The following is a 54,813-nucleotide window of genomic DNA, read 5'->3' as shown; positions in this document are numbered from 1 at the left end:
GCCTCGCTCGACGCCGGCCATGTGGTGCGGTTGCCGGCGGTGACGACTCGGGTGGCGACGATGTCGTGCGCGGAGACGGACCCGGCGGTCTACGATCTCGTGCGGCGCCATGTCGACGAGATCGTTCTGGTCGAGGACGAGGCGATGGTGGAGGCGAGCCGCTGGCTGTGGTTCGAGCTCGGCATCGCGGCGGACCTTTCGGGGGCGGCGTCGGTGGCGGCGCTCCGCTCGGGCGCCGTCGCCTTCGGCCCCGGCCGCACCATCGCCGGCCTCGTCTGCGGCGCGGGACCCGACGGCATCGGCTGAGCGCGCGCGGGAGCCGGAGCGGGACGCTCCGGCTCTTGTTTAGTCCAGCCTCAATCCGCTATTTCATATATATGAAAATTCAGCGGCTCCCTGAGGCGGGCTCCCTGACGAGACGCCATGTCTTTATTCATGTCGGTAAATGCGGCGGCACGTCGATCCTGCGGGCGGCCTCGCAGAGCCGACGCTTCGCGATCGACGAGGTGGTGCACATCCGCAAGCCGCCGATCGATCCGACGGCGCGGTACTACATCGCGGTCCGGGCGCCGATCGAGCGGGCCGTGTCCGCTTTCAACTGGCGCTTCAGGAAGGTGATCACGGAAGGTGGCCAGGCGGCCCGCTTTCCCGGCGAGGCGGCGATCCTTGCGCATTACGGCACGCTCGATCGCCTCGCGACGGCGCTCTATCGCGAGGACGGCACCGACGATCCGCTCGCCCAGGGGAATTTCCGCTCGATCCATCATCTCGGCGAGAGCATCGCCTTCTATCTCCAGGACCTGCTCGCGTCGATCGCGCCGCAGCAGATCGGCGCCGTTCTGGTGCAGGAACGGCTCGACGAGGATATCGCCCGAGTCTTCGGCGTTCGTGCCGGTCCGCGTCTGAACGAGCACCGCAGCGCCACGCCGCCGGCGCAGCGCGTCCTGTCGCAGCGCGCGCGCCATCATCTCCGGCGCTTCCTCGATTCCGACTTCGCCTGCCTCGAGACGCTGCACCGCTGGGGCGCCCTGCCGGACGAGACCTATGCGCGGATGATCCGGTCGGACGCCGGAGAGGAGGCGTAACGGAGAGGCTGGCCACGTTTCGTTGCCCCTTCCAAACGGGCCGAAGCGTTCGTCTCAGGCGCGCGCGCTCCGCTCCGGGCCGGCGAAGCCGAGCCGCAGCACCACCGCCGCGGCGAGCGCATAGAGAACGATGACGACGAGCCATATGGCGCCCGGCCAGGCCGGCCGGACCAGGAAATAGAGCGCGGAGAAGGCGAGCGGCGCGACGATTGAGGCGAGGCTGACCACCGAAGCGACGACGCCCTGGAACTGGCCCTGCCGCTCCGCATCGACCTTGCGGCTGGCGAGCGCCTGCAGCGCCGGCACGCCGATTCCGCCGAGCGCGAAGATCGGCAGGATCGCGAAGATCATCCAGCCCTGCCGCGCAAAGGCCATGACGAGAAGCGCAAGGCCGGCGCCGGCGAGACCAGTCAGAATCGCGCCGCGCTCGCCCAGCCGGGCGGCCGCCGGCCCCGGCAGGAGCGCCTGCGCGAGCGTCTGGCAGATGCCGAAGGCGCCGAGCGACAGGCCGACCCGCAGCCCGTCCCAATGGAACGCGTCAGAGCCCCAGAGCGCCCAGCACGTGCCATAGACCTCGCCGGTCGCGGCGAGCACGAAGATGGTGAGGAGGATCGGCCGCAGCCCCTCGATCGAGGCGATGAAGCGGAGCGGCGGCAGGCGGGCGGGAACGCCGCGGCCCGGGGCGGCGCGCCCGCGGGGAGGGCGTCCGGCCGGCCGTGTTTCAGGCAGCATCAGGACAGCGAGGAGGAGATTGCCGCCACTGAGAAGAGCGGCCGCGAGGAAGGGCAGGCGAAGTCCGTGCTCGCCCAGCAGGCCGCCCAGCACCGGGCCGACGATGAAGCCGGCGCCGAACACTGCGTTGAACTGGCCGAAACGGCGGGTGCGCTCGTCCTCGGGCGTGACGTCGGCGATGATGGCGGTGGCGACCGCCATGTTGGCGCTCGTCAGGCCGGCAATCGCGCGGCCGGCAAAGAGCAGCCAGAGTTGCGGCGCGAGCGCCATCACGAGATAGTTGAGCGAGGCGCCGGCGAGGGAGACGAGGAGCACGGGCCGGCGGCCGATCCGGTCGCTCGCCGCGCCGAGCAGGGGCGCGAAGACGAACTGCATTGCCGCATAGAGCGCGGTGAGGAGGCCGAGCAGAAGCGCGGCATCCACCCCGGAGCCGAGCACCGCGACGAGCCGTGGCAGGAGCGGGAAGACGAGCCCGATGCCGACCGCATCCAGTCCGACGGCGGCAAGAGCGATGAGAAGGGAGCGGGGCATGGCGAGGGATCCGCGAAGGCCGGCGGCGGCGCCAATCGGCGCGGCATCGGAGTTTTATAGATCGAGTATTAAAATATACCAAGTCCATCTTCTGTGCTAGACGAGCCGCCATGTCAACCGATCCGCTACCTTCCACCGATCTCGACCGTCGCGGCCGCAAGCGCCGCGCAACGCGACGGGCGATCTCCGACGTCGCCACCCGGCTGTTTCTCGAGCGCGGCTTCGACGCGGTGACGATCGATGAGATCGCCGCCGCGGCCGATGTCGGTCGGATGACGGTGTTCAACCATTTTCCGCGCAAGGAGGACCTGCTCTTCGACCGCGACGAAGAGGGCCGCGCGCTGATCCGCGACGCGCTGCGCGGGCGCGCGCCGGGCGTCGCGCCCGTCGAAGCGCTCCGCCGCTTCGCCCATCGGCTGGTCGCCGAGAACCACCCGGCGGTCGCGTTCTCCGCCCGCAGCGCCGCCTTCATTGCCACGGTGGCGGCGAGCGAGACGCTGAAGGCGCGCGCCCGGGCGATCCGCGACGAACTGGCCGGCCTCGTCGCGGTGGAGCTCGCCGGAGCCGCCGGGCACCCGCCCGCCGGACCCGATGGCTCGAGCGGCGCGGATGAGGATCGGATGCGTGTCGAGGAAGGTTCCGCGGATCGGGCCGACGCGGCCGGGCCGAGGCCGGCCGGTGCCGAAGCGCGCCTCGCGGCGGACCTGCTCGTCGCGGCCTGGAGCGCCGCCTTCCTCGAAGCGCACCGCCGCTTCGCACAGACCGCCGACCGGAGCGCGGCCGAGACCGCCTTTCTCGCCCTGATCGACCGCGGCAGCCGCGCCGCCGCGGCGGCACTCGCAGACCCCTCCGCGCCCTGATACCGGTGGATGCTCCGGCCAAGAGCGGGCACAGGGCGCCTTTACGTCCGGCCGGCCTGGCAGGGCCGATGAAGCGCTGGCGGGTGTCGTCGAAGGCGACGACCACGATCGGCTCTGAGGAGGCGTCCTCGACATCACCGCCGAGAACGGCCGGTTCTATCGCTATGTCGACGTCCTAGAGTCGATCTATGCGGCGCCGCGAGAGGCAGAGCCGGCGGCACGCAGAGGAGGCGCGGGACCGGCAACAGTGAAAGATTAGCTCGAGCTGATAGTATCCAACGAAGCTATTACCGTTTCAACATCGTTCGGCTGAAGTGCCCATCGATATGCCGGATGTATCTCCCAATTAAAGCCAAAATCAGCAACCTCGCTGGCGAGAAATCTGCTCTGATCGAAATACCGCCTCTTAATCACGCCCCCTTCTTCTATTCGCGCGGTAATAAAATCGATTTTATATAGAAACTGAATAATGACTCTTGTTGTTACATGTCGCCCATTCGTAAAACGAACGTTTACGTTATTTCTCGCCTTATTTATTTTGGAGGACAGCTGATCCATTGTAAAAAGATAACTCATAGATGTTCGTTTTTCAATTTTTGTCGGCTTCATTGCAAGCAAGAGCTTCTCCACATCCGGAACTTCGGTCTTGAACTCAAGAACGATATCCTGAAGTCGCTCTACCGAATAAGATTCAAATGAGCTTTCAAAATCCATGGAACTAATAATCTCTCGATGCTCTTTGTATGCTCTGCGACCGGCGCCATGGAGCAATTTTATGAGGTCACGCGGACGGGCACGGGTAAGAGAAAGCAACACATTATGTATCGGGCGATCACTCCAGTGTCCCCGCCCGTGAAATACGGGATCCATTATCTTTGATAGAATATTTCTTGAGATCGATGATTGATCTAGTTTAGATATTTCTCGTTGATCTCTTTCTTCTCCGAAGAACGTCAGTATCCTCTTTGCGACGATACAAAGTATTTCATGGTTACTCCATGTAAGCCACACAACATTTTGTTCTATTTTGTCTGTAGATTCATCGGAAGTGCGAACCAGAAAGTATACGTCGCTTCGGAGGCCGATCCTGAATTTTAGTCGGGGATCTTCGCTGCTTAAATCCCTCATAGCATTAAGCAGAGCAGATATTGCTACTATATCGGGTTTTGATGCCGTCCAACCCCGGTCGATATCGTCAATATATATGTATATCTTCTTTTCTTTTTCAAATACATCAACAATAGCTGCGTCCACCTTCGATAGACTCGGCACCAACTTCTTTACGTAATCATGAACAAAACTAATAACGTGTTTGATGGCCCTATCTTCAGGAAGATAATCGTTGAGCTTGATGGTATCTTTTTGAAAGCGACTAATGATTTTTAGCGCAATAATTCTTGTTAGCCCGACTTTCCATCTCTCTATAATACTATTAAAGCTCTGATCAATACTATTATCTCTAAGCTCCTGTATATCATTAGGCCGTATCCAAACGCTCAGCTGATTCTTCTCACTGTTTCCAATTTGAGACCGCCTCAGTAGGGCGCTCTTTCCTACACCCTTATGCCCAACCAAAATTCTTATAGGCAGGTCGGAATTTATACTATCGTAAGTGCTATTATAGTAAAAATATTCTTTAAACCGATCGAGACTGTCATCTTCGGCTGCTGCTGTGCCGAACAGGGTGTTGAGCGTGTCGTCATTGAAAACTGGCATCTAGTCCCCCCCCTTTAGGAAAATTTTAGCCAATATTGGACCAAATTCAACACAGAATAATTATAGGAAGGTATTAGGAAGATATCTGGTACGCCGTGGCCGGCGACAAGCGCGCCAGCACCATAATGTCTCACCCCCACCGCTGCTCGACATACGCCTCCACCATCCGGCGGAAGTCTTCGGCGATGCCGGGGCCGCGAAGTGTCGCGGCCTTCTTGCCGTCGATGAAGACGGGGGCGGCGGGGGTTTCGCCCGTGCCCGGCAGCGAGATGCCGATGTCGGCGTGCTTCGATTCGCCGGGGCCGTTCACGATGCAGCCCATCACCGCCACCTTGAGGCCTTCGACGCCGGGATAGCGCTCGCGCCAGACGGGCATCGAGCGGCGCAGGTCCTCCTCGATCGTCTGGGCGAGTTCCTGGAACACGGTCGAAGTGGTGCGGCCGCAGCCCGGGCAGGCGGCGACGACCGGCAGGAAGGTGCGGAACCCCATGGTCTGCAGGAGCTCCTGCGCCACCTGCACCTCGCGCGTGCGATCGCCGCCCGGCTCGGGGGTGAGCGAGACGCGGATCGTGTCGCCGATGCCTTCCTGCAGCAGGATGCCCATGGCGGCCGAGGAGGCGACGATGCCCTTCGTGCCCATGCCCGCCTCGGTGAGGCCGAGATGGAGGGCGTGGTCGGTGCGGGCGGCGAGATCGCGATAGACGGCGATCAGATCCTGCACGTTCGAGACCTTCGCCGACAGGATGATCTTGTCGCGCTTCAGGCCGATCTCCTCGGCGCGCGCGGCGGAAAGCAGCGCCGACTGGACGATCGCCTCGCGCATCACGGCGCCGGCGGTGCGCGGCGCCGCGGCGGCGGCGTTCTCGTCCATCAGCCGGGTGAGCAGATCCTGATCGAGCGAGCCCCAGTTGACGCCGATCCGCACCGGCTTGTCGTGGCGCAGCGCCAGCTCGATCAGCGTCGAAAACTGCCGGTCGCGCCTCTCGCCGAAGCCGACGTTGCCGGGATTGATGCGGAACTTGTCGAGCGCCTCGGCGCAGGCGGGATGATCGGTGAGGAGCTTGTGGCCGATATAGTGAAAGTCGCCGACGAGCGGCACGCGGATCGAGCGCTTGAGCAGCCGCTCCTTGATGCGCGGCACGGCGGCGGCGGCCTCGTCGCGGTCGACCGTGATGCGGACGATCTCCGAACCGGCGATGGCGAGCGCGGCGACCTGCGCGACGGTCGCCTCGACATCGGCGGTGTCGGTGTTGGTCATCGACTGCACGACGACCGGCGCCGCGCCGCCGACCGCCACGCCGCCGACCTTGACGGGCACCGTGCGGCGCCGCGGCAGCGGACCGGCATGGATTTCGGGCAGGCCGATCGGGGCATTCATGGCAGGACCCTTACCCTCGCCCTCTCGGCCCGGCGGGCGAGGGGGCGGCATGGTTTCTCGAAGCGGCGGGCGGCGTTCGCGGCCGGCGACCACTCCCTCTCCCGCCCGCGGGAGAGGGCCGGGGTGAGGGCGCTTGCGCGGTGGCCGAAAAGAGAGAGACCCTCACCCTTCGCGTCTAGGCTCGCTTCGCTCGCCAAGAAGCGAAGCCCTCTCCCGCTCGCGGGAGAGGGGGGCGCGGCGATGGTGTGAACTTCCGCAGTCGGCCGCCGCTCCCTCTCCCGCCTGCGGGAGAGGGCCGGGGTGAGGGCGCTTCGCGCGCCGACGCTCGCCATCAGGCCGCCTCGCGGCAGCGGGTGCAGAGGCCGCGGATCTCGATCACCGGGGCGTGCGGGGTGAAGTGGGCGTCGGCGGCGAGGCGGGCGAGGGCGCTGTCGAGCGCCGGCGAGGCGGCCTCGGCGGCGGCGCCGCAGCGCTCGCAGAGCAGGAACACCGTCGCCCCGCTGGCCTCGCCGGCGGTGTCCGGCGCATGGCTGCCGGCGCGTGTGCAGGCGACGAAGGCGTTTTTCGATTCGATGCGGTGGGCGAGGCCGTGCCCGGTCAGGAAATCGAGCGCCCGGTAGACCGAGATCGGCGCCGGCCGGCGGCCGGCCTCGGCGAGCCGGTCGATCACCTCATAGGCGGAGGAGGGGACGTGGCTCTCGGCGAGCGCCGCCAGCACGCGGCGACGCTGTTCGGTGAAGCGGAGGCCCCCGGCGGCGCACACCGCCTCGGCATGGGCGAGGGCCGCGCGCGTGCAGTCGGCGTGGTCGTGCTCGGAATGTTCGAGGGTCGCGTGGTCGGCCATGGGTCCGTCCGCCATCCTTCGTCCTGTGGGCGGCTCGCCCTTCTAGCACTGCCCGCGCAGCGACTGAAGGCGCCCCGCGCGGCGCGGCGTCGCGCCCGTCGTGACGCGGCGCAGCATCCCGATATATAGGAAGGAGCGGCATGTCTCACGACCCGAACGGAGGGCGAGATGACGGACGGAATGATTCTGGCCGGCAAGACGGCACTGGTGACCGGCTCGACATCCGGCATCGGCCTCGCGATCGCGACGGCCTTCGCGAAGGCCGGCGCGAACGTCGTGCTCAACGGCTTCGGCGAGCCGGCGGCGATCGAGGCGACGCGGGCCGAGCTCGCCGCTTCGACGGGCGTGACGGTGACGCATTCCGGCGCCGACATGACGAAGCCCGACGAAATCGCGGCGATGGTGGCGGAGGCCGAGGCGGCGTTCGGTGCCGTCGACGTGCTCGTCAACAATGCCGGCATCCAGCACGTCGCGCCGATCGACGAGTTCCCGATCGACAAATGGAACGCCATTCTCGCGATCAACCTGTCCTCCGCCTTCCACACCATGCGGGCGGCGCTGCCGGGGATGAAGCGGAAGGGCTGGGGCCGGGTGATCAACACCGCTTCGGCGCACGCGCTCGTCGCCTCGCCCTACAAGGCCGCCTATGTCGCGGCGAAGCACGGCATCGCCGGGCTGACCAAGACCGCCGCGCTCGAGGTCGCGACCGCCGGCATCACCGTCAACGCGATCTGCCCGGGCTATGTCTGGACCCCGCTCGTCGGGAAGCAGATCCCCGATACGATGAAGGCGCGCGGCATGACCGAGCAGGAGGTGAAGGAGAAGGTGCTCCTTGCCGCCCAGCCGACCCGCGAATTCGTCAAGGTCGACGAGGTGGCGGCGCTCGCGCTCTTCCTCTGCCGGGCCGAGGCGGCGAACATCACCGGCGCGCTGCTGCCGATCGACGGCGGCTGGACCGCGCAGTGAAGCTCGCCAAGCTCGTCGGGGCCGGCGCCAAGCCGGCCCATCCGCACGGCGCCGGCCGCAAGCGGGTCAATCTCGCGCTGCAGGGCGGCGGCGCGCACGGCGCCTTCACCTGGGGCGTGCTCGACGCGCTGCTCGCCGACGGCCGGCTCGAATTCGACGGCATATCGGGGACGAGCGCGGGGGCGATGAACGCCGTCGTGCTCGCCGACGGTTTTGTCCGCGGCGGGGCCGAGGGCGCCCGGGCGCGGCTCGCGGAGTTCTGGCAGCGGGTCAGCCGCTCCTCGGGGGCCGGGGCCTCGGCACACGACCTGATCGGCGCCTGGATGGGCTTCTGGCGGACCCCGATGCTCGGGCCTTTCCAGTTTTTCGAGGCGCTCACCAACCTCTCCTCGCCCTATGGCTTCAACCCGCTCAACATCAATCCCTTGCGCGAGCTCGTCGTCGACATGGTCGATTTCGAGAAGGTGCGGGCCTGCAAGGCGCTGAAGCTCTTCATCTCGGCGACGAGCGTCAAGACCGGCAAGATCCGGCTGTTCGCCGATGGCGAGATCACCGCCGACGCGGTGATGGCGTCGGCCTGCCTGCCCTATCTGTTCCAGACCGTGATGATCGACGGCGAGGGCTACTGGGACGGCGGCTTCATGGGCAATCCGGCGCTGTTCCCCTTCTTCACCGAGACGACGGCCGAGGACATCCTGCTCGTCCAGATCAACCCGATCGAGCGGCCGGAGATTCCGAACACGTCGCGCGAGATCATTGAGCGGGCCTCGGAGATCACCTTCAACGCCTCGCTGCTGCGCGAATTCCGTGCGATCGACTTCGTCAACCGGATGCTCGACGAGAAGCGGCTCGACCCGAAACGCTACCGCCGCAACCGGCTGCACCGGATCGAGGCCTCGGCAGCGCTCGCCCAATATGGCGCGGCGACCAAGCTCGACACCTCCTTCGCGTTCTTCGAGGAGTTGTTCGCGGTCGGGCGGAAGGCCGCGCAGGACTGGCTGGCGGCCCATTTCGACGATATCGGCGTGCGTGAAACCGTCGACCTCAGGGCGGCGTTCTCTTGAGCGGGGCCGGAAGGGCCGTTCGCGCGGAGGACCGCATGATGCCGACCGCTGGAGCACGCTTTGCGAGACGCCGCCGCGCGCTCGCGCTCGCCGCCGCACTCTGCCTCGCTTTGCCGCCCGCCTCTCTGGTGCGGGCCGCACCCGAGCCGAGCGTCGGAACGGTGCTGCGCGCCATGATCCCGCCCGCGAGCGCCTTCGAGAGGACGGCACCGCCCCGGCGGACGGCGAAGCGGCCGCTCGCCGTCGCTCCCTCCGCAACGCCGCCGCTGCCGCGCCCGCGGCCGGACGAGGCCGCGGAGGCCGAAGCGCCAGTGCCCGAGGACCTGGCGGAAATCGAGGCGGAGAAGGCGGCGCACGGCCCGGCGTCGGCCGCGAAGGAGCCTGCGGCACCGGACGAGGAGCCCGCCTTGGAAACACGGGTCGGTAGCGTCGCCGCGGGGCCGGCTGTGCCGAAGCCGCGGCCGCGGCCGGAAATCGTCCAGGCCGCGGTTCTCGCCGCGCGCGAACTCGATGCGCCGGTGCCTGCACCCGCCCCGCTGCCCGCGCCGAAGGAGGCGCCGGCGCTGCGCACCGTACGCGCCGGCGTGCTGGGCGTGCCGCCTGCCGTCCTCGAGGCGCCGCAGCGGCTCGCGACCGAGGTGCCGGCCGAGCCGCTCGGCTTCGCCTCGCCGGCGCCCCGGGTGAGGGACCCGCTGCTCGGCCTGATTCCGCCGCCGCGGCCGGAGCCGCCGGCAAAGGTGGTGCCCGCGGCCTTCCCGCCGGCTGTCGCGCCGGCGCCGCCGCCCGACCTCGCCGCCTGCCGGGTCGAGATGGGGCGGATGGCGATCAAGGCGGTCGCCGAGCCGCCGGTGCACGAAGGCACATGCGGTAATGCTGCGCCCTTCGAGGTTTCCGCGCTGGAGGACGGCGCGGTGGCGCTGACGCCGGGCGCGACGCTCAATTGCGCGATGACGACGCGGCTCGCCGAGTTCCTCGCCGAGGAGATCCAGCCCGCGGCGCTCGCCGCCTTCGGCGAGCGCGTCAGCGCGCTCCGGATCGCCGATTCCTATTCCTGCCGCGGCCGCAACCGCGTCGTGGGCGCGATGCTCTCCGAGCACGCCTTCATGAACGCGGTCGACATCGGCGCCTTCAAGGTCGGCGACCGCTGGGTGGAGGTCGCGAAGGGCGGCGACCAGACGGCGACCGAAGCGGAGTTCGTGCAGACGGTGCGCAGGGCGGGCTGCAAGCACTTCACCACCGTGCTCGGCCACGGCTCGGACGGCTACCACGAGAACCATCTGCACTTCGACCTGCGCCAGCGCGGCAAGCGGACACGGGTCTACTGCCACTGAAGGCCGCCGGTGAAGCCGTCGCCGCGGGCGCGGCGCCGGCCGAGCCAAAGGCTATTTGAGGCCGGAGAAGGCGGTCGCGACGAAGAGTTCCGATTGCAGCCCCGTCAGCTTCGCGGAGCCGCCCGGCGGCGGGAAGACGCCTTCCTTGCTCGCCTGCGCGCGGGCCGCGGCGCGCGCCTCGATCGAGGCATAGGGCCAGATGTGCACCATCTTCAGCGGGCCTTCCTCGACGGAGGCCATGATGGTGGGGAGCGGCGACATGGCGTGGCGGCGGTCGATCACCTTCGCCCAGGCCGCTTCGGTTTCGGGCAGGCCGCCGGGGGCGAGCGAATAGGTGCGGAATTCGTAGAAGGGACCGTGGCTGCCCGGCTCGATCGGCCGGGCAAAGGAGAGCGGCTTGAAGGCGGTGGACGTCACGCCGCCGAGATACTGCCCGATGCCATAGGGATCCTCGGTTTCCATCAGTCGGGCGCGCTCGGTGGCGAGCGCCGCCGCATCGTCATAGCGCGTCAGGAAGGCGAAGCGGTTGAGCACGCCGAACTCGCAGGAGAAGCAGCCGAGCACCGTGCCGCTCTGCGTGAAGGTGGCATAGGTCTGCGGCAGGACGGGCAGGACGGCGCCGAGCGTGTTCGGCAGGAGGGAGAGGATCGTCAGGTCGTAGAGCATTGCGGCGGATCTCGTTCCGGGTCTTTGCAAACGGACGTCCCGTTGGTACACCATGTGGATGCCAGTTGCATCCAAAACCTCGCCGGAGTGGAGCATGTATGATCGGGTCGTCGCGGGCCGCGTGGTCCTGCCGGAGGGGATCCTCGAGGGAGGCTGGGTGGCGATCGCCGACGGAGTGGTCGCCGCGGTCGGCTCGGGGCCGCGGCCGGCCGCGGCGGCGACCGATGATCACGGCGCGGCCTATGTCCTGCCGGGCGTGATCGACGGCCAGACCCATGCCGGCAGCCAGACCGGCTTCCCGGGCCTCGCGCCGACGACGAGGGCTGCGGTGCGCGGCGGCGTCACGACGATCGTCGACATGCCCTATGACGAGCCGGACCCGACCACGACGGCCGCCGTGCTGGCGCGGAAGGCCGAGGCGGTCGCGACCTATGCCGTCTGCGATGTGGCGCTCTATGGCACCGTGCCGCCCGAGCCCGACCGGGCCGACATCGCCGCCCTGATCGAGGGGGGTGTCTGCGCCTTCAAGATCTCCGCCTTCGAGGCGCATCCGGCGCGCTTTCCGCGCATCGGCAATGCCGCCGCGCTCGCGCTCCTCGAGGCGGTGGCGCCGTCCGGCCTGCCGGTGGGCTTGCACAATGAGGATCAGGAGATCGTCCGTGCCGCGACCGCCCGCCATCGCGCCGAGGGGAAGACGGGGCCGGAATTCCACAGCCCGAGCCGTCCGGAGGTCGCCGAACTGGTGGCGACGGCGAACTTTCTCGAACTCGGCGCGGCGACGGGCGCGCATGTCCACATCGTCCACATCTCGACACCGGCGGGCTTCGATCTGGTGCGCGCCTATCGCGCCCGCGGCGTGGCGGCGACGGCCGAGATGTGCGTGCACTATCTCCATTTCGACGCCGACGCGGCGATGCCGAGGCTCGGCGGCCGGCTGAAGGTCAATCCGCCGATCCGCGGCGGGGTGCGCGAGGCGCTCTGGCGGGTCGTCGAGACCGGCGGCGCGACCTTCGTCTCCTCCGACCACAGCGCCTGGCCGCTGTCGCGCAAGGCCGGTCCGACGATCTTCGATGACGCCGCCGGCATGCCCGGGCTCGACACGCTGCTCCCCGCCTTCTTCAGTGATGCGGCCGCCCGGCACGGCGCAGACCGGGCGGCGGCGATGACGGCCGATCTGCTGGCCGACCGGCCGGCGCGCTTCTTCGGCCTCGTCCGCAAAGGCCGGCTCGCCCCCGGCCTCGACGCCGACATCGCCGTGCTCGCGCCGGGCGAGACGGTGCACGACGCGGCGGCGGATCCGCACGGCGTCGGCTGGAGCGCCTATGACGGCGAGGCGTTCGCCGCCCGTCCGGTCGCGACCTATGTCCGCGGCGCGCTCGCCTTCGACGGACGCGCCGTCACCGCCGCGGAGGGTTCGGGCCGGTTCGTGGCGCGCGGGAACTGAGGCGCGCGGCGGGGTTCGTCCGTCCGGCCATGTTCGGGCCGCAGCATCGCACAACCGGCGCCGCCTTCCCCTCTCCCGCCGCGCGGGAGAGGGCTTCCGGCCTTGGCGTCGCAGGCCGCCGCAGGCGGCCGAGACGGTTAGGCCGGAAGGGTGAGGGTGCTCTTCTCGGCCGGCGAAGGGCAGACCCTCACCCCGGCCCTCTCCCGCGAGCGGGAGAGGGGGAGCCGGGCGGTGTGCTCGCCCGCCCCCCGGAGAGGGCCCCGCTACCGGATGGCGCCGGCGAGGCGCTCGATCACGGCGACCTTGACGTTCTCGATGTGGCGGATCATTGCCTCGCGCGCCCGCTCGCGGTCGCCGCTCGCCACCGCATCGAGCAGGAAGGTGTTCTCCTCGATGCCGAAGGTCGGCCGGATCGCCCGGCGATAGGCGTTGAACACATGGGTGCGGCGGCGCAGGTCGCGGATCATGCCGGCCATCAGCGTGTTGCCGGCGGCGTCGGCGATCTCACCGTGCAGCAGGTCGTCGACCTCCCAGATCTCGGCGAGCGTCGGCTCCGGATTGGCGGCGAGCCGCTGCAGTTCACTGTGGATGCGGGCGACCCGGTCGGCCGGAATGCGGCCGGCGGCGAGCCGCGCCGCCTCGCCCTCGAGCAGGATGCGCACGTTGAGCGCCTCGACGAAGGCCTCGGTCGAGAACGGGCTGACGGTGACGCCGCGGCTCGGTTGCTTGTAGACGAGGCCCTCCGATTCGAGCCGGCCGAGCGCCTCGCGGATCGGGGTCCGCGACGCCTTCAGCCGCTCCGCCATGCGCCGCTCCGTGATCACATCGCCCGGCCGCAGCTCACCACGGATCAGGAGGTCGACCAGCTGCTCATAAACCTGACCGGCGAGATTGGGCCGATCGCCGGATTCCGCGTCGTCCTCGCGCAGTGCTGCTTCGACCTCGCCCAAGGCGCTCTCCCGGTTGTTCCCGCCGCATCCCACGCCGCATACAGCCGGAAGACGCGCGGAACAAGAGCGGCATCCCGCCTGCCGACCGGTCGACGGTCCTACGCCCGAAATCGAGGCAGAACGGGCGATGCCCGCCTTTTCGGCAGAGGCCTCTTGCATTCCGTGGGCGATCGGGCGACTATTGGTATACCACTGGCGTGCAGTTAGAACGCGCGGAAGACGGAGCCGACAATGCCGATCGCCCCATGGCGTGCCACCAGCATTCAGATGCGCAGCGAACGCGCGACCCAGGCGTCGAGCGAGGCCGAAGCGAAGGCCGTGCTCGCCCGCAATACCGAGCGGCTGATCGGATTGATCCGCAAGGCCTGCGCGGGTCCGGACCGGCCCGATCTCGTCGTCTTCCCGGAATTCGCCCTGACCGGGCCACCGCTCGCCATGAAGGTGCCCGAGTGGATCGCGCGGGCCTGCTCGAGCATTCCGGGGCCGCTCACCGCGCCGCTGCAGGCGCTCGCCCGGGAACTCGGCATCTATATCAGCGGCAATCTCTTCGAGGCGCCGCCCGAATGGCCCGGCCGCTATTTCAACTCCTCCTTCATCATCGACCGCAAGGGCGAGGTGATTCTCAACTACCGGCGCATCAACACCGCCGCCTTTCCCTCGCCGCACGATTTCATGAGCGACTATCTCGCCGCGACGCCGAGGGACAAGGTGTTCCCGGTGGTCGACACCGAGCTCGGCCGGCTCGCCACCATCCCCTGCGGCGAGATCGTCGTGCCGGAGGTGGCGCGCGTCTTCATGATGCAGGGTGCGGAGGTGATCCTGCATCCGACCAACTCGAAATATTCGGCCGGCCAGGAGGCGGCGAAGGTCGCCCGCGCCTGCGAGAACATGTGCTACCTCGTCAGCGCCAATGTCGCCGGGCCGATCGGCTTCTCGCCCGACAACTCGATCATGGGCGGCCGCTCGCACATCCTCGACCATCACGGCGAGACGATCGCCTATCAGGAGGATGCCGGCGAGGGCGTCGCCGTCAGCGGCATCATCGACATCGAGACGCTGCGTGCCGACCGCCGCGCCGATACCGGCGTGCACAATCCGCTGCTGCGCGCCCGCTTCGAGATGTACCGGCCCTATTACGAGGCCGCGCGCTTCTATCCGGCCGATCATTTCCGCCGGGCGCCGATGACCGATCCGGTCGAGACCGGCGCTGCGGTCGCGATCGCCCGCAGCAATCTCGAGCGCGCCGGCGTGCTCGAGCCCCTTCCCCAACTCGTGGATGCCTGAGACACCATGATCACCGCAGAAGAGAACCTCGAGCTCTGCCGCGTCGGGCGGGGCACGCTGATGGGCGAGTTCTTCCGCCAGTTCTGGATTCCGGTCTGCCTCTCCTCCGAGCTGAAGGCGGACGGCGATCCGGTCCGGCTGATGATCCTCGGCGAGAAGCTGGTCGCCTTCCGCGACACGGAAGGCCGGGTCGGCGTGTTCGATCACCGCTGCCCGCACCGCTGCGCCTCGCTGTTCTTCGGCCGCAACGAGCAGGGTGGCATACGCTGCGCCTATCACGGCTGGAAGTTCGACGTGACGGGCAAGTGCCTCGACCAGCCGAACCTCGAGGACAAGAGCAAATATCCCGCCGGCACACCCGCCTATGCCTATCGCGTCAGCGAATCCGGCGGCCTCGTCTTCGCCTATATGGGCGAGCGCCAGGACGCGCCGCCGCCGCTGCCGGAGATCGAGGCGATCATGGGCGAGGGCGACGACCGCAACATCGCGCTCACCCACCGCGACTGCAACTACATGCAGGCGCTCGAGGGCGACATCGACACCTCGCATCTCGGCTTCCTGCATGTCGGCGGCATCGACGGCGACAAGCTCGACATGAGCGATCCGGAAGTCTTCACGGTCACCGAGAAGGCGCCGAAGATCAATGTCTCGGTGATGCCCTTCGGCACCATGTATTCGGCGCAGCGCAACGCCTATGAGGGCACCGAGCATCACCGCTTCGCGAGCTACATCTTCCCCTTCTGGGTGACCTATCCGGCCGGCCAGATCGAGGGCAACGTGACGGTCAATGCCTGGGTGCCGATCGACGACACCGCGACGATGATCTTCAACATCGATCTCGGTCGCAAGGCCGGGCGGCAGAAGAACCTGCGCTACAAGGACGGCACGCCCGTGCAGGGTCTCGCCCGGCCGCTCGAATACCTGCCGCAGACGACCGACTGGAAGGGTCGCTGGCGGCCGGTCAAGGACGCCTCGAACGATTACGGCATCGACCGGGAATGGCAGCGCTCGGGCGGCAGCTATACCGGCATCGTCGGCATCCCGCTGCAGGACCAGGCGATCCAGGAATCGATGGGGCCGGTCGTCGACCGCACCATGGAGCATCTCGCGGCGAGCGACCGGATGGTCATCCTCACCCGGCGCGTCATGCTCGATGCGGCGAAGGAATGGGCCGAGCAGAAGAAGCTGCCCGCCGTCGTCGACCAGCCCGAGCTCTGCCGCGACGCGCGTGGCGGCGATATCGTCGTGCCCTACGGCACCGACTGGCTGGAAGGCTATGAGAAGAAGATGGCCGCCATCAAGGGCTACCGGCCGAAGCTGCAGGCCGCCGAGTAATGAGCCTCGGCCTCGCGCTCGAACCGCCGCGCGACCGCGCGGCGGATGCCGTGGCGGGGTCGGCGGCGCCTGCCCCGCTGATGCTGCGGGTGCAGTCGATCGCCTATCTCGCCGAAACGATCCGGGCGATCGAACTGCGCGCCCCCGACGGCGCGGCGCTGCCCGCCTTCACGGCCGGCGCCCATCTCGACCTCGCGCTGCCGGGCGACCTGTCGCGCAGCTATTCGCTGATCAACGCCCCGGAGCCGGCCGACCGCTACGTGATCGCCGTCAACCGCGATGCGGCGAGCCGCGGCGGCTCGCGCTATCTCTGCGAGACGCTCAAGGTGGGCGACACGCTCGCCGTCACCCCGCCGCGCAACACCTTTCCACTCGTCGAGACGGCGCCGGTCAGCGTCTTCCTCGCCGGCGGCATCGGCATCACGCCGATTCTCGCCATGATCGAGCGTCTCGAAGCGCTCGGCCGGCCCTGGCGGCTGCATTATGCGGTGCGCGAACGCGGCCTCGCCGCCTTCCTCGACCGCTTCGCCGCGCTCGAACGGGCCGCGCCCGGCCGCGTCCATCTCCACGTCGATGCGGAGGCGGGCCATCTGCTCGACATCGCCGCCGTGCTCGCCGCCGCCCCGGCCGCGGCCGAGCTCTATTGCTGCGGCCCGGCGCCGATGATCGCCGCCTTCGAGGCGGCGGGCGCCGCGCGCGATCCCGACCGGCTGCATGTCGAACGTTTCGCCGGCACGGCGGAAAAGCCCGATGCCGGCTTCCGCGTCGTGCTCGCCCGGACCAAGCGCGAGTTCGACATTCCGGCGGGCCGCACGATCATGGAGGTGCTTCTCGAGGCCGGTGTGCGGGTCGCCCATTCCTGCCGCGAGGGCGTCTGCGGCACCTGCGAGACGCGGGTGATCGAGGGCGTGCCCGACCACAAGGACAATGTCCTCTCGGCGCGCGAACGCGCCTCGAACAAGCTCGTCATGATCTGCTGCTCCGGCGCGAAGACGGAGCGGCTGGTGCTCGACCTCTGAAGCGGGGCGGACGGTCGCGATCCTCGCCCGTCCCCGTTCCACCTCAGGTCCCGGCCGGCTTCTGTCCGCAGGCGAGTTCGCCCTGCAGCGCCTTGAAGATCCGCTCGCGGGTCTCGGCGATGCCGTAGATCGCGACGAACGAGCCGAAGCGGGGCCCCTGGTCCTGACCGAGCAGAACCTGGTAGAGGCCGCGGAACCAGTCGAGCGAGACGCCCGGCGGATTGCCGTCCGGCCCCTTCTTCGTCGGGTCCGGATAGAAGCGCCGGCCGATATCGAAGACGGCGGTCTGGATCGTGTCGGCGCCGGTGCCCTGCGGCATGGCGGCGAGCGCCTGGTCGAGCGCGTCGAGCGCCTGGACCATCGTCGCATCCGGCTCGCGATAGACCTTTCCGGGCTTCACGACGTCATTGTAGTAGCGCACGGCATGGCCGATCAGCGCGTCGAGCGTCGGATGCGTCTCGGGCGACAGATCCGGCTGGTAGCGGGTCAGATAGGCCCACAGCACCGTCTTGTCGTCGGCGTCGGAGACGTTGACGAGATTGAGCAGCATCGAGAAGGCGACCGGCGTGCCCTCCTGCGGCGGGCGACCGGAATGGATGTGCCAGACCGGATTGCCGAGCCGCAGGTCGACCGCCTGCTGCGGGAAGGCGTCGAGGAACGAGAAATACTCGTCGACCGCCCGCGGGATCACGTCGAAATGCAGCCGCTTCGCCGTCTTCGGCTTCTGGAACATATAGAGCGACAGGCTCTCCGGCGAGGCGTAGTCGAGCCACTCCTCGATGGTGATGCCGTTGCCCTTCGACTTCGAGATCTTCTCGCCCTTTTCGTCGAGGAAGAGCTCGTAGTTGAAGCCGTCGGGCGGCTCGGCACCGAGCACGCGGCAGATCTTCGACGAGGTCTTGACGTTGTCGATGTGGTCCTTGCCGCTCATCTCGTAATCGACGCCGAGCGCCGCCCAGCGGAGCGCCCAGTCGGGCTTCCACTGCGCCTTGGCGCCGCCGCCGGTCACCGGCGTCTCGTAGCGCTTGCCCGTGTCGGGATCGGTCCAGACGATGGTCCCGGCGGAGAGGTTCCGCTCGTCGACCGGAACCTGCATGACGACGCCGGTCTCCGGATGAACGGGGAGAAAGGGCGAATAGGTCCGCCGCCGCTCCTCGCGCAGCGTCGGCAGCATGATCTCCATCACCGCGTCGTAGCGCTCGAGCATGACGAGCAGCTTCTCGTCGAGCACGCCGCGGGCGTAATAGTCGCTCGCGCTCGCGAACTCGTAGTCGAAGCCGAAATGGTCGAGGAAGGCGCGCAGCCGCGCATTGTTGTGGTGGCCGAAGCTCTCATGCGTGCCGAACGGATCGGGCACCCTCGTCAGCGGCTTGCCGAGGTTCTGCGCCAGCAGGTCGCGGTTCGGCACGTTTTCCGGCACCTTGCGCATGCCGTCCATATCGTCCGAGAAGGAGAGCAGCCGGGTGGCGACGCGGTCCTCGGTGATCAGCCGGAAGGCGGTGCGCACCATGGTGGTGCGCGCCACCTCGCCGAACGTGCCGATATGCGGCAGGCCCGAAGGGCCGTAGCCGGTCTCGAACAGCACCGGGCGCGACAGGTCGGCGCCGGCCTTCCTCTTCCGTTCCAGCCGCTCGACGATCTTGCGCGCCTCCTCGAAGGGCCACGCTTTCGAGACCTGCGCCGCCGCGACGAGATCGGGGGCGAGGTCGAGCGGGGGGAGGGTCTGGTCTGTCATCTTCGTGGCTTTTCGGGAGGGGCGCGGCCATCTTCGGGCGCGCGAGCGGCCGGACACTAGGGACGGGGCGCCGCCGCGTCAACGCCGCCGCCGGCGGGCGGTTGAAGAATGCGCTTCGGAGGCCTAGCTTCTCGCCGCCACGACAGGGACGGGACGACATGAACGAGACCGCCGACAAGACGATCTCCACGCAGGATGCGCTGATCTATGCGATGGTCACGCTGTCCGCATCGGACCGCCAGATGACCGATCGCGAACTGCGCAAGATCGGCGAGGTGGTCGGCTCGATGCCGATCTTCGCCGGCTTCGACGACGGCCGGCTGATCGACGTCGCCGAGGAATGCGGCCGCATCGTCGCCGAGGATGACGGGCTGCACGCCGTGCTCGCCACCATCGCGGCCTCGCTGCCGAAGCGGCTGCACGAGACCGCCTATGCCCTCGCCGTCGAGGTGGCCGCGGCCGATTTCCATGTCGAGCAGGAGGAGCTGCGCTTCCTGCAATTGCTGCGCGACGTGCTCGATATCGATCCGCTCGCCGTCGCCGCGATCGAGCACAGCGCGCGGGTGCGCTACCGGCGGGCCTGAGCCCGCCGGGTTCAGGGCTGCGGCAGGGTGATCCGCGGCAGCCGGCCGAGTGGGATCAGCCCGGCGCGCACGACGCCCTTGTCGATGGCGAGCGTCGCCTCCTGCCAGGTGACGCCGTCCGCCTCGACGCGCCGCGTGAAGGCGGCGAGCGCGGCCGCCCCTTGCGCCACCGTATCGCGCTCGTCGGGTGCGAACTGCGCGACGAGATCGGGCAAGGTATCGAGGCCGGCGAAGCGGAGCGCCATCGTGCCGGAGAGCCGGCCCTTCTCGTCGAAGGCGAGGTCGCCCTCCGCCCGGACGCGGAAGCCGGCGACCGACAGATCGAGGAATTGCAGGCCGATGCGGCGCCCCGCGGCGAGCCAGCCGGCGAGCGGTTCCGGGCCGTTCTTGCGCGGCAGGGCGCCCGGCAGGTCGACCGCCACCGAGACATCGGCCTCAGGGATCGGCGGACCATCCGGCACGTCGAGCGTCAGGCCCTGCGACTGAAAGGCGAGCTCGAGCGTCTCGCGGTCCGGCGTCTCGCCGCCGAGGTGGAGTTCGCTGTGGGTCGCCTTGGCGCGCAGCGGATCCATGCCGTCCGTCAGGACGACCGCGATGTCGGGCTGGTCGAGCACGAGCGAGATGCGCCGCAGCCGTTCGGTGTCGACCCGCACGCTCGACCGCAGCCGCGCCCAGTTGGCTTCGAGGGTCGCGTCGCCGGCGCTCGCCTCGAGCGGCCCGGCCGCGGCGAGGATGACGTGCATCGGATCGTAGACGAGGGTGACCGCCTCGCTCGCGCCGAGCGTCGCGCTCACGCCCGCCTCGGCGCTCGAAAAGGCCGTCTTGCTGCAGGAGAGGTCGAGCTGGAAGGGGAAGCCGCCGATCCGCCGGTCGAGACAGGTGATCTGGTCGCCGCGCTCGCCCGCCGCGGCGATCATCCGGTCGAGTTCGCGCGCGCCGTAATGGGTGCCGCCGAACCACAGCGCGGTCCACAGCAGCATGACCGCGATCACCGCCACGAACAGAAGGCGGATCTTGCGCGCGGTGCGGCTCCTCGGACGCGGCCCGGCCGCGGGATCTTCAGCCTCGGATTGCGTCATCGCGATCGAACCTCTAGCTTCGCCCGGCAATTCGCGGGTGCCGCATTCCCATGTCGGACTTCTGGGTCTTCGGTTACGGGTCGCTGATGTGGCGGCCCGGTTTCGAGTTCGCCGAGGCGGTCCCGGCCCATCTGCACGGCGCCCGTCGCGCGCTCTGCATCTGGTCCCACGTCTATCGCGGCACGCCGGAGCGGCCGGGCCTCGTCCTCGGGCTCGACCGCGGCGGCTCCTGCCGCGGCCTCGCCTTCCGGGTGCCGCGCGCCGAACGGGAACCGGTCATCGCCTATCTGCGCGCCCGCGAACTCGTCACCGACGCCTATCGCGAGGTGGTCCGCCCGGTCCGCCTCGGCGGCGTCCCGGGCGGCACGGTGCCGGCGCTGACCTATGTCGTCAATCGGACGCATCCGCAATATTCCGGGCCGCTCGCCCCGGCCGAGGTGCTCGGGATCGTGCGCGGCAGCGCCGGCATCGCCGGGCCGAACCGCGATTACGTCACCGCGACCGTGGCTCATCTGAGGCTGCTCGGCATCGGCGATCCGCTGCTCGATTGGCTGGCGGCGGAACTCGCCGCGGATCCGGTCACGCCGGGCTGAGCGCGGCGAGGCGGGCCGCCGCCTCGGGCGGGATCGGCGGCGGCCGTGCGCTCGCCGCGGCCTCGGCGATCAGCCGGTCGGAAGCGGGCTCGATGCGCGCCTGCAATTCGCGGCCGAAGCGCTTCGCGTCGAGGCCCGGCGGGATCGGGTCGAGGATCTCGATCACCATGGTGCCGGGATAGCGCCTGAGGCTGGTGCGCGGCCAGTAGAGCCCGGTGTTGAGCGCGACGGGGAAGACCGGCAGGCCGGTCTCGCGATAGAGCAGCATCACGCCGGGCTTGTAGTCGGGCGGGGCGCCGGGCGGACGGCGGGTGCCTTCCGGGAAGATGATCACCTGCCGGCCGGCCTCGACGGCCGCACGCACCCGCGCGGCGAGCGCCCGCAGCGCCTTCGCGCCGCCCGCGCGGTCGACGGGGATCATGCCGGCCTTCCAAGTATACCAGCCGAACAGCGGGATCCGCATCAGCTCCCGCTTCATCACATAGGTCGGGTCTGCGAAGAGCGGCACGAGCGCGAAGGTCTCGATCGCCGCCTGATGCTTCGCCGCGAGGATCGCGCCGCCGGGCGGCAGCTTGTCGAGACCCCGCAGTTCGAGCCTCAGGCCGGCGGCGACCCTGAGCCACCAGACGCTCGATGCCGACCAGAAGCGCACCACCCGCATCGCCGCACCGTGCGGGAGGAAGAAGAAGAAGGGCAGCGTGACCGCGAAGATCGCCGCCATGATCACGTAGAAGCCGATGTGATAGAGCGCGGAGCGCAGGACGATCATGGCCGGGGCGGACTGCGGCGGGGCTCAGGGCGCGGGGTCGGAGGCCGCGAGCGCCGTCCCGCGCTGCGGCGTCCACAGGAGCATCCGCGCACGAGCGAGCGTATACTTCACGTATTCGGCGGCGAGAAGGCGCAGCGTGTCGCCATCGCGCCACCAGGCGATCTCGGCGCCGCTGCCGTTCGAAACCGGATAGGGGATCAGCCGGACGTCCGGCATCGCGCGGGCGAATTCGGCGAGCGAGCGCGGCATGTGAAAAGCGCTCGTCACGACGATCAGGGAGCGCACGCCGTTGCGGATCGCCCAGTCGCGCGTCTCGTCGGCATTGCCGATCGTGTTCTGGGCGGCGTAGCCGAGCTCGGCGCAGCATTCGAGATAGCGCCGGCGGGCCGGCGGCACCTGGTCGGCGAGTTCCGGCGTGCCGACGCCGGGATGGACGCCGGAGATGAACAGCCGCCCGGCGCGGTTGGCGGCGAGGAGGTCGAGGGCGCGCTCGATGCGGGCGGGTCCGCCGGTCAGCGCGACGATCGCGTCGGCATGTTCGGCGGTCGCCCCTCCGGCCCGCACCGCGCGATCCGCGAAACGGTCGAAATCGAGCGCCACCGCGCCGAGGAGCACGGGGACGAGGGTCGCGACGAGCGCGCGCCTGATGCTGCGAACGAGGCGCCGTCCCCGCCGCCGCCGGAGGGCGTGATCTTCGCCGGCCATCGAAAAACTGCGCGCCGCGTCGCTCATGGCGAACCCATCATGGCGCACCCATGACAGCGAAATGCGGCCGGCGCTGGGCGGAGTCGGACCGGCTCATATGCCCCCGGCGATGGCGCGATAGACCGTGATGCGCGAGGTCACGGCGGTCATCACGGCGATCAGGAAGGCGATCGCGACGGCGCCGACATAGCCGGTCGGGCCGATCGCGAACTGGCCGAAAAGGGCGGAGACCTGGTCGCTCTCCGGCGTCGCGAAGGAGCGGCCGATGGTGAGGCTCAGCAGCGCGAAGAGGAGCGCCGCACCGATCGCCCCGGCGAGTCCGCCCCTGAGGCCGAGGAGAAGGAAATGCCGCTGGAACTCGCGCGCGACGAAGCGCGGCTCGGCGCCGACGAGGGTCAGCACGCTGACGACGTCGTCATTGCTCGCCATCGCACCGCGTGTCGCGAAGACGACGGAGAGCACGGTGGCGACGAAGACGAGGCCGAGGATCGAGAAGCCGACGATCACGGTCGCGTTCGCCATCGTCTTCAGCCGGTCCGACCAGGTGCGGTGGTCGTCGAGACTGGCGCCGCGCACCTCCGCGGCGAGGCGGGCCGAGAGCGCGGAGAGGTCGACCGCGTCCGGCGCATCGAGCGTGACGACGACGAGGCGGGGGATCGGCAGATCGGTCAGTTCGAGGCCGGAGCCGATCCAGGGCTCGAGGAGCTTCGCATTCTCCCATTGCTCGAGGGCACGGGCGCTCGCGACGCCCGGCTGCGCCGCGGCGATCGACGCCGCCTTCGCCGCTTCCTGATCGGCGTCGATCCCGTCGACCGGCCGTATCTGGATGGTGAGCTCGCGCGTCACGTCGTTCTGCCAGTCGCGCGAGGCGTCGCGCACCAGCGTGACGGCGCCGAGCGTCAGGCAGGCGAGGAAGCTCATGATCGCGACCACCATGGTGAGCGACCGGCTGGCGATCGACGCCGCCGGCACGATCGGCCCCATCTGCGGCGCGCCGGGCGGGCGGCGCGTGCGGGTATTGCGCCGCGGCAGCAGCGCCGCCAATCCCGCGCCCCTCGCCGGGTGCCGCGTCCTCGTCTCGGCCGCCTCACTCATAGATGGTCAGCCGCCCCTCGTGCAGCACCAGCCGGCGCGCGTCGAACTGGTTCATCAGGCCGATGTCGTGCGTCGCAATGACGACCGACGTGCCGAGCCGGTTGAGCTCGATGAAGAGCCGCAAGAGCCGCTTGGCGAGCGGCGGGTCGACATTGCCGGTCGGCTCGTCGGCGAGCAGGATCTCGGGCTGCCCGATCAACGCCCGGGCGATCGCCGCGCGCTGCTTCTCGCCGCCCGACAGCACCGGCGGATAGGCGTGCATGCGGTCGCCCAGGCCGACCCATTTCAGGAGTTCGACGACATCGGCGCGATAGCTCGATTCCTCCCGCCCGAGCACGCGCAAGGGCAGCGCGACATTCTCGAAGGTGGTCAGATGGTCGAGCAGCCGGAAATCCTGGTAGACGACGCCGATCCGCCGGCGCAGCGCCGGCAGGTCGGCCTTGGGCAGCGTCGCCGTGTCGCGGCCGAACACGGTGATCAGGCCGCGCGTCGGCTTCAGCGCGAGGAAGAGCAGGCGCAGCAACGTCGTCTTGCCCGCGCCGGACGGGCCGGTCAGGAACTGGAAGGAGCGCGGATCGATGCGCAGGTTGAGGTCGCGCAGGACCTCGGGACCCATGCCATAGCGCAGCCCCACATTCTCGAACCGGATCACGCCGCTTCCACCCCCTTCACAGACGCCCCGACTTTCGCCGCGCGCCGTTAAGCTTCTGTTGACGATGACGCGGTTTTCACGCCTTTCGTCCGCCCCTTGCCAGCCGAACAAGGCGAAGACGGGGCGCGGCCCCCGGGTTTGGTTGCCACTCATTAGGGCTTTCGGCCCATAGTGCCTCTCGAAAACGAGGACGAGGCGCTGCCGACGTGACGACGAGACCGAGCGAGACCGACCGCCGAAGAAAGACCGCCGTGCCGTGCGACACCGCCGGGGAGGCCCGCTGATGCCGACCGTTCGTGGCCGCTCGATCCGCGTGCTCTACGATGCCGAGACGATCGCCGCCCGCAACCGGGCGGTGGCCGCCGAAATCGCGGCCGCCGGTTATCGCGACCTGCTCGTCATCTCGATCCTGAAGGGCAGCTTCGTCTTCGCCGCCGACCTGATCCGTGCGCTGCACGCAGCGGGACTGGCGCCCGAGGTCGAGTTCATCTCGCTGTCGAGCTATGGCGGCGGGACCGAATCCTCCGGCGCGGTGCGTGTCGTGCGCGACATCGAGAGCGAGGTCGCCGGGCGCGACGTGCTGCTCGTCGACGACATCCTCGAATCGGGCCGCACGCTCGCCTTCGCCCGCGACCTGATGGTGTCGCGCGGGGCGCGGCGGGTCGGCATCGCGGTGCTGCTGCACAAGACCGGCAAGGCGGTGACGCCCGTCGAGGCCGACCATGTCGGCTTCGAGTGCCCGGATTACTTCGTCGTCGGCTACGGCATGGACGTGGCGCACGCCTTCCGCGAACTGCCCTTCGTCGGCGTGGTGGAAGAGTGAGCGGGGAAGGGGAGAGGACGATGGCCCGCATTCTCGTGACCGAGGACGATCATTCGGTCAGGAGCTTCGTGCTCAGGGCGCTGCAGCTCGACGGCCACGAGACGCTCGCCGCCGAGGACGGCGCCGAGGCGATGGACGTGCTGGCGCGCGAGGAGGGCGCGTTCGACCTCCTGCTCTCCGACATCCAGATGCCGGTGATGGACGGCATCGCGCTCGCCCGCGGCGCCGCGGGCGTCTGGCCGGGTCTCACCATCCTGCTGATGACCGGCTTCGCCCATCAGCGGGAACGGGCCGACGGGCTCGACGCCGTGGTGCACGATGTCGTGCCGAAGCCCTTCTCGCTCGCCCAGATTCGCGCCGCGGTCAACGACGCGCTCGCGGCCAAGCTGCGCCGCACGGCCGCCTGATCGCGCCTCAATAGCGCTCGAGCAACCGCTCGAGATAATCGCGCTCGAGCGGCAGGCGGAACGGGTCGACGAGCCGGCGGCGGATGGTCTCGAGGATCTCGCGCGCCCGTTGCACGTCGATCTCGTCCGGCACCTTGACGGTCGACCCCATATCCGGACCCTGCGTCCGCTGCGGCCGGCCGAGCGGGTCCTCCCGGCCGGGCTGGCCGCTGCCCTGGCGCACACCGCCGGGCTGCTGGCCGTTGCGGGCCATCTGCTCCGCCATGCCGCGCGCCGCGTCGCGCAGCGCCTGCAGCGCCCGGCCCTGCTCGCCGACGGCATCACCGGGGCGGCCGCGGCCGATCTGACGACCGGCCTCGCCCATCGCACGGCCGGCCTCGCCGAGCCGCCCGGCGCCTTCGCCGCCCGGCTGTTCACCCTCGCCCTGTTGCCGGCCTTGCCGACCAGCCTCGCCCTCCTGGCCGTTCTGGCCCTGCATCCCTTCCATCATCTGCTGCAATTGTTCGGCGAGCGCCTGCTGGTCGCGCCGGAGCTGGTCGAGAAGCTGGCGCATCTCCTCCGCGGTCATCGACGATTCGCCGTCGCCGCTCCCCTCGCCCGAGCGCCGTTCGGCATCGAAGGTCCGGTCCATCAGCTGCTGCTGGCGGCGGATCATGTCGGCGAGCTGCTCCATCTGCTGCTGCATCGCGCCGGAATTCTCGCCGGGGGCGGGCTGTTGGCGCGCCGCCTCCATGTTCTCCATCATCTGCTGCAGTTCGGAGAGCATCTGGCGCGCCGCGTCGCGCGAGCCGGTGCGGGCGAGATCCTCCAGCCGGTCGAGCATCTTCTGCAGGTCTTCCGCGCGCAGCGTCGGCGTATTGGGATCCATCGGCTGGGCGGATTGCGGATTGCGCATCGCCTCGCGGGCGAGCGCCTCCATATAGGCGTTCATCGCCTGCCGGAGCTCCTGCATCAGCCGCTCGAGTTCCTCGTCGCTCGCGCCGTTCTCGAGCGCCTGGCGGAGCGCATCCTGCGCGGCGCGGAGATCCCGGGCGGCGAGCGAGACGTCGCCGTCCTCGAGCCCGAGCGCGATCTGCCACAGGAGGTCGACCACCTCGCGCAGTTCGTCGTCGGTGTTTGCCTCGACGGTGCGGCGATAGGCGGCCCGCAGCGCCAGATAGGGGCCCGGGGTCTCGAACCGCGCGGGTTCGAGCGTCAGCACGTCGAGCGCGGTGGCGACGCGGGGCCGCATGCCGGCGTCGAGCGCCAGCAGCCGCCGCTGCTCGACGAGCGCACGGGCGATCGGATTGCGGAATAGCCGCGCCGGCAGCACGAAATCGAACGGCGCCGAGAGCCCCTCCTGGCCGGCCTCGTCGCGGGCGGCGAGCGTCATCTTCACCCGCCCGCCGGCCCAGGGGTGGGCGGCGAGATCGCGGATCGTCTCCGCCTCGCCGGAGCGCGTGCGCAATTGCGGCAGCACGAGCGGCACGGTCGGCGCCGCGACGAGCGGCCGCCGTCCTTCCTCCGCGAGCGTCGGGTCGGCCGGCTCGAAGCGCGCCTCGGCGGAGACGACGCCGTAATCGTCGCTGATGCGGTAGCCGAGCGAGAGCGCGCCGGCCGCCGTCTGCTGCGGATCGCGGGTGATCGCGATCGCGGGTACGCGGTCCGGAACGACGGTGAAGGGCCAGCTCCGTGCCTCGGCGCCGCCGGTGACCGCGACTGTGGCGTCGGTGATGAGGGTGAAGCGGGTCTCGCGCGGCGCAGCGGCATCCGGAGCGGCCGCGGCGGCCGGCGTGGCCGGGACGGCTGCGGCGTCGGGTGCCGCGGGGGCGAGCGCCGTGCCGTCGGCGCCGCGCGCGGTCGCGGCGAGCGTCGGGCCGTCGGCGATCCGCACCGTGACGACGCTGCCCGCCGGCACGTCGAGCGGCTCTGCCGCTCCCGTCCGCGACGCCGCGCCGGTGAGAAAGAGCGGCGGCCGGTCGGTATAGGCGGGCGGCGTCACCCAGGCATCGATCCGTGCCACCGTCACTGCCGCCGCCGGCCCGAGCCGGAACGCCCCGGCGAGCCGGTCCAGCCGGTCCGGCCCGGCGGCGAAGAAGCCGACGAAGAGCAGCAGCGGCACGACGAGGCGGAGCCCATAGGGGTCGTGCTCGGGCATGCGCGGACGCGGCCATCCGGCGGCGAGCCGCTCGAGCCCGGCGAGCGCCCGGCGCCGATGCGCCTGCCAGAGCGCCCGCGCGAACGGATCCTCCGCGCCGAGCGCCAGACGGTCGGTGAACGAGGTCGCCGGACGATGCGGCACGCCGCTTTCTCGTTCGACGCGGCCGAGGGGCGCGTCGTCCGCCGGCGGCGCGATCCGGGCGAGCCGGACGGCAAAGCCGAGCAGCGCGACCGCGATGAGGCCGATGAGGCCGAAGCGGGGGATCGCCGGCAGGCGCTCGAAGAGGCCGAGCCAGGCGAGCGCGACGAACAGGCCGATCGTCGCGAGGATCGGCACGAGACGCGGCCACAGCGCTTCCCAGAGCAGCGCGCCGCGGGCCCGGCCGATCGCCGCGGCGATGCGGGCGCGGGCCTGCGCTTCGGCCGTGGCCGGGATATCGCCCGTCTCCGGCACGTCGCGCGTCTGCGTCTGCCGGTCGACCGGATCGGTCATGTCCGCCGCTCCACCTGGTCCGCACCCCTCCGCCGAGCATTGAACGGAAAGGCTGGGGCGGATCCGGGTCGAAGGCAAGGCAAAAGTCGGGCCGGCCGCCGGCCGGCCCGGTCACGCCTGCGCGAGCGGCCCGCGGGCGGTCAGTCGGCGAGCCAGTCGGGCAACCGGTCGAGGCCGATCAGCTCGTCGAAGCTCTGGCGCGGCCGGATCACCGCGAAGCGGTCGCCGTCGACGAGCACCTCGGCGGCGAGAGGCCGGGTGTTGTAGGTCGAGGACTGCACCGCGCCATAGGCACCGGCGGTCATCACGGCGAGGAGGTCGCCGGCCTTCGGCTGCGGCATCGCCCGGTCGAGCGCCAGATAGTCGCCGGTCTCGCAGACGCCGCCGACCACATCGGCGACGATGGTGCGGGCGTCCGGCGCCGGCTCGCCGACCGGGCGAATGTCGTGATGGGCCTCGTAGAGGGTCGGCCGGATCAGGTCGTTCATGCCGGCGTCGACGATGACGAAACTCTTCGTTGCACCGGCCTTCAGATAGACGACCTCGCTGACCAGCACGCCGGCATTGCCGACGAACACCCGGCCCGGCTCGAACAGGATGCGCGCGCCGAGATTGCCGAGCCGCTTCCTGACGATCGCCGCGAAGGCCCGTGGGTCGGGCGGTGGCGGCTCGTCGAGGCGATAGGGCACGCCGAGCCCGCCGCCGCCGTCGACATGGTCGATGGCGTGGCCGTCGGCGCGCAGATCGCGCACCAGATCGGCGAGCAGGCCATAGGCCGCGTCATAGGGCGCCATGTCGGTGATCTGGCTGCCGATGTGCATGTCGACGCCGGCGACCCTGAGCCCCGGCAGCGCCGCGGCACGCGCGTAGACGAGCCGGGCCCGCTCATAGGGGATGCCGAACTTGTTCTCGGCCTTGCCGGTGGTGATCTTGGCGTGCGTCTTGGCGTCGACGTCGGGATTGATGCGGAGCGAGATCGCCGCGGTCGCGCCCTTGGCGTCGGCGATCTCGGAGATCCGCTCGAGCTCCGGCTCGGATTCGACGTTGAAGCAGAGGATGCCGGCGTCGAGGGCGAGGGCGATCTCGCGCGCCGTCTTCGCGACGCCGGAAAAGACGATCGTCTTCGGATCGGCGCCGGCGGCGAGGGCGCGGCGCAGTTCGCCCTCCGAGACGACGTCGAAACCGAGCCCCTCGCGGGCGAAGAGCTTCAGGATCGCCTGGTTGGAATTCGCCTTCATGGCGTAGCAGACGAGCGTGTCGAGCCCGGCGAGCGCCTCGCGGAAGACCCGGACGTGGCGCACCAGCGTCGCCGTCGAATAGCACCAGAAAGGCGTGCCGACCGCTGCGGCGATCGCCGTCAGCGGCACGTCCTCGGCGTGCAGCACGCCGTCGCGATAGTCGAAATGGTTCATGTCTTTCCGGCCCGTGTCCGTCCCACGGGTCGTCATCCCCGCGAAGGCGGAGACCGATCCGGCCGATCGGCCCCCTTAGATATCGTCCTGCGTCATGGGTCCCGGACCTCGGCGTCGTTCCGCCCGGGATACCGGCACCTCAGAGCAGCCGGTCGAGGAAGAGGTCGCGCTTCGGCTTTTCCGGCTTCGAGGTGTCGAGCTTCGGATCGGCCTTGGCGGCCTCGGCCTGCGCGCTGCCGGGCGGCGGCTCGGGCGCGCCATTGGCGCCGCAGCCGGCGAGCGCCAGCAGCGCGGCGAGCGCCGCCGTCTTCAGGATCGTGTCGGTCATCGGCATCCCCTGTCGCGCCCATCCCGTTTCGGCGCGCATCTTAGCGAAACCGTTCGCCGCGTCATGCGGGAAGTTCGGCCGTCTCGGCGGCGAGCCGCGCGCGCCAGCGCATCGCCGCGGCGCGGACATTGTCGGGCGCCGTGCCGCCATAGCTCGTCCGGCTCGCGACCGAGCTTTCGACCGTCAGCACCGAATAGACATCCGCCGTGATGCCGGCATGAACAGCCTGCAGCGTCTCGAGCGGCAGCGCGTCCAGTTCGACGCTTCGCTCCGCCGCGATGCCGACGATCCGGCCGGTGACGTGGTGCGCCTCGCGGAAGGGCAGGCCGAGCGTGCGCACCAGCCAGTCGGCGAGGTCGGTCGCGGTCGCATAGCCCGATCCGGCCGCCGCCTTCATCACCGCCGCGTCGGGTTCCATGTCGCGCACCATGCCCGTCATCGCCGCGATCACCAGCTCGAGGCTCTCGAAGGCGTCGAAAACCTGTTCCTTATCTTCCTGCATGTCCTTCTGATAGGCGAGCGGCAGGCCCTTCATGACGATCATCAGCGCGTTCTGCGCCCCGATGATGCGGCCGGTCTTCGCCCGGACGAGCTCGGCGGCGTCGGGATTGCGCTTCTGCGGCATGATCGACGAGCCGGTGGTGAAGCGGTCCGACAGGCGGATGAAGCGGAACTGCGCCGAGGTCCAGATCACGATCTCCTCGGCGAAGCGCGACAGGTGGATCGCCGTGAGCGCCGCCGCCGCCAGCGCCTCGATGGCGAAATCGCGGTCCGAGACGCTGTCGAGCGAGTTCGCCGTCGGCCGGTCGAAGCCGAGGGCCTCGGCCGTCGCCGTGCGGTCGATCGGGAAGGAGGTGCCGGCGAGCGCCGCCGCGCCGAGCGGCGATTCGTTCATCCTCACGCGGGCGTCGCGGAAGCGGCCGCGGTCGCGGCCGATCATCTCGACATAGGCGAGGAGGTGGTGGCCGAAGGTGACGGGCTGGGCGCTCTGGAGGTGTGTGAAGCCCGGCATCACGAGGCCGGCATGGGCGGCGGCCTTGTCGGTGAGCGCCGTCTGCAGGTCGCGCAGCGCCGCATCGGTCGCGTCGAGCGCATCGCGCACCCAGAGCCGGAAGTCGACCGCGACCTGGTCGTTCCTCGAGCGGGCGGTGTGCAGCCGGCCGGCGGCCTCGCCGATCAGCGTCTTCAGGCGGCTCTCGATGTTGAGGTGGATATCCTCGAGCGCCCGCGAAAACGTGAACGTGCCTGCGTCGATCTCACCCTCGATCGCGTCTAGACCGGCCACGATCTTTTCGGCATCGTCCGCGCCGATGATGCCCTGTCGGGCGAGCATGCGGGCATGGGCCTTCGAGGCCCGGATGTCCTGACGGTAGAGCTTCCGGTCGAACCCGATCGACGCGTTGATCTCTTCCATGATGGCGTCCGGGCCGGAACTGAACCGGCCGCCCCACATGCTGTTCTTCATCGGACCTCTCTCCGGAGGATGGACATGGACGAGACCCGGGCGCCGGGCAAGCGGCGCCGCACCTTCGTGATCCTCGCCCTCGCCGCCGTGGCGGGGATCGGGGCCGGCGTCGCCGGGGTATACGTGACGCGCGAGGACGCTGGCAACGGGGCGGAGACGGTGGCGGCGGCACCGGAGGCAGCCTGTCCGCTCGCCAAGGAGCGCGCGGAGGGCCTGAAGCCGCTCGCGACCGGCGAGGTCGCCGCCTTCCAGGTCGCCGAGACGCCGCAGCGTCTGACCGATCTCGCCTTCGAGACGCCTGCGGGTCAGAAGCTGACGCTCGCCGATTTCGCCGGCCGCACCGTCCTTCTCAACCTCTGGGCGACCTGGTGCGCACCCTGCCGCAAGGAGATGCCGGCCCTCGACGCGCTCGAAAAGGCCGAGGGCAGCGAGAAGTTCGAGGTGGTGACCGTTTCCATCGACACCGGCGACCCGAAGAAGCCGGACACCTTCCTCGACGAGATCGGCGTCGCCGCGCTGGTGCGCTATCGCGATCCGACGACTGGCGTGTTCGGCGCGCTGAAGAGCCGCGGCATGGCGCTCGGCCTGCCGACGAGCATCATCGTCGATCCCGACGGCTGTTCGGTCGGCGTGATGTCGGGCCCTGCGGAATGGGATGCGCCCGAGGCGGTGGCGCTGATCCGCGCCGTCGCCGGGCCGCCGCCCGAGGACGAGATCGAGGACGTGCCGCCCTCGCTCGACGGGCCGGAGGATTTCTGAGACGCCGGGCATCCGCCCCTCCCCTCGGGGACGGGGCGGCCGGCCCGCTCAGTGCGGCCGGCCGAAATCCGGCGCGGCGGTGTCCTGGCCGATCTCGATGATCGAACGGCGTATGGCGCGGGTGCGGCTGAACAGGTCGTAGAGCGTCTCGCCGTCGCCATAGCGGATCGCCCGCTGCAGCCGCGACAGGTCCTCGTTGAAGCGGCCGAGCATTTCGAGCACGGCCTCGCGATTGTTGAGGAAGACGTCGCGCCACATGGTCGGATCGGAGGCCGCGATGCGGGTGAAATCGCGGAAGCCCGAGGCGGAGTATTTGAGCACTTCCGAGCGGATGCCGGATTCGAGATCGGCCGCCGTGCCGACGATGTTGTAGGCGATCAGATGCGGCAGGTGGCTCGTGATGGCGAGCACCAGATCATGGTGCTCGGCCGACATGGTGTCGACATGCGCACCGAACGACCGCCAGAAGCCGGCGAAGCGCTCGACAGCGGCAGGATCGGCCGTCTCGGCCGGGGTGAGGATGGTCCAGCGGTTGCGGAAGAGCTCGGCGAAGCCCGCGTCGGGGCCGGAATGCTCGGTGCCGGCGATCGGATGGCCGGGCACGAAATGGATGTGTTCCGGCAGATGCGGCGCCATCGCCCGGATCACCGCCGCCTTGACCGAGCCGACATCGGAGACCACCGCGCCGCGCTCGAGCGCCGGCGCGATCGCCTCCGCGACGAGGCCGCAGGCGCCGACCGGCGTGCAGACGATGACGCAGTCGGCGCCTTTCACCGCTTCCGCCGGATCGGCGAAATAGGCGTCGCCGAGGCCGAGTTCTTCGGCTCGGGCGAGCGTCGTCGGGGTTCGCGTCGCGATCGCGATCGTGCCGACCGCGCCGCTCCTGCGGGCCGCGAGCGCGATCGACGAGCCGATCAGGCCGATGCCGACGAGCGCGAGCCGCTCGAAGAACCGCTCCGCCATCACGCCGCCTTGCCGAGAAAGGCGGCGAGCCCCGCGATCGCCGCCGCGTTCGCCTCGGCTGAGCCGATCGTCAGGCGGAGCGCGTTCGGGAAGCCGTAGGAGGTCACCCGCCGCGCCACGACGCCGCGGGAGAGCAGGAAATCGTCGGCCTCGGCCGCGGTCCTGCCCGGCGTCTCCGGGAAATGGATCAGCACGAAATTGCCGACGCTCGGCGTCACCGCGAGGCCGAGCGCCTCGAGCGCCTCCGTGACCTTCGGCAGCCACAGCGCATTGTGCGCAGCGGCGGCCTCGACATGGGCGCGGTCCTTCACCGCCGCGACGCCGGCGGCGAGCGCCGGACCGGAGATGTTGAACGGTCCGCGGATCCGGTTGAGCGCGTCGACGATCGCCGCCGGCCCGTAGAGCCAACCGATGCGCAGGCCGGCGAGACCGTAGATCTTCGAGAAGGTCCGCGTCATGACGACATTGTCGGCAGAACCGGCGAGCTCGATGCCGCTCTCATAATCGTTGCGCCGGACATATTCGGCATAGGCCGCGTCGAGCACCAGCACGACGTTGCGCGGCAGCGCGGCATGCAGGCGGCGCACCTCGGAGAAGGGGACATAGGTGCCGGTCGGATTGTTCGGATTGGCGATGAACACCATCCGGGTCCGCGGCGTCACCCGCGCAAGGATGGCGTCGACATCGGTGGTGCGGTCCCGCTCCGGCGCGACGACCGGGATCGCACCCGCGGCGCGGATGGCGATCGGATAGACGAGGAAGCCGTGTTCGGTGTGGATCGCCTCGTCGCCCGGTCCGAGATAGGCCTGCGCGGCGAGGTGGAGCACCTCGTCGGAGCCGTTGCCGCAGACGATCCGGTCTGCCGCCAGGCCGTGCGCCTCGGCGATCGCGGCGCGCAGCGCCGTCGCAGCACCGTCCGGATAGAGCTCGAGCGTGTCGCCGGCCGCGCGGAAGGCCGCCACCGCGGCCGGGCTCGGGCCGAGCGGCGTCTCGTTCGAGGAGAGCTTGTAGAGCGTGTCGCCGCCCGTCGCCTTCGATTTGCCGGGGACGTAAGGCGCGATGTCGAGGATGCCGGGCTTCGGTGCCGGCCGGTCGAGGGTCTCGCTCATGGGCGGGCTCCCGGCACGAGGGTCTCATAGAGGAGCGGATCGGCGGCGACGCCGAGCGCGACGCCGCGGGCGACACCACCGACCGGCGCGACATCGTCGAGCCCGGCGCGCGCGGCGACGGCGGAGAGCCGCGTCCCCGCGGGAATCGCGACGAGCAGTTCGCGGGCCGCGCGCGCGAGCACCGTGCCGCCCGCCGCGGCGATCGTCTCGTCCGGCACCCCGTCGTGATGGGCGGTGGCGGCGAAGAGGGCGATCTCGAGCGGCGTCGCGTCGGTGAGGTCGGGAGAAACGATGAGGGCCGGCACGTCGACGGGCCGGCCCGGAATCTTGATGAAGGGATGCAGCGCCATGGCCCGCGGGCCGCCGGGCCGGCCGAGCGCGCGCCACCAGGCGCCCGCCTCCTCCGGCTGGGCGAGGCCGATCACGCCGAGATCGGTGCCGCTCTCGCGGATATGGGCGATCGTCGCCGCCGGGCCGCCGCGCGCCGTGAGCGTGACCGAGAAGCCGAACAGGAAGCGCGCCACGTCGCGCAGCGCCTCGGCATCGACGCTCGCGTCGAAGGCGACGTCGTAGCCGGCCTGGACGCGGGTGAAGGTGGCGATGATCTCGCGCCAGATGTGCTCGACGGTGGCGATCGGCAGCGCGCCTTCGTGGCGGGCGACGAGCCGGCGCAGCATGTCCGCCTCGCGCGCCGGCCGGAAGGCGGCGCCCGGGCGGACGATGCCCTTCGCCTTGATCAGCGCGCCGATCGCGCTCGACCGTTCGATCAGCCGGTGGTGCATCTCGGCATCGAGACGGTCGATCGTCGCGCGGAGCGCGGCAAGCGTGTCGGCGTCGGCTTCTCCGGAGGCGGCCATGGCGGGGGTCTCGAGGGCTGGGAGGCCGGACGGAAAGGCCGCCGGCAAAGGCGCATCTTCATAGGCAAGCCGGCCCGCGAAATCAACGAAGGCGGCGCGGGCGCGGGGGGCTGCCGGTTGACACCCGGGGGGCGGCGACCCTAGCTAACGCCCAATTCGGCGAGAGATCGGCACGGCAGTGAGCGGACAGGACGCGCCGGCGGCGAAAGCGCCGCCCGAGGCGGGCGATCCCGGCATGGAGCGGCGGACGAGGGCGCTCGGCGAGGCCGACCAGCCGTCGAGCCTCGTCATGCGCTTCGGCCGCGAGCGGCCGCTGGTGCTCGACAGCGGCGCGACGATCGAGGACTGGCAGATCGCCTACCAGACCTATGGCACGCTCGACGCGAAGCGTTCGAATGCCGTGCTCGTCTGTCATGCGCTGACCGGTGACCAGCACGCGGCGAGCCGCAATCCGGTGACCGGCAAGCCCGGCTGGTGGGAGACCATGGTCGGCCCCGGCAAGCCGATCGATACCGACCGCTATTTCGTCATCTGCTCGAATGTGCTCGGCGGCTGCATGGGGACCACAGGCCCCGCCTCGACCAATCCGGCGACCGGCAGGGTCTGGGGGCTCGATCTTCCCGTCGTCACCATCCGCGACATGGTGCGGGCGCAGGCCGCGCTCGTCGATGCGCTCGGCATCGAGACGCTGTTCTGCGTCGCCGGCGGCTCGATGGGCGGCATGCAGGTGCTCGAATGGGCGGCGAGCTATCCGCAGCGCGTCTTCTGCGCCCTGCCGATCGCCACCGCGGCGCGCCATTCCTCGCAGAACATCGCCTTCCATGAGGTCGGGCGTCAGGCGGTGATGGCCGATCCGGAGTGGAATGGCGGCCGCTATCTCGAACTCGGCACAAACCCGAAGAAGGGCCTCGCCGTCGCCCGCATGGCCGCCCACATCACCTATATGTCGGAGGAGGGGCTGCACCGGAAGTTCGGCCGCGAGCTGCAGAACCGCGAGAAGATCGCCTTCGGCTTCGACGCCGATTTCCAGGTCGAGTCCTATCTGCGCCATCAGGGCCTGACCTTCGTCGACCGCTTCGACGCCAATTCCTATCTCTACGTCACCCGGGCGATGGACTATTTCGACCTCGCCGCCGATGCGGGCGGCCGGCTGGCGCAGGTCTTCCGCGGCACGGCGACCCGCTTCTGCATCGTCTCCTTCACGTCGGACTGGCTGTTCCCGACCGAGGAGAGCAAGGCGGTGGTGCGGGCGCTCAACGCGGCGGGTGCCTCGGTGAGCTTCGTCGAGATCGAGAGCGACCGCGGCCACGACGCCTTCCTGCTCGACGAGCCGGAGATGTTCGCCACCATCCGCGGCTTCCTTTCCTCGGCCGCCGCGGCGCGGGGGATCGCCTGATGGCCGTGACCCCGCTGCCGAAGGATGCGTTCGGCGCCCGCGTCGACCTCGTCGCGATCGCCGAACTCGTCGCGCCGGGGGCGCGCGTGCTCGATGTCGGCTGTGGCGACGGCGATCTCCTGAAGCTCCTCGAGGAGACGCGGGGGGTCGACGGCCGCGGCATCGAACTGTCGCAGAAGGGCGTCAACGAGTGCGTCGCCCGCGGCCTGTCGGTGATCCAGGGCAATGCCGATACCGATCTCGTCGACTATCCGGACGACGCCTTCGACTATGTGATCCTGTCGCAGACCATCCAGGCGACCGGCCATCCACGCCAGGTGCTCGAGCAGATGCTGCGGATCGGCCGGTCGGCGATCGTCTCCTTCCCGAATTTCGGCCATTGGAGCGTGCGCGCCTCGCTCGGCTTCCTCGGCCGCATGCCGGTGACGCGCAACCTGCCCTATAGCTGGTACGACACGCCGAACATCCATTTCTGCACCATTCGCGACTTCGTCGCGCTGTGCGAGGACGTCGGTGCGACGATCGACAAGGCGGTCGCGCTCAACGCCTCGGGCGCGCGCATGACGCTCAATGCGCCCTGGTGGTTCTGGAACCTTTTCGGCCAGCAGGCCGTCTTCCTCCTCAATCGCTGACCGATCCTCCGGTTGCCGTGGGCTGCACCCTCTGGTAGCGAGAGAGGGCGGCCATTGAGGCACCGGGAGGAGAGTTCCGTGCCGGCGTGTCGCGGGGGAAGAATGGAATTCTGTCTGTTCGGAGCGGGCGGACATGCCCGCGACCTGCTCGGCCAGATCGCCGCCGAGCCGGACCGCGGCCGATGCCTGTGCCTCGTCGACGACTTCGCCCCCGGCGGGGACCGCGACGGTGTGGCTGTGCTCTCGCTCGATGCGGCGGTCGCCGCCTTTCCCGGGGCCCTCTGGCTGATCGCGGTCGGCCGACCGCGCGACCGTGCGGCGGTCGCCGCCCGGCTCGCCGCCCTCGGGCTCGCCGAGGGTCGCTATGTCAGCGCGCGCTGCCACGTCGCGCCGGACGCCGAGATCGGCCCCGGCGTCCAGGTCTTCGCGGGGACGAGCATCTCGGCCGGCGTCCGCCTCGGACGGGGCGCCATCGTCAATTTCAACGGCTCGCTCTCGCACGATGTCGTGCTCGGCGAGTTCGTCACCGTGTCGCCCGGCGCGACGCTCGCCGGCCGCGTCACGGTCGGGGACGGCGTCTTCATCGGCGCCGGCGCGACGATCGCCCCGCGCCGGCTCGGCTCCGCGATCACGATCGGGGCGGGCGCGACCGTCGGCGCCGGTGCAACCGTGCTCGATTCGGTTGCGCCGGGCGCGACCGTCGTCGGGACGCCCGCCCGGCCGATCGGCGAGCCGCCGTGCTGACCGTCACGCGCCCGATCGCGCCGTCCTTCGAGCGGCTGAGCGCCTTGCTGCGGCAGATGCTGCAGGAACAACGCTACACCAATGGCGGCCCGCTCGTTTCTCTGCTCGAACTGAAGCTGCGCGAACTCTGCGGAGCGCAGCAGCTCGTGCTGGTCGCGAACGGGACGCTCGCGATCGAACTGGCGCTGAAGGGGCTCGGCATCGCGGGGCGGGTGATCACGACGCCGTTCACCTTCTGCGGCGGCGCGCATGCGGTCTCCTGGGTCGGGGCGACGCCCGTCTATGTCGATGTCGACCCTGAGACCCTGACGATCGACCCTGTGGCGATCGAGGCGGCGATCGAGCCCGGTGCGGAGGCGATCCTCGGCGTGCACGTCTACGGCCAGCCCTGCCGGGTCGCGGCGATCGACGCGATCGCCCGCCGTCACGGTCTCGCGGTCGTCTATGACGGCGCGCACGCCTTCGGGGGCCATTGCGGCGGCGCGCCGATCGGCGGCTTCGGCGATGCGACGACCTACAGCTTCCACGCCACCAAGCTCTTTCACACCGGCGAGGGCGGCGCGATCGAAACGCGCGATCCGGCGCTCGCCGAGCGGCTCCGGCGGCTGCGCAATTTCGGTATTGCCTCCGAGGATGTGGTGACCGAAGCCGGAATCAACGCCAAGATGTCGGAGCTCGCCGCTGCGACGGGCCTCGCCGTGCTCGACCGGCTGGCGGAGGAGATCGCCGCGCGGGCCGCCCTGCGCCGGTTCTATCTCGACCGGCTCTCCAATCTGCCGGGCATCGCGCCCTTCATCGGCTCGGACGAGACGGCGCGCCTGCTCTATTTCATCCTGCGCGTTTCGAACGAGGGCGAGCCCGGCCGGCGGGATCGGCTGCACGCACGGCTGAAGGGGGAGGGAATCCTCGCCCGGCGCTATTTCTACCCGCTCGCGAGCGAGCTCGCGCTGGGTGCGGACCGTGCGGCAGCGGAAACGCCGAACGCCTTCGCGGCGAGCCGCGAAGTCCTCGCGCTGCCCTTTCACGGCGGGGTGACGCCGGCGGACGCGGAGCGCGTGGCGGGGGTCGTCCGCCGCTTCGCGGAAAGGGCCTAGCGTGGCGATCGATGTGATCGTGCCGGTGTACGGCAATGCGGGGACGGTGGTCGAAGCGCTCGAATCGGTCGCCCGCCAGAGCGTCTTCGCCGATGTGGTGCTGACCGTCGCCGACGACGCCTCGCGGGACGATTCGTGGGAGCGGATCCGCGCCTGGGGTGCCGGCCGCCGCAATGTGCGGACCTTCCGCAATCCCGCCAATCTCGGCGTCATGGCCAATTACCGGCGCCTGCTCGCGGAGTGCCGCGGAGAGTTCGTCGCGCCGCTGGAGGCGGACGACATCTGGCTCTCCGACCATCGCCTGGAGCGATTGCGCGACCATCTCGAGCGCAGCGTCGGCGCGGCCTGCTTCAATGGCTTCATCGTCGACGATCTCGTCGCCGGCGAGCAGCGTCCGGATCTCCTTTCCGCCGCCCGTCGCCATCGAAGGCTGTCGACGTTCGATCTCATCGCCGACAACGCGCCCGCCTCGTTCTCGAACTGCTTCTACCGCCGGCCGGCGCTCGCCGCCGCCTTCGACCGGGCGGCGGGTCATGAGGGCTATGACTGGCTCGTCAACACGCTGATCGCGGCCGGGCACGGCGGCTTCGACTATTGGCCGGAGGTTCTCTCCAGCTACCGGGTCCATGGCGACGGGACGTGGTCATCCCTGAGCAAGCGCGAAAAGGCCAGCTTGATCGAGGCGACCTTGCGCACGCTGCGGACCCTGCTGCCGGCCCGCTACGAGAGGGCCATCGAGCGTCGGCTGTCGAACCTCGAGGAGTATGCCGGTGGCTGACGTGTCGGTGATCGTGCCGAGCTACAACCATGCCGCCTTCGTCGCCGAGGCCATCGAGGGCGTGCTGCGGCAGACGGCGCCGGTGCGGGAGGTGGTGGTGGTCGACGACGGCTCGACCGACGGAAGCCTCGAACGGCTGCGCGCGCTCCGTGACGAGCGTATCCGTCTCGTCGTGCACGAATGCAATCGCGGCGGTGCCGAGGCGCTCAACACCGGCATCCGCGAGACGGCGGGCGACCTGATCGCCATCTGCAATTCCGACGATGTCTGGGAGCCGGACAAGATCGAGCGACAGCTCCGCGCACTCGACCGCGACGGCGAGGCGGCCGCCGTCTTTTCCGATGTCACCTGGATCGATGGGGACGGCGCGCCCGGCGATCCGGGCCGGGCGTTCCGTTCGGTGTTCGATCAGCCGGACCGGTCGCGCGCCGGCTGGCTGCGGCGGTTCGTGGAGGAGGGCAATTGTCTCTGCCATCCCTCGGTCCTGATCCGCCGCGGCGCCTATCAGCGGGTCGGCCTCTACGACAATCGCTATCGGCAGCTGCCGGATTATGAGCTCTGGCTCCGTCTCGTTCAGCATTTCGAGATCGCCGTGATGCCCGACCGGCTGGTGCGCTTCCGGCTGCACGACAACACCAGCCGACCCTCGCCCGCCACATCGTCGCGCACCCTCAACGAGAGCGCCGATATCCTCGAGGCGCTGTTCCTCCGCCTCCCGTGCGAGGATTTCTTCGCCGCGTTCGGGACGCTGCGCAGTCCTCACGATCCGGCATTCGATCTCGCCTGCGAGAAGGTGCTCTATCTCTTCACGGCGGCCGGACGGCAGGCGGACCTCTTGTGCTGGGTCGGCGGCCGCGTCGGCATGTCCCTGCTGGCGACGGCGGCGGGACGCGACGCCTGGTCGCGCTACGGCTTTTCGATGAGCGATTTTCACACGCTGCGGGGCACGGCCAATCTCTGGCAGCTGCGCGGCGGCGAACTGACGGCGGCCGAGCGTGATGTGCTGGTTCGGGCCGGCGCGAGCAGCCTGCCGGGAGAGCCCCGTCCCGCCGACAGGCCCGCCGAGGTAGCGGCGCTTCCGGCGAAACGGGCGGGCCTTCCTTGGCGGCTCAAGGTCCGGCGCGAGGTTCGGCGGCTCGGACGGCAGATCGGCGGGCTCGTCGGCCGTTCATGACGGCGGGCGGTCGCGGGCGATGCGGCCGGCGTGGCCGGCGGCGGCGGGCGGCACGAGGACCGGGCGGAAGGAGGGCGACAGCCGGCCGCGCGGCCGCGCCGGCAGGCCCTGATAGAGCTGCTTCACCGCCTCGACGATGACGACGCCGGCGAAGGCCGGCCACAGCACCGAGCCGACCCGCTCCCAGCCCGTGCCGGAGCGGTAGAGCCAGTTGCGGCCGAAGGGCGGGGCGAACAGCGCCTGCGAGGAGGCGGCGATGGTGAACTGGGTGTCGCGCATCAGCGCCGCCATCTGGCTGCCGCTGAACGGCCGGCCGTAACCGAACGGCGTGCGCTCGACCCGCGCCCAGATGCCGCGCCGGTTCGGCACCACGGCGAGCAGCCGGCCGCCCGGGGCGAGCACGCGCCACAGTTCGCGCAGCAGGAAGCGGGCGTTCTCCGCCATCTCGATCGAATGCACGGCAATGATCCGGTCGACCGAGGCGTCGGGCAAGGGCAGCGCGTCGTCGACGACGAGGCAGGCGCGGTTGCGCGCGTCGCCCGGCCAGTTCACGACGCCCTGCGGCGCCGGCATGAAGGCGAGCGTGCGCTCCGCCTCCGCGGCGAAGGGCGCGAGATAGGGCGTCGCGAAGCCGATCCCGACCAGCCGGTCGCCGGCGACCGACGGCCAGTGGGCGCGCAGCTTCGCCGACAGGAGCCGCCGCGCCACCTGGCCCAGCCGCTCGCCATAAAAGGCGCGCAGGTCGATGACGTCCGGATAGATCGACAGACCTTCTTCCACAGGCGGTACCCTCTCGCGGTCCGGCGTCCGCCACCGCGCTTGGCCCGGCGACGTGCCGGATGTTAGGTAAGCGCTGCCTCGCACGCCACCGGAGAGATCGTCATGACGCTCGAGATCGTCCAGTTCATGTGCCTGGAGGACAATTTCGGCATCCTCCTGCACGACGCCGCGTCCGGGCGCACCGCGGCCGTCGACGCGCCCGAAGCGGCGGCGATCGAACGCGAACTCGAGGCCCGCGGCTGGCGGCTCGACGAGATCCTCGTCACCCATCATCACGGCGACCACACCGCAGGAATCGCGGCGCTGAAGGCGAAATACGGCGCCGTCGTCACCGGCCCCGCGGCCGAGGCCGACAAGATCGAGGGGCTCGACCGGCTGGTGAAGCCGGGCGACCGGTTCGAGTTCGCCGGCCGCCCGGTCGAGGTGATCGGCACGCCCGGCCACACGCTGGGGCAGGTCGCGCTCTACTGGCCGACCGAGAAGCTCGTCTTTGCGGCCGATGCGCTGTTCTCGCTCGGTTGCGGCCGGGTGATCGAGGGCACGATGGACCAGATGTGGTCCTCGCTGCAGGCGCTCGCCGCGCTGCCGGACGATACGGTGCTCTATTGCGGCCACGAATACACGCTGTCGAACGCCCGCTTCGCCCTGTCGGTCGATCCGGACAATCCGGCGTTGCTCGCCCATGCCGCCGAGGCGAAGCGGCTGCGCGAGGCGGGCAAGCCGACGCTGCCTTCGACGATCGCGGCGGAAAAGGCGGCCAATCCTTTCCTGCGTGCCGACCATCCCTCGATCCGCGCCCGTCTCGGCGTCGATGGCGCGCCGGTTGCCGAAGTCTTCGCGGCGCTTCGCCGCGCCAAGGACAGTTTCCGGTGACGGCGGAGAAGATCATCCGCAGCCTCGGCATGCGGCGCCATCCGGAAGGCGGCTGGTATGCCGAGACGTTCCGCGATGCGGCCGAGGAGGGCGGACGGGCGATCTCGACCGCCATCTATTACCTCCTCGAAGCCGGCGACCGGTCGCACTGGCACCGGGTCGATGCCGTCGAGATCTGGCACCATTACTGCGGTGCACCGCTCGCGCTCGGCCTGTCCGAGGATGGCGCAGCGACGGATCGCCGCGTGCTCGGCACCGATCTCGCCAGGGGCGAGCGGCCGCAGATCGTCGTTCCGCGCCTCTGGTGGCAGTCGGCGCGGAGCCTCGGGGCCTGGACTCTCGTCGGTTGCACCGTCGCACCCGGTTTCCGCTTCGAGGGCTTCGAGCTCGCGCCGCCCGGCTGGGCGCCGAGCGAAGCCGGCGGTTGATCGTCGGGCGAGACAGAAGGCCAGTAGATCGGCTAGATAGTCTGACCGCCGAACGAGCTGCCGGGGCAGGGGCATGCTGCGCGCGCGGTCGGGGAGTAGGGATGGCGAGTATCATCAAGAGCGTTCTCTTCGTCGACTATGACAGCATCTATCTGAGCTTGCGTTCCCGCGAGCCGGGCATCGCCCGGCGCTTCGCGTCCCGCCCCGGGGTCTGGGTGGACGCGATCGAGCGGGGCGAGCTCATCGATCCGCCGGTGCAGGAGGGCGAGCGCCGCCGCGTCCTGCTCAGGCGCTGCTACGCCGATCCGAAGCTGCTCGGCAGTGCGCGAAGCGCTTTCGCGGCCAATGGCTTCCAGGTGATCGACTGCAGCCCGCTCCCGGGGCGCGAGCGCAACGCCTCCGAGGTCAACATCGCCCTCGACGTGGTCGACGCGCTCGCCCATTCGACGAGCTTCGATGAGTTCATCATCCTGTCGGCCGACACCGACTTCACGCCGCTGATCATCCGGCTGCGGGCGCACGCCCGAATGGCGGCGATCTATGCGACGCCGACCACGGCGCTCGGCTACCGGGCGATCGCCGACGGCACGCTCGACGAGAACGGGCTCGTCTCGGTGCTGGCGCCGACGGCGGATGCCGAGAGCCCCGAGGTCGAGACCGAGGAGGCGGAGGTGGTCCGCCCCGGCATCGCCGACCGCGAGGAGCTCGCCGCGCTCGCCCGCCGGGTGCACAACGCCACCAATGTACCGCTCCTCTCGCCGAAGGTGTTCGGCGAGCTGTTCCGGGCCCTCGCGGCCGAGGTGTCGGAGAACGGCTACCACTTCCAGGCGACCGCGGAGAACGTCGCGGCCCGCCTCGCGGCGCTCGGCCGCAACACCTCGCGCCGCCAGATCGCCTTCGTCGTGAAGGGCCTGGCGTTGCGCGGCCATGTCTTCTCGGGCAACGACTCGCCGGATCGGCTCGCCGAAGTCTTCATCGAGCAGGTGCTCTATCTCACCCGCGCCGCCGGCATCGAACTCGACGATGACGAACTGGCGAGCATCCGCGCCTGGATCCAGGGACGTACCGCCGCCGCGCCGCAATTGCGCAGCGCCGAGCGGGCGCCGCGTCTCGCCGAGCCCGCCGGCCCGCCGGCCGAGCCGCCGCGCATTCCCGAACCGCCGCAGGTGACGCCGCCGCTGCCCGAGCGTCCGCGCCCGGCCCCCGTCGCGGCCGCGCCGCAACCCGCCGCCGCGCGGCCCGTCGTGCCGCCGCAGCCGCAGGTTCAGCACCCGGCGCCGTCCGCCTATTCGCCGCCGCAGCCGGTCGTCTATCCGGCCGCACCGTCTGCCGCCTATCCGCCGCAGCCGGCGCCCTTCGCGGCCCAGCCGCAGCCTCCGGCATTCCAGACGCCGCCTCCGGCCTTCCAGCCCCAGCGCTCGGCCTTCCAGCCGGGGCCGGCGCAGCCGCCCGCCGCGACGCAGCCGCCGCCCCAGCCGGTGCATCCGCCGCAGCCCGTCCCCGCCGTGCCGCGGGCCGCTCCCCGGCCCGAGCCGCAGCGCCCTGCCGCGCTGATCCCCGAGCCGCCTTATGCGCCGGAACCGCCGCGGGCGCCCGCGCCGCCGCGGCCCCAGGCGGCTCCGCCGCGGCCCGTTCCTCCGCCGCAGCCCGTGCCGGGCCGCGCCGAGGAGCCGCCGCCGGTCGAGCCGGCCGCCCGGCCCGTGTCCGAGATCGCGCCGCAGCGGCCGACCGTGGCGCCGCCGCGTCCGCGCGGCCCGGTGCGTGCGGTGAGCACGGGCGAGACGTCTGCCCGGTCGACGCCGACCCGCTCGGTGAGGCCGGCCAATGCGCCCAATGCGGCGATCCGCCCGCCCGCGCGGCGCACCGCGCCGCCGGCGCAGCGCGACGTGCAGCCGGGCGAGGACGATCCGATCGAGACCTCTATCCTCGCCGCGATCGCCGAGGCCGTCGACGTCCTGGTCGAGGAGGAGCAGGACGTCGATCTCGCCGTGGCGCCGCAGCCGGAAGCCGCCATGCCCGCGCAGGCGCCGCAGCCGCGCCGGGCCGACCCGCCCGCGCCGCAGCCGCAGCCCGAGCTGCGCCAGCCGCAGCCGGTCCAGCCGCAGGCGCAGCCGGAGCCCGACCTGCTCGAGGAGGAGGGCGACATCGGCGAGGAGATCCAGCGGATCCTCTCGGTGTACAGCCAGAGCCGGAAGCCGCCCTCGCGGCCCTGATCCGCCGTGCTGCTCTACGCGCTCGCGCTCTGGCTCGTCGTCGGCGTGCCGATCGGCTCGGCCGTCTTCGTCGGCCTGCGTGCCCGTTTCGGCTCACATCTCAAGGCGGCGGCCGCTTGCAGCGGCCTCCTGCTCCTCGTCGCCGCGATCTCGCTCTCGCCGCTGCCGCCGATCCCGATCGGGCCGGACGCGCAGATCGGCGTGACGATCGCGGCGCTCTTCGCCGTCCTCGGCTTCGCCACCGCGCTCGTCTTCCACCTCGTCGCGATCGTCTGGCGCCTCGTGCGCGGCAAGCGCCCGGTCTGAGGGCGCCCCGGCGGCGGCCGCTCAGCCGTTCGCGATATACTGCCCGCCATTGATCGTCAGCACGGCGCCGGTCATGAAAGCGGCCGCGTCGGAGGCGAGATAGGCGGTGAGCGCGCCGATCTCCTCGGCCTTGCCGAGGCGGCCGACGGGGATCTGTCCGATGATGCCCTCGAGCACCTTCTCGGGGACAGCGGCGACCATGTCGGTGTCGATATAGCCGGGGCAGATGCAGTTGACGGTCACGCCCTTGCGGGCGTTCTCGAGCGCCAGCGCCTTCGTAAAGCCGATCACCCCGGCCTTGGCGGCCGAGTAGTTCGCCTGGCCCAGCTGGCCCTTCTGGCCGTTGATCGAGGAGATGTTGACGATCCGGCCGAAGCCGCGCTCGCGCATGCCCTCGATCACCGGGCGCGTCATGGTGAACATCGAATCGAGATTGGTCCGCAGCACCGCCGACCATTGCTGGTAGTCCATCTTGTGGAACCAGCCGTCGCGGGTGATGCCCGCATTGTTGACGAGCACGTCGACCGGACCGACCTCCGCCGCGACGCGGGCGACACCGGCCGCGCAGGCGGCCTCGTCGGCGACGTCCCACTGGAACACCGCGATGCCGGTCTCGGCGCGGAAGGCCTCGGCCTTCTCGACATTGCCGGCGAATGTGGCGGCCACCGTATGGCCCGCCGCCTTCAGCGCCACGGCGATCGCCGCGCCGATGCCGCGCGTGCCCCCCGTCACGAGCGCAACCCTCGTCATGCCGTCCTCCCTGTCGGCGCCGGTTGAGCCCGGCGCGCCCCCGTTGCCGATCCCTGCCCGCTCACCGCTCGACGGTGAGCGCAATCCCCATGCCGCCGCCGATACAGAGCGTGGCGAGGCCCTTTTTCGCGTCGCGTCGCACCATCTCGTGCAGCAGCGTGACGAGCACGCGGCAGCCCGAGGCGCCGATCGGATGGCCGATCGCGATCGCGCCGCCATTGACGTTGACCTTCTCCGTATCCCAGCCGAGCGCCTTGTTGACGGCGCAGGCCTGCGCGGCGAAGGCCTCGTTCGCCTCGACGAGGTCGAGATCGTCGGCCGACCAGCCCGCCTTTTCGAGCGCCCGCCGCGACGCCGGGATCGGCCCGGTGCCCATCACGGCCGGGTCGACGCCGGCGGTGGCGAAAGAGACGATGCGGGCGAGCGGGGCGATGCCGCGGCGCTCCGCCTCGGCGGCGCTCATCAGCACCACGGCAGCGGCCCCGTCATTGATGCCGGACGCATTGCCCGCCGTCACCGTGCCGTCCTTTGCAAAGGCCGGCTTCAGTTTCGCGACCGCGTCGAGCGTCGTGCCGGCGCGGATGTATTCGTCCTCGGCGACGACGATATCGCCCTTGCGGGACGAGAGCGTCACCGGGACGATCTCGTCCTTGAAGCGGCCGGCGGCGCGGGCGGCCTCGGCCTTGTTCTGCGAGGCGACGGCGAAGCGGTCCTGCTCCTCCCGGCCGATCTGGAATTCGCGCGCGACATTCTCGGCCGTCGTCCCCATGTGGTAGCCGTGAAAGGCGTCCCACAGCCCGTCCTTGATCATGGTGTCGACGAGGCCGAGATCGCCCATCTTCACGCCGGCGCGCAGATGGGCGGCGTGGTTCGACATCGACATCGATTCCTGGCCCCCGGCGACGACGATCCCGGCATCACCGGTAGCGATCTGCTGCATGCCGAGCGCCACGGCCCGCAGGCCGGAGCCGCAGACCTGATTGAGGCCCCAGGCCGTCGTCTCCTTCGGCAGCCCGGCGCCGATCGACGCCTGGCGGGCGGGGTTCTGGCCCTGGCCGGCGGTCAGCACCTGGCCGAGGATCACCTCGTCGACCTCGCCCGCCTCGACCTTGGCGCGTTCGAGCACCGCCTTGATGACCGTCGCGCCGAGCACATGCGCCGGCGTCGCGGCGAAAGCTCCGTTGAACGAACCGACCGCGGTGCGGCCCGCTGCGGCGATGACGATCTCGGATCCGCTGGCCATGACGTTGTCCTCCGTGCGCACTGCTGCCCTGACGAGAGAAGAGCCGGGCGCGAGGATGCTGTCAATCGAGCCCTCCGTCGCATCGTGGGCCGCATGCGATTGCTGCGCACGCGCTGCAGCGATGCGCCGCACAAAAGTATTGGCCTCCAGCGGAGATTGCACCTATCGTGCTGGGACGGGAGGGGCGGCGACCGGTACGGTCCGCAAGAGGCCGGTCGGAATCGGGCCATCCGAGACACCAGAAGATCGGATGACGGCGCATGGCCAAAGATAGAGAACCGACCACGATCAAGAAATACGCCAATCGGCGGCTCTATAATACCGGTACATCCACTTATGTGACCCTCGAAGACCTCGCCCTTATGGTCAAGAGTGGCGAAGATTTTGTAGTTTTTGATGCGAAATCGGGTGAGGACATTACTCGATCGGTGCTGACGCAGATCATCTTCGAGCAGGAGAGCAAGGGGCAGAACCTGCTGCCGATCACCTTCCTGCGGCAACTGATCCGGTTCTATGGCGACAGTCTGCAGAACCTCGTGCCGACCTATCTCGACTTCTCGATCGACTCGCTGACGCGTGAACAGGAGAAGTTCCGCGGGCAGCTGTCGAACAGCTTCGGGCCCGGCGCCTTCACCGCCATGGAAGATACCGTGCGGCGCAACACCGAAATGTTCGAGCAGGCGATGCGGATGTTTCTCCCCTTCGGCGCCGGACGCGAGCGCACCGAGGTCACGCCGGAACGGCCGGCCGAGAAGCCGGCGCGCAGCGAGAGCGAGTTCGATGCGCTGAAGCGCCAGCTCGACGACATGCAGAAGAAGATCGACGCGCTCGCCTCGAAGTGAGCGCCGTCTCTCAGGGCGGGGCGAGCATCGGCGCGCCGAGCAGCCGGCCCTGCAGATAGTCGACGCCGAACTCGCGCAGGATCGCGGCGGATTCGGCGTCCTCGACCCATTCCGCAATGGTGCGGATATCGAGATCGCGGGCGAGCGCGGCGAGCGCCCGCACGAAAGCCCGATCCTCAGCACTGTCGGCGATGTTGCGGCAATAGGATCCGTCGATCTTGACGAAATCGACGTCGAGCCGGCGCAAGACCCGGAACGAGGTGAAGCCCGCGCCGAAATCGTCGATCGCCACCCGTGCACCGAGCCCGTGCAGCACGGCGACGAAACGGTCGGTCTCCTCCAGATTGCGGATCACGGTCGATTCCGTGATCTCGACGATCAGACGGCCGGCGAGATCGCCCCGGTCGGCGATCGCCCGTTCGAGCGCGGCGAGCCATTGCGGCGCGGCATACGTCTCCGGCGACACATTGACCGACAGTGTCGCGGCGGGTGATCGCACCAGCGCGCCGAGCGCCAGATCGAGCGCCGCCTCGTCGAACACCCGCGCCAGGCCGAGCCGCTCGGCGAGCGGCAGGAACTGGCCGGCCGCGATCAGGCTGCCGTCGCTTCGCGCGAGCCGCAGGAGCGCCTCGTGAAAGGTCGCCTCGCCGCTTCGGGCGTCGACGATCGGCTGGTGGGCGAGGGCGAGCCTGCCCTCGCGGAGCGCGGCGGCGAGGTCGTGCGAGACCGCCGCGTTCTCCCGCCGGATCGTCTCCCGGTCGGGCGACGGCCTGTAGGCGACGAAGCGGCCCCGGCCGCGCTGGCGGGCCTCGCGGAGCGCCTCCTTGGCGTGGCCCATAGCGGCCTCGGCGCTGCGGGCGTGATCGGGCAGGGCGACGCCGCCGATCGAGACGGTCGTCGCGATCGCGGCGCTGCCGGTCTCGATCAGCGTCCCGGCGATGGTGTCGGCGATGTGCTCGGCGGCCGCGCGCATCCCCTCCGCCGTGCCGTCGGCCAGAACGAGGCCGAGCTTGCCGCCCGAATAGCGGCCGATCGCATCGCCGGGCGCGAGCACGCCGCGGATCCGCTCGGCGGCGCGGGCGATCAGCCGGTCGCCGGTCTCGAAGCCGTAGAGCTCGTTGAAGAGCGCGAAATCGTCGATCGAGACCAGCAGGAAGGCGGCCGTACCGCCACCGTCCCGGGCCGCGAGTGCCCTGTCGATCGCCGCGACCAGCCGGTCGCGCGGCAGGTCGCTCCCGCCGTCCATGCCGTCCTGCTCGGCGAGCGGCCGGACGATCCCGAGTACGTTGAGGAGTCGGCCGTCCGGATCGGCGAAGCAATGCCCGGTCTCCCCCACCCGCAGCGCGGGTCGGTGCGCCGCGGCGGCGAGCCGATAGCCGATCGCATAGATGCCGCTGCGGCGATCGCCGAGCACGAGCGCCCGGCGGCACGCCGTGCCGCGATCGATCGGGTCTGCGGCGTCGACGAGGCTCGCGAAGCCTGCGCCGGTGGCGATCCGGCCGGGCGATACGCCGAACAGCGCATCCGCTCCGGCGCTCCAGACCATGCGGTCGTCGTCGGTCGACCAGAAGAAGGCGGCTGCACCGGCCGCGGCGAGCCCGGCGACGAACTCCGGATCCTGAAGGCGCGCCCCCACGCCTTCGGGATCCGCCTGAGCGTTCCCAATCAATACGACCCCTTCGCGCGCCGCACACCGGCCTCGGCCGGCACGACGGCGTGCCCCTGCCATTCCAACCGGACCGAACTTCTCGATTCGATCCGCCTACCCCGCCGAGACGCTTGGCTGATTTCCGGCAAAAGGCAAGCGGAGTCTGGCGCTGTGGCGTTCGGCCCGCGGGAGGCGCGCCGGTCGGGCGCTCCGCTCAGTTCGGGCTTTCGAGCGCGATGTCGCGCCGGGCCGAGCGGATCGAGATGATGAAGCCGGCGAGCACGTCGAACAGCGCGGTGACACCGAGGATGAGGAAGACGGGGTGCGCAGCCTGCGGCACCAGCACGAACTCGATCGCGAAAATGACGAGGACGAGCGTCGACACCATGTGGTTGACGATGCTCGGCGTCGTGAAGCGGGTGGCGCGGAAGATCTCGAAGAACAGGACGACGATGCCGATGACGAGCATGAGATCGCCAAGGCTGAAGGCGAAGCGGGCGCCCGACACCATGGTCGCGGCGAACAGCTCGGCCGACCATGGGTCGGGCGGCAGCGACCCGGCGGCGAAGAACGCCACGATGTTGTAGAGGATCAGCGGCAGAATGGTGAGTGGAATCATAGCCATGGCGCGCCCCCGGGCAGGCTCGTGTTGGATCCGCGGGAGCATTCCACGAAGCGGGCCGGAACCCAACAAAAAAGCCGGCCCGCGGGCCGGCTCATGATGTGCGCAGGCGCCGTTCGGCGCCGCCCTCTCGCGTCCTCGTCAGCCCTGCGGCTCGAGGATCTGCCGGCCGCGATACATGCCGGTCTTGAGGTCGATGTGGTGGGGACGGCGCAGCTCGCCCGAGTTCTTGTCCTCGACATAGGTCGGCTTCTTGAGCGCGTCGGCGGACCGGCGCATGCCGCGCTTCGAGGGCGAGGTCTTTCGCTTGGGAACGGCCATCTTCGTCTTCCTTCGTCACAACCGGCCCCGCGAGCGCTGGGCGCCCGGCTGAGAGACCGAGGATCTCCATGAGTGGCGGGGCTTATACAGAGGAAAGCGTCGGTTTTCCAGCCGGCCGGCGAAAAAGATTCGTCGCCCGCCGCCGCTTGTGGTGCAGCATGCGGCCTTGCGACATCCGGTACGCCGGAACTCTGCCCGAGAGGAGAACCCCGTTGGCAACACTCGACGGACCCCGCCTGACGCCCGCCTCCGGCCGGCCGGCGACCTCACTCGTCGTGCTCCTGCACGGCTATGGCGCGGACGGCCGCGATCTGATCGATCTCGGCCGGCACTGGTCGCGGCTCCTGCCCGACACGGCCTTCGCCTCGCCGCACGCGCCCGAGCCCTGCGGCATGGCGCCCTTCGGCCGCCAATGGTTCGCTCTCGACCTGCGCGATCCGCACGAATACAGCCGCGGCGCCCGTGCCGCCGCGCCCGCGCTCGACCGGTTTCTCGACGCCGAACTCGCCCGTTACGATCTCGGCGCCGACCGGCTGGCCCTGGTCGGCTTCAGCCAGGGCACGATGATGGCGCTCGAAGTCGGCCCGCGCCGGGCGGTCACGCCGGCCGGCATCGTCGGCTATTCCGGCCGCATCGCCGGGCTCGACCGGCTCGGCGCCGAAATCCGCTCGCGTCCGCCGGTGCTCCTCGTGCACGGCGACCACGACGAGGTGATCCCGGTCGAGGCCCTTGCCGAGACCGCGGGCGCGCTCGCCGCCGCGGGTCTGCCGGTCGAGTGGCACGTCCGCCCCGGCCTCGGCCATGGCATAGACGGCGAGGCGCTGGCGCTCGGCGGTGCCTTCCTGGCGCGGCTCTTCGGCGCCGGCGGCGCGGCGCCGGCCGGCCGCTGAAAAGCGAGCCCCTGCGGCCCCGTGGCGCTTCACAAGGACGACACACAGTCTGTAGACTAATCGGGCAATCGCGAAGTTCGACCCAGACTCACCCCATGTGAAAGGTCGCTCGTCTTGACGATAGCCGTGTCTCCCGGTGCGCACCCTGCGCTCGTGCTGAACGCCGATTACCGGCCGCTCAGCTATTACCCCCTGTCGCTCTGGGCGTGGCAGGATACGATCAAGGCCGTCTTTCTCGACCGGGTGAACATCGTCTCGGAATATGACGTCGCGATCCGCAGCCCGTCCTTCCAGATGCGGCTGCCCTCGGTCGTTTCCCTGAAGAGCTACGTCCAGCCGACCCGCACGCCGGCCTTCACCCGCTTCAACGTCTTTCTGCGCGACCGGTTTTCCTGTCAGTATTGCGGCACGCGCGAGGATCTGACCTTCGACCACGTGATTCCGCGCTCGCTCGGCGGCCAGACCACCTGGGACAATGTCGTCGCCGCCTGCTCGCCCTGCAATCTCAGGAAGGGCGGCAAGCATCCGAGCCAGGCCGACATGTGGCCGCACCAGATGCCGTTCCAGCCCTCGGTGAACGACCTGCACAATAACGGGCGGCTCTTTCCGCCCAATTATCTGCACGAGAGCTGGCTCGACTACCTCTACTGGGACAGCGAGCTCGAGCCCTGATCGACATCTCCGATTCCCTATCCCGCCCGCGGGAGAGGGACGAGCCCTGATCGACATCTCCGATCCCCTCTCCCGCCCGCGGGAGAGGGAGAAGGGCCGCTCAGGCCTTCGAGGGCTGCGTCGCCGCCCGAACGAGCAGCGCGATGACGATCACCAGCGCGACGGCGTTCCAGCCGGCGAAGGAGAGGCCGAGGAAGCGGCCGGCCGCCTCGGTGCAGCTCACCACGCGCGTGTGCTGCAGCTGGCCGAGCAGGGCGCCGGCGTCCGTCGTCGTGGCCGCGCCGCCGCCGCAATCGGACGGGCCCTGCCAGAGCGCCCATTCCGCACCGGCGTGATAGACGGCGAGGCCGAAGCCCCACAGGAACGCCGCGGCGGCGAGCGCGAACAGCGCGCGCGACAGCCGGGCGCTGCCGGCCGTGACGAGCCCGATCAGCACGATCGGCAGGGCGATGTAGTAGGGCACGCGCTGTTCGAGGCACAGCTTGCAGGGCACATAGCCGCCGAAGATCTGGAAGCTCCAGGCGCCGCCGATCGCCGCGACGGCGACGACGAAGGCGAGGAGGGCGGAGCGGAAGCGGTCGAGCGTCATGATGTCCCCCGTCGGAAGCCCCGGCCCGGGCGGGCCGCCGGACGGCACCGCATCGCGCGGTCCCGGCGCGCGGGCCGGAACGCCGGCGGCCGCGCGGGGTTGAGCTTTCCGGACCGACGGAGTCGATTTCATGGCACCCCGCCCGTTCTGGAAGGGCTATCTCAAGCTGTCGCTCGTCACCTGCCCGGTGGCGATGATGCCGGCCGTCAGCGAGTCGGCGAAGGTGCGCTTCCACACCCTCAACCGGGCGACCGGAAACCGGGTGCAGAGCGTCTATGTCGACGCCGAGACCGAGGAGCGGGTCGACGAGGAGGACGAGGCGCGCGCCTATGAGCGCGGCGACGACGACTACATCGTGATCGAGGACGAGGATCTCGACGCGGTGGCGCTCGACAGCACCCGCACGATCGACATCGAGCGATTCGTCCCGGCCGACTCGATCGGCTGGATCTGGTACGATCGTGCCCATTATCTCACGCCCGACGATCCGGTCGGCGAGGAGGCCTTCTCGGTGATCCGCGACGCCATGGCGGCGACCGGAACCGTCGCGATCTCCCGGCTCGTCCTCTATCGGCGCGAACGGGCCGTGATGCTCGTCCCGCGCGATCGCGGCATCGTGCTGTGGACGCTGCGCTATGGCGACGAGGTGCGCGATGCCGCGGCCTATTTCTCCGACCTCGGCAAGGAGCAGGTCGACGGCGCGCTGGTGAAGCTGGTCGGCCGGCTGATCGAGGAGCGGACGGTCGACTGGGATCCGAAGATGGTCGAGGATCCGGTGCAGGAGAAGATGCTCGAGATCATCGCGGCGAAGCGGAAGGGCCGCAAGCCGCCCAAACCGGCGAAGCCTCTCCCTGACGGCGGCGGCAAGGTGGTCAGCATCATGGACGCCCTGAAGCGCAGCCTCGCGGAGGAGAAGCGCAAGCGCTGAGGCGGCCGGTTGTGTCCCCGTATGCCGTCCTCATCGTGCCGGGCGCCGCTGCATCTCTCTCCCGGGGGACCCTGAACAGCCCCCTCCACCCGTCATGCCGGCCTCCGTGCCGGCATCCATAATCGGGACGGTCGGCGCGATGTCGGCCCTCTCCATCCGTCATCCCGGCAAGGCGTCGTGACGGGGTCCCCGCCTTCGCGAGGGATGGCGGCTGTGGGGTGGCGGCGGCCCTCCGGCCGCCCGGCGGCACGATTATGGACCCCGGCACGGAGGCCGGGGTGACGGGTGTTCCGGGGGCGACGGTCCTCTCCGGTGCCGGCCATCCGGCAGGTTTCCTGCCCGCACGGCCCGGCCGAGTCCCTCGCCGCACCCGGGCAAAGCTTCTTGGAACAGCCCCCTCCACCCGTCATGCCGGCCTCCATAATCGGGACGGTCGGCGCGATGTCGGCCCTCTCCATCCGACATCCCGGCAAGGCGTCGTGACGGGTCCCCGCCTTCGCGGGGGATGGCGGCTGTGGGGTGGCGGCGGCCCTCCGGCCGCCCGGCGTCACGATTATGGACCCCGGCACGGAGGCCGGGGTGACGGGTGTTCCGGGGGCGATGGTCCTCCCCGGTGCCGACCGTCCGGCAGGTTTCCTGCCCGCACGGCCCGGCCGAGTCCCTCGCCGCACCCGGGCAAAGCTTCTTGGAACAGCCCCCTCCACCCGTCATGCCGGCC

General features: G+C 70.0%; 55 protein-coding genes. 29 read left to right on the top strand and 26 right to left on the bottom strand.

Features of this window, described 5'->3' with window-relative positions:
- The coding region (locus GGQ63_RS20155) for a pyridoxal-phosphate dependent enzyme (protein ID WP_183858416.1) at positions 1–306 on the top strand (306 nt) is incomplete at its 5' end.
- Between the two features lie 200 nt (positions 307–506).
- A complete protein-coding gene (locus GGQ63_RS20150) occupies positions 507–1,085 on the top strand; it encodes a hypothetical protein (RefSeq protein WP_183858415.1) in 579 nt (192 codons plus the stop codon).
- 54 nt (positions 1,086–1,139) lie between these two features.
- Here GGQ63_RS20150 and GGQ63_RS20145 read toward each other — a convergent pair whose 3' ends face one another.
- Positions 1,140–2,348, bottom strand: a complete 1,209-nt coding sequence (locus GGQ63_RS20145) for an MFS transporter (protein WP_183858414.1) — start codon at positions 2,346–2,348, stop codon at positions 1,140–1,142.
- Between the two features lie 110 nt (positions 2,349–2,458).
- On the opposite strand from GGQ63_RS20145, the gene GGQ63_RS20140 reads away from it, so the two are divergent.
- On the top strand, positions 2,459–3,208 hold the full coding sequence (locus tag GGQ63_RS20140; protein WP_183858413.1) for a TetR/AcrR family transcriptional regulator: 750 nt from the start codon (positions 2,459–2,461) through the stop codon (positions 3,206–3,208).
- Between the two features lie 255 nt (positions 3,209–3,463).
- Here GGQ63_RS20140 and GGQ63_RS20135 read toward each other — a convergent pair whose 3' ends face one another.
- From GGQ63_RS20135 to GGQ63_RS20125, 3 genes are all read right to left on the bottom strand, one after another.
- Positions 3,464–4,924, bottom strand: coding sequence for a P-loop ATPase, Sll1717 family (locus tag GGQ63_RS20135; protein ID WP_183858412.1), 1,461 nt, complete (start codon positions 4,922–4,924; stop codon positions 3,464–3,466).
- Positions 4,925–5,054: 130 nt separating this feature from the next.
- The gene (gene ispG, locus GGQ63_RS20130) at positions 5,055–6,302 is read right to left on the bottom strand and encodes a flavodoxin-dependent (E)-4-hydroxy-3-methylbut-2-enyl-diphosphate synthase (protein WP_183858411.1); all 1,248 of its coding nucleotides are present in this window, start codon (positions 6,300–6,302) and stop codon (positions 5,055–5,057) included.
- A gap of 331 nt (positions 6,303–6,633) precedes the next feature.
- Positions 6,634–7,161, bottom strand: coding sequence for a Fur family transcriptional regulator (locus GGQ63_RS20125; RefSeq protein WP_246429901.1), 528 nt, complete (start codon positions 7,159–7,161; stop codon positions 6,634–6,636).
- A gap of 165 nt (positions 7,162–7,326) precedes the next feature.
- On the opposite strand from GGQ63_RS20125, the gene GGQ63_RS20120 reads away from it, so the two are divergent.
- From GGQ63_RS20120 to GGQ63_RS20110, 3 genes are read left to right on the top strand one after another with little or no spacing between them, the layout of a single operon-like run.
- Entirely contained in the window at positions 7,327–8,112 is a 786-nt protein-coding gene (locus tag GGQ63_RS20120) for a 3-hydroxybutyrate dehydrogenase (RefSeq protein ID WP_183858422.1), read from the top strand.
- Complete coding sequence (locus tag GGQ63_RS20115) at positions 8,109–9,176, top strand: patatin-like phospholipase family protein (RefSeq protein ID WP_183858410.1); 1,068 nt, start codon at positions 8,109–8,111, stop codon at positions 9,174–9,176. Before GGQ63_RS20120 ends, GGQ63_RS20115 begins: the two co-directional genes overlap by 4 nt.
- A gap of 35 nt (positions 9,177–9,211) precedes the next feature.
- Positions 9,212–10,507, top strand: a complete 1,296-nt coding sequence (locus GGQ63_RS20110; RefSeq protein ID WP_183858409.1) for an extensin family protein — start codon at positions 9,212–9,214, stop codon at positions 10,505–10,507.
- Between the two features lie 51 nt (positions 10,508–10,558).
- Here the strand turns inward: GGQ63_RS20110 and GGQ63_RS20105 are convergent, their stop codons facing one another.
- Positions 10,559–11,173: an NIPSNAP family protein gene (locus GGQ63_RS20105; RefSeq protein WP_183858408.1), complete on the bottom strand. Its 615-nt coding sequence runs from the start codon at positions 11,171–11,173 to the stop codon at positions 10,559–10,561.
- A 94-nt stretch (positions 11,174–11,267) separates the two neighbouring features.
- Between GGQ63_RS20105 and GGQ63_RS20100 the strand changes: the two genes are divergently transcribed.
- Complete coding sequence (locus GGQ63_RS20100; RefSeq protein ID WP_183858407.1) at positions 11,268–12,617, top strand: dihydroorotase; 1,350 nt, start codon at positions 11,268–11,270, stop codon at positions 12,615–12,617.
- Positions 12,618–12,880: 263 nt separating this feature from the next.
- Here the strand turns inward: GGQ63_RS20100 and GGQ63_RS20095 are convergent, their stop codons facing one another.
- Entirely contained in the window at positions 12,881–13,567 is a 687-nt protein-coding gene (locus GGQ63_RS20095) for a GntR family transcriptional regulator (RefSeq protein ID WP_246429900.1), read from the bottom strand.
- A 231-nt stretch (positions 13,568–13,798) separates the two neighbouring features.
- On the opposite strand from GGQ63_RS20095, the gene GGQ63_RS20090 reads away from it, so the two are divergent.
- From GGQ63_RS20090 to GGQ63_RS20080, 3 genes are read left to right on the top strand one after another with little or no spacing between them, the layout of a single operon-like run.
- Positions 13,799–14,851 (top strand): nitrilase-related carbon-nitrogen hydrolase, encoded by a 1,053-nt coding sequence (locus GGQ63_RS20090; protein ID WP_183858405.1) that lies wholly within the window; start codon positions 13,799–13,801, stop codon positions 14,849–14,851.
- Positions 14,852–14,857: 6 nt separating this feature from the next.
- Complete coding sequence (locus GGQ63_RS20085; RefSeq protein WP_183858404.1) at positions 14,858–16,186, top strand: Rieske 2Fe-2S domain-containing protein; 1,329 nt, start codon at positions 14,858–14,860, stop codon at positions 16,184–16,186.
- Complete coding sequence (locus tag GGQ63_RS20080; RefSeq protein WP_183858403.1) at positions 16,186–17,205, top strand: PDR/VanB family oxidoreductase; 1,020 nt, start codon at positions 16,186–16,188, stop codon at positions 17,203–17,205. Before GGQ63_RS20085 ends, GGQ63_RS20080 begins: the two co-directional genes overlap by 1 nt.
- Positions 17,206–17,248: 43 nt before the next feature.
- On the opposite strand, the gene GGQ63_RS20075 is transcribed toward GGQ63_RS20080, so the two are convergent.
- Entirely contained in the window at positions 17,249–18,940 is a 1,692-nt protein-coding gene (locus GGQ63_RS20075) for a lysine--tRNA ligase (protein WP_183858402.1), read from the bottom strand.
- A 158-nt stretch (positions 18,941–19,098) separates the two neighbouring features.
- Between GGQ63_RS20075 and GGQ63_RS20070 the strand changes: the two genes are divergently transcribed.
- Positions 19,099–19,524 carry a tellurite resistance TerB family protein gene (locus tag GGQ63_RS20070; protein ID WP_183858401.1) on the top strand — a complete coding sequence of 142 codons (426 nt, stop codon included), beginning with the start codon at positions 19,099–19,101 and terminating at the stop codon, positions 19,522–19,524.
- 11 nt (positions 19,525–19,535) lie between these two features.
- Here the strand turns inward: GGQ63_RS20070 and GGQ63_RS20065 are convergent, their stop codons facing one another.
- Complete coding sequence (locus GGQ63_RS20065; RefSeq protein WP_183858400.1) at positions 19,536–20,603, bottom strand: DUF2125 domain-containing protein; 1,068 nt, start codon at positions 20,601–20,603, stop codon at positions 19,536–19,538.
- A 50-nt stretch (positions 20,604–20,653) separates the two neighbouring features.
- Here GGQ63_RS20065 and GGQ63_RS20060 point away from each other — a divergent pair, with 50 nt between their 5' ends.
- Positions 20,654–21,196 carry a gamma-glutamylcyclotransferase gene (locus tag GGQ63_RS20060; RefSeq protein ID WP_183858399.1) on the top strand — a complete coding sequence of 181 codons (543 nt, stop codon included), beginning with the start codon at positions 20,654–20,656 and terminating at the stop codon, positions 21,194–21,196.
- On the opposite strand, the gene GGQ63_RS20055 is transcribed toward GGQ63_RS20060, so the two are convergent.
- The 4 genes from GGQ63_RS20055 to ftsE form a co-directional block, all read right to left on the bottom strand.
- Positions 21,183–21,965, bottom strand: a complete 783-nt coding sequence (locus GGQ63_RS20055; protein WP_183858398.1) for a lysophospholipid acyltransferase family protein — start codon at positions 21,963–21,965, stop codon at positions 21,183–21,185. The genes GGQ63_RS20060 and GGQ63_RS20055 overlap by 14 nt on opposite strands.
- Positions 21,966–21,989: 24 nt before the next feature.
- On the bottom strand, positions 21,990–22,697 hold the full coding sequence (locus tag GGQ63_RS20050; RefSeq protein WP_183858397.1) for a YdcF family protein: 708 nt from the start codon (positions 22,695–22,697) through the stop codon (positions 21,990–21,992).
- 66 nt (positions 22,698–22,763) lie between these two features.
- Entirely contained in the window at positions 22,764–23,714 is a 951-nt protein-coding gene (locus GGQ63_RS20045) for a cell division protein FtsX (protein WP_246429899.1), read from the bottom strand.
- Between the two features lie 43 nt (positions 23,715–23,757).
- Positions 23,758–24,417, bottom strand: a complete 660-nt coding sequence (ftsE, locus tag GGQ63_RS20040) for a cell division ATP-binding protein FtsE (RefSeq protein ID WP_183858395.1) — start codon at positions 24,415–24,417, stop codon at positions 23,758–23,760.
- A gap of 283 nt (positions 24,418–24,700) precedes the next feature.
- On the opposite strand from ftsE, the gene hpt reads away from it, so the two are divergent.
- Both hpt and GGQ63_RS20030 read left to right on the top strand, forming a co-directional pair.
- Positions 24,701–25,240 (top strand): hypoxanthine phosphoribosyltransferase, encoded by a 540-nt coding sequence (hpt, locus tag GGQ63_RS20035; protein ID WP_183858394.1) that lies wholly within the window; start codon positions 24,701–24,703, stop codon positions 25,238–25,240.
- A 20-nt stretch (positions 25,241–25,260) separates the two neighbouring features.
- Positions 25,261–25,647, top strand: a complete 387-nt coding sequence (locus tag GGQ63_RS20030; protein WP_183858393.1) for a response regulator — start codon at positions 25,261–25,263, stop codon at positions 25,645–25,647.
- 7 nt (positions 25,648–25,654) lie between these two features.
- Here GGQ63_RS20030 and GGQ63_RS20025 read toward each other — a convergent pair whose 3' ends face one another.
- From GGQ63_RS20025 to argH, 4 genes are all read right to left on the bottom strand, one after another.
- Positions 25,655–28,279 (bottom strand): TIGR02302 family protein, encoded by a 2,625-nt coding sequence (locus GGQ63_RS20025; RefSeq protein ID WP_183858392.1) that lies wholly within the window; start codon positions 28,277–28,279, stop codon positions 25,655–25,657.
- 140 nt (positions 28,280–28,419) lie between these two features.
- On the bottom strand, positions 28,420–29,691 hold the full coding sequence (gene lysA / locus GGQ63_RS20020) for a diaminopimelate decarboxylase (protein ID WP_183858391.1): 1,272 nt from the start codon (positions 29,689–29,691) through the stop codon (positions 28,420–28,422).
- Between the two features lie 139 nt (positions 29,692–29,830).
- Positions 29,831–30,019 carry a hypothetical protein gene (locus GGQ63_RS20015; protein ID WP_183858390.1) on the bottom strand — a complete coding sequence of 63 codons (189 nt, stop codon included), beginning with the start codon at positions 30,017–30,019 and terminating at the stop codon, positions 29,831–29,833.
- Positions 30,020–30,080: 61 nt separating this feature from the next.
- Positions 30,081–31,484 (bottom strand): argininosuccinate lyase, encoded by a 1,404-nt coding sequence (gene argH, locus GGQ63_RS20010; RefSeq protein ID WP_183858389.1) that lies wholly within the window; start codon positions 31,482–31,484, stop codon positions 30,081–30,083.
- A gap of 24 nt (positions 31,485–31,508) precedes the next feature.
- Here argH and tlpA point away from each other — a divergent pair, with 24 nt between their 5' ends.
- Complete coding sequence (gene tlpA, locus GGQ63_RS20005; protein ID WP_183858388.1) at positions 31,509–32,243, top strand: thiol:disulfide interchange protein TlpA; 735 nt, start codon at positions 31,509–31,511, stop codon at positions 32,241–32,243.
- A 48-nt stretch (positions 32,244–32,291) separates the two neighbouring features.
- Here the strand turns inward: tlpA and GGQ63_RS20000 are convergent, their stop codons facing one another.
- The 3 genes from GGQ63_RS20000 to GGQ63_RS19990 are packed head-to-tail and all read right to left on the bottom strand — an operon-like array spanning position 32,292 to position 35,172.
- Entirely contained in the window at positions 32,292–33,206 is a 915-nt protein-coding gene (locus tag GGQ63_RS20000; RefSeq protein ID WP_183858387.1) for a prephenate/arogenate dehydrogenase family protein, read from the bottom strand.
- Positions 33,206–34,315: a histidinol-phosphate transaminase gene (gene hisC / locus GGQ63_RS19995; RefSeq protein ID WP_183858386.1), complete on the bottom strand. Its 1,110-nt coding sequence runs from the start codon at positions 34,313–34,315 to the stop codon at positions 33,206–33,208. Before hisC ends, GGQ63_RS20000 begins: the two co-directional genes overlap by 1 nt.
- Positions 34,312–35,172 carry a chorismate mutase gene (locus tag GGQ63_RS19990; RefSeq protein WP_183858385.1) on the bottom strand — a complete coding sequence of 287 codons (861 nt, stop codon included), beginning with the start codon at positions 35,170–35,172 and terminating at the stop codon, positions 34,312–34,314. Before GGQ63_RS19990 ends, hisC begins: the two co-directional genes overlap by 4 nt.
- 235 nt (positions 35,173–35,407) lie before the next feature.
- Between GGQ63_RS19990 and metX the strand changes: the two genes are divergently transcribed.
- From metX to GGQ63_RS19960, 6 genes are all read left to right on the top strand, one after another.
- Positions 35,408–36,568 (top strand): homoserine O-acetyltransferase MetX, encoded by a 1,161-nt coding sequence (gene metX / locus GGQ63_RS19985; RefSeq protein WP_183858421.1) that lies wholly within the window; start codon positions 35,408–35,410, stop codon positions 36,566–36,568.
- Complete coding sequence (metW, locus tag GGQ63_RS19980; protein WP_183858384.1) at positions 36,568–37,200, top strand: methionine biosynthesis protein MetW; 633 nt, start codon at positions 36,568–36,570, stop codon at positions 37,198–37,200. The genes metX and metW overlap by 1 nt, the downstream gene beginning before the upstream one ends.
- Before the next feature lie 102 nt (positions 37,201–37,302).
- Complete coding sequence (locus tag GGQ63_RS19975) at positions 37,303–37,944, top strand: NeuD/PglB/VioB family sugar acetyltransferase (protein WP_183858383.1); 642 nt, start codon at positions 37,303–37,305, stop codon at positions 37,942–37,944.
- Complete coding sequence (locus GGQ63_RS19970; RefSeq protein WP_183858382.1) at positions 37,938–39,038, top strand: DegT/DnrJ/EryC1/StrS family aminotransferase; 1,101 nt, start codon at positions 37,938–37,940, stop codon at positions 39,036–39,038. Before GGQ63_RS19975 ends, GGQ63_RS19970 begins: the two co-directional genes overlap by 7 nt.
- A 1-nt stretch (position 39,039) precedes the next feature.
- Entirely contained in the window at positions 39,040–39,816 is a 777-nt protein-coding gene (locus GGQ63_RS19965; protein ID WP_183858381.1) for a glycosyltransferase, read from the top strand.
- Positions 39,809–40,990, top strand: coding sequence for a glycosyltransferase (locus GGQ63_RS19960; RefSeq protein WP_183858380.1), 1,182 nt, complete (start codon positions 39,809–39,811; stop codon positions 40,988–40,990). Before GGQ63_RS19965 ends, GGQ63_RS19960 begins: the two co-directional genes overlap by 8 nt.
- On the opposite strand, the gene GGQ63_RS19955 is transcribed toward GGQ63_RS19960, so the two are convergent.
- The gene (locus GGQ63_RS19955; RefSeq protein WP_343061232.1) at positions 40,985–41,770 is read right to left on the bottom strand and encodes a methyltransferase domain-containing protein; all 786 of its coding nucleotides are present in this window, start codon (positions 41,768–41,770) and stop codon (positions 40,985–40,987) included. The genes GGQ63_RS19960 and GGQ63_RS19955 overlap by 6 nt on opposite strands.
- Positions 41,771–41,872: 102 nt before the next feature.
- On the opposite strand from GGQ63_RS19955, the gene gloB reads away from it, so the two are divergent.
- The 4 genes from gloB to GGQ63_RS19935 all read left to right on the top strand — a co-directional run bounded on the left by gloB (position 41,873) and on the right by GGQ63_RS19935 (position 45,590).
- On the top strand, positions 41,873–42,643 hold the full coding sequence (gloB, locus tag GGQ63_RS19950) for a hydroxyacylglutathione hydrolase (RefSeq protein ID WP_183858379.1): 771 nt from the start codon (positions 41,873–41,875) through the stop codon (positions 42,641–42,643).
- A complete protein-coding gene (locus tag GGQ63_RS19945) occupies positions 42,640–43,071 on the top strand; it encodes a cupin domain-containing protein (RefSeq protein WP_183858378.1) in 432 nt (143 codons plus the stop codon). Before gloB ends, GGQ63_RS19945 begins: the two co-directional genes overlap by 4 nt.
- A 101-nt stretch (positions 43,072–43,172) precedes the next feature.
- Positions 43,173–45,284 (top strand): NYN domain-containing protein, encoded by a 2,112-nt coding sequence (locus tag GGQ63_RS19940; RefSeq protein ID WP_183858377.1) that lies wholly within the window; start codon positions 43,173–43,175, stop codon positions 45,282–45,284.
- Positions 45,285–45,290: 6 nt separating this feature from the next.
- Positions 45,291–45,590, top strand: coding sequence for a hypothetical protein (locus tag GGQ63_RS19935; protein WP_183858376.1), 300 nt, complete (start codon positions 45,291–45,293; stop codon positions 45,588–45,590).
- Positions 45,591–45,611: 21 nt separating this feature from the next.
- On the opposite strand, the gene phbB is transcribed toward GGQ63_RS19935, so the two are convergent.
- Positions 45,612–46,340, bottom strand: a complete 729-nt coding sequence (phbB, locus tag GGQ63_RS19930) for an acetoacetyl-CoA reductase (protein WP_183858375.1) — start codon at positions 46,338–46,340, stop codon at positions 45,612–45,614.
- A 61-nt stretch (positions 46,341–46,401) separates the two neighbouring features.
- Positions 46,402–47,583 (bottom strand): acetyl-CoA C-acetyltransferase, encoded by a 1,182-nt coding sequence (locus GGQ63_RS19925; RefSeq protein ID WP_183858374.1) that lies wholly within the window; start codon positions 47,581–47,583, stop codon positions 46,402–46,404.
- Positions 47,584–47,843: 260 nt separating this feature from the next.
- Here GGQ63_RS19925 and phaR point away from each other — a divergent pair, with 260 nt between their 5' ends.
- The gene (phaR, locus tag GGQ63_RS19920) at positions 47,844–48,425 is read left to right on the top strand and encodes a polyhydroxyalkanoate synthesis repressor PhaR (protein ID WP_183858373.1); all 582 of its coding nucleotides are present in this window, start codon (positions 47,844–47,846) and stop codon (positions 48,423–48,425) included.
- Positions 48,426–48,435: 10 nt separating this feature from the next.
- Here the strand turns inward: phaR and GGQ63_RS19915 are convergent, their stop codons facing one another.
- The 3 genes from GGQ63_RS19915 to rpmF all read right to left on the bottom strand — a co-directional run bounded on the left by GGQ63_RS19915 (position 48,436) and on the right by rpmF (position 51,016).
- The gene (locus tag GGQ63_RS19915; protein WP_183858372.1) at positions 48,436–50,061 is read right to left on the bottom strand and encodes an EAL domain-containing protein; all 1,626 of its coding nucleotides are present in this window, start codon (positions 50,059–50,061) and stop codon (positions 48,436–48,438) included.
- Between the two features lie 226 nt (positions 50,062–50,287).
- Positions 50,288–50,698: a hypothetical protein gene (locus GGQ63_RS19910; RefSeq protein WP_183858371.1), complete on the bottom strand. Its 411-nt coding sequence runs from the start codon at positions 50,696–50,698 to the stop codon at positions 50,288–50,290.
- Between the two features lie 138 nt (positions 50,699–50,836).
- Entirely contained in the window at positions 50,837–51,016 is a 180-nt protein-coding gene (rpmF, locus tag GGQ63_RS19905; protein ID WP_183858370.1) for a 50S ribosomal protein L32, read from the bottom strand.
- Positions 51,017–51,228: 212 nt separating this feature from the next.
- Here rpmF and GGQ63_RS19900 point away from each other — a divergent pair, with 212 nt between their 5' ends.
- Entirely contained in the window at positions 51,229–51,906 is a 678-nt protein-coding gene (locus tag GGQ63_RS19900; protein ID WP_246429897.1) for an alpha/beta hydrolase, read from the top strand.
- Positions 51,907–52,020: 114 nt separating this feature from the next.
- On the top strand, positions 52,021–52,578 hold the full coding sequence (locus GGQ63_RS19895; protein WP_183858368.1) for an HNH endonuclease: 558 nt from the start codon (positions 52,021–52,023) through the stop codon (positions 52,576–52,578).
- A 100-nt stretch (positions 52,579–52,678) separates the two neighbouring features.
- Here GGQ63_RS19895 and GGQ63_RS19890 read toward each other — a convergent pair whose 3' ends face one another.
- Positions 52,679–53,167 (bottom strand): disulfide bond formation protein B, encoded by a 489-nt coding sequence (locus tag GGQ63_RS19890; RefSeq protein ID WP_183858367.1) that lies wholly within the window; start codon positions 53,165–53,167, stop codon positions 52,679–52,681.
- 130 nt (positions 53,168–53,297) lie between these two features.
- Here GGQ63_RS19890 and ku point away from each other — a divergent pair, with 130 nt between their 5' ends.
- Positions 53,298–54,095: a non-homologous end joining protein Ku gene (gene ku / locus GGQ63_RS19885; RefSeq protein WP_183858366.1), complete on the top strand. Its 798-nt coding sequence runs from the start codon at positions 53,298–53,300 to the stop codon at positions 54,093–54,095.
- Positions 54,096–54,813: the final 718 nt, after the last annotated feature.

It is taken from the genome of Prosthecomicrobium pneumaticum (assembly GCF_014199915.1).
GTDB classification, from domain to species: domain Bacteria; phylum Pseudomonadota; class Alphaproteobacteria; order Rhizobiales; family Kaistiaceae; genus Prosthecomicrobium; species Prosthecomicrobium pneumaticum.
Note: the sequence above shows the minus strand (reverse complement) of the source record. Positions and strands in the feature narration are given on the sequence as shown.

Bases quoted from the DNA above. Each gene is read 5' to 3' on its own strand.
- GGQ63_RS20000 (WP_183858387.1), bottom strand. From the start codon at position 33,206: ATGGCGGAGCGGTTCTTCGAGCGGCTCGCGCTCGTCGGCATCGGCCTG.
- gloB (WP_183858379.1), top strand. From the start codon at position 41,873: ATGACGCTCGAGATCGTCCAGTTCATGTGCCTGGAGGACAATTTCGGC.
- GGQ63_RS19890 (WP_183858367.1), bottom strand. From the start codon at position 53,167: ATGACGCTCGACCGCTTCCGCTCCGCCCTCCTCGCCTTCGTCGTCGCC.
- tlpA (WP_183858388.1), top strand. From the start codon at position 31,509: ATGGACGAGACCCGGGCGCCGGGCAAGCGGCGCCGCACCTTCGTGATC.
- GGQ63_RS20110 (WP_183858409.1), top strand. From the start codon at position 9,212: ATGATGCCGACCGCTGGAGCACGCTTTGCGAGACGCCGCCGCGCGCTC.
- hpt (WP_183858394.1), top strand. From the start codon at position 24,701: ATGCCGACCGTTCGTGGCCGCTCGATCCGCGTGCTCTACGATGCCGAG.
- GGQ63_RS19940 (WP_183858377.1), top strand. From the start codon at position 43,173: ATGGCGAGTATCATCAAGAGCGTTCTCTTCGTCGACTATGACAGCATC.
- GGQ63_RS20060 (WP_183858399.1), top strand. From the start codon at position 20,654: ATGTCGGACTTCTGGGTCTTCGGTTACGGGTCGCTGATGTGGCGGCCC.
- GGQ63_RS19975 (WP_183858383.1), top strand. From the start codon at position 37,303: ATGGAATTCTGTCTGTTCGGAGCGGGCGGACATGCCCGCGACCTGCTC.
- ku (WP_183858366.1), top strand. From the start codon at position 53,298: ATGGCACCCCGCCCGTTCTGGAAGGGCTATCTCAAGCTGTCGCTCGTC.
- GGQ63_RS20080 (WP_183858403.1), top strand. From the start codon at position 16,186: ATGAGCCTCGGCCTCGCGCTCGAACCGCCGCGCGACCGCGCGGCGGAT.
- GGQ63_RS20120 (WP_183858422.1), top strand. From the start codon at position 7,327: ATGATTCTGGCCGGCAAGACGGCACTGGTGACCGGCTCGACATCCGGC.
- argH (WP_183858389.1), bottom strand. From the start codon at position 31,484: ATGAAGAACAGCATGTGGGGCGGCCGGTTCAGTTCCGGCCCGGACGCC.
- GGQ63_RS20140 (WP_183858413.1), top strand. From the start codon at position 2,459: ATGTCAACCGATCCGCTACCTTCCACCGATCTCGACCGTCGCGGCCGC.
- metW (WP_183858384.1), top strand. From the start codon at position 36,568: ATGGCCGTGACCCCGCTGCCGAAGGATGCGTTCGGCGCCCGCGTCGAC.
- GGQ63_RS20065 (WP_183858400.1), bottom strand. From the start codon at position 20,603: ATGACGCAATCCGAGGCTGAAGATCCCGCGGCCGGGCCGCGTCCGAGG.
- rpmF (WP_183858370.1), bottom strand. From the start codon at position 51,016: ATGGCCGTTCCCAAGCGAAAGACCTCGCCCTCGAAGCGCGGCATGCGC.
- GGQ63_RS20050 (WP_183858397.1), bottom strand. From the start codon at position 22,697: ATGAGCGACGCGGCGCGCAGTTTTTCGATGGCCGGCGAAGATCACGCC.
- GGQ63_RS20070 (WP_183858401.1), top strand. From the start codon at position 19,099: ATGAACGAGACCGCCGACAAGACGATCTCCACGCAGGATGCGCTGATC.
- GGQ63_RS20085 (WP_183858404.1), top strand. From the start codon at position 14,858: ATGATCACCGCAGAAGAGAACCTCGAGCTCTGCCGCGTCGGGCGGGGC.
- metX (WP_183858421.1), top strand. From the start codon at position 35,408: ATGGAGCGGCGGACGAGGGCGCTCGGCGAGGCCGACCAGCCGTCGAGC.
- GGQ63_RS20075 (WP_183858402.1), bottom strand. From the start codon at position 18,940: ATGACAGACCAGACCCTCCCCCCGCTCGACCTCGCCCCCGATCTCGTC.
- ispG (WP_183858411.1), bottom strand. From the start codon at position 6,302: ATGAATGCCCCGATCGGCCTGCCCGAAATCCATGCCGGTCCGCTGCCG.
- hisC (WP_183858386.1), bottom strand. From the start codon at position 34,315: ATGAGCGAGACCCTCGACCGGCCGGCACCGAAGCCCGGCATCCTCGAC.
- GGQ63_RS20090 (WP_183858405.1), top strand. From the start codon at position 13,799: ATGCCGATCGCCCCATGGCGTGCCACCAGCATTCAGATGCGCAGCGAA.
- phbB (WP_183858375.1), bottom strand. From the start codon at position 46,340: ATGACGAGGGTTGCGCTCGTGACGGGGGGCACGCGCGGCATCGGCGCG.
- GGQ63_RS20105 (WP_183858408.1), bottom strand. From the start codon at position 11,173: ATGCTCTACGACCTGACGATCCTCTCCCTCCTGCCGAACACGCTCGGC.
- GGQ63_RS20135 (WP_183858412.1), bottom strand. From the start codon at position 4,924: ATGCCAGTTTTCAATGACGACACGCTCAACACCCTGTTCGGCACAGCA.
- GGQ63_RS19910 (WP_183858371.1), bottom strand. From the start codon at position 50,698: ATGGCTATGATTCCACTCACCATTCTGCCGCTGATCCTCTACAACATC.
- GGQ63_RS20030 (WP_183858393.1), top strand. From the start codon at position 25,261: ATGGCCCGCATTCTCGTGACCGAGGACGATCATTCGGTCAGGAGCTTC.
- phaR (WP_183858373.1), top strand. From the start codon at position 47,844: ATGGCCAAAGATAGAGAACCGACCACGATCAAGAAATACGCCAATCGG.
- GGQ63_RS19990 (WP_183858385.1), bottom strand. From the start codon at position 35,172: ATGGCCGCCTCCGGAGAAGCCGACGCCGACACGCTTGCCGCGCTCCGC.
- GGQ63_RS20100 (WP_183858407.1), top strand. From the start codon at position 11,268: ATGTATGATCGGGTCGTCGCGGGCCGCGTGGTCCTGCCGGAGGGGATC.
- lysA (WP_183858391.1), bottom strand. From the start codon at position 29,691: ATGAACCATTTCGACTATCGCGACGGCGTGCTGCACGCCGAGGACGTG.
- GGQ63_RS19925 (WP_183858374.1), bottom strand. From the start codon at position 47,583: ATGGCCAGCGGATCCGAGATCGTCATCGCCGCAGCGGGCCGCACCGCG.
- GGQ63_RS20025 (WP_183858392.1), bottom strand. From the start codon at position 28,279: ATGACCGATCCGGTCGACCGGCAGACGCAGACGCGCGACGTGCCGGAG.
- GGQ63_RS20125 (WP_246429901.1), bottom strand. From the start codon at position 7,161: ATGGCGGACGGACCCATGGCCGACCACGCGACCCTCGAACATTCCGAG.
- GGQ63_RS20015 (WP_183858390.1), bottom strand. From the start codon at position 30,019: ATGACCGACACGATCCTGAAGACGGCGGCGCTCGCCGCGCTGCTGGCG.
- GGQ63_RS20145 (WP_183858414.1), bottom strand. From the start codon at position 2,348: ATGCCCCGCTCCCTTCTCATCGCTCTTGCCGCCGTCGGACTGGATGCG.
- GGQ63_RS20055 (WP_183858398.1), bottom strand. From the start codon at position 21,965: ATGATCGTCCTGCGCTCCGCGCTCTATCACATCGGCTTCTACGTGATC.